The sequence below is a fragment of the Chryseobacterium sp. 2P genome (assembly GCF_059579425.1).
In genome coordinates, this window is record NZ_CM184194.1 from 346029 (window position 1) to 403699 (window position 57671).

A 57671-nucleotide genomic window follows, 5' to 3' on the forward strand; every position below is an offset into this window, starting at 1 on the left:
AAGAAGTACTTCATCAGTTTGTTTTTTCTTCTGAAATTCCGTTAAAATCTCTGGATTACATAAGTTCTGAAGAAAAGGCAATTTTGGAGTCATTTAATTCTACGGAAGTTAACTACCCTAGTGATGAAACCATTATAAGTTTATTTGAAAAACAGGTATTAATAACGCCTGATCATATAGCGGTTGTCTATGAAGATATTTCATTGACTTATTTTGAACTGAATGCAAGATCGAATCAGCTGGCTCATTATTTACGTGAGAAATATTCCATAAATGGAGATGATTTGATCTGTATTGAACTTCCTCGAAGTGATAAGATGATTGAGGGTATTTTAGGGATATTGAAGTCGGGAGGAGCTTACGTTCCAATTGATGTAGATTACCCGCAGGATAGAAAGGATTATATTTTGGCTGATACCAATTCTAAGGTAACAATAGACGAATCTTTTCTTTTGGATTTTGAATTGGTAAGAAATTACTATTCGACAGAGAATGTAGATATATTTATCAGGCCGGATCATTTGGCTTATATCATCTATACTTCGGGAACGACAGGAAATCCTAAAGGGGTAATGATTGAACATAAAAATGTGGTTCGTTTATTGTTTAATGATCATTCGCTTTATGATTTTAATAGTAATGATTCCTGGACATTATTCCATTCCTATAATTTTGATTTTTCGGTATGGGAGTGTTATGGCGCTTTACTCTACGGAGGAAGTCTTCATGTAATCACCAGAAAGACAGCTCAGGATCCTGGCTCCTTTTTAAGCTATCTTATCAAGAACAATATAACTATATTAAACCAGACCCCAGCTGCTTTTTATAACCTGTCGGAATATGATAAATTATTTAATCAAGGGCAGTTGGCTTTGCGATACATAATCTTTGGAGGAGAGGCCCTTAATCCTCTTATGCTACAGGATTTTCATCGTAAATATCCGGAAATCCGTATGATTAATATGTACGGAATCACAGAAACTACCGTCCATGTTACCTATAAAGAACTTAGCGCTGCAGATATGACACGCTCTTTATCTAATATAGGCAAACCTATTGCGACATTGGGCTGTTACATACTAGATAAATATCATCACATTGTACCTATAGGTGTCGTTGGTGAGCTTTACATTTCGGGTTCAGGACTGGCCCGAGGCTATCTTAATCTTGAAGAATTGACAGAAGATAAGTTTTTAGACAATCCATTTGTTCCAGGAACAAAGATGTACCGTACGGGAGATTTGGGACGCTGGTTGCCAGATGGTAATATTGAGTATTTAGGCAGAATTGACCATCAGGTAAAGATACGTGGGCATCGGATAGAGCTGGGAGAGATCGACAGTTATGTTTTAACTTACAATGCAGATATAAAGAGCGTAGTTACTGAAGTTAAGGAACATGGAGGAGATAAGATTCTGGTGGTATATTATGTTTCCGGCTCCCCGATAGATAAGCATGATTTATCACAATATCTTGCAGGAAAGCTTCCCCAGTATATGCTTCCGGGTTTTTATGTAGAATTGGATCATATTCCTTTAACGAGCAACGGGAAGGTTGACCGAAAGAGTTTACCTGAGGTAAGCAGTACGGATATGATTAAAAATGAATATGTAGCCCCAAGTACAGAAACTGAACTGCTATTGGTTGAGCTGCTATCAAAAATTTTAAATTATCAGAAAGAAGATATCAGTATCCAGACCAATTTCTTCGATATGGGATTAAATTCATTATCCATTGTAAAGTTCTCTCAGCTTTTACGCAAAAATTTTGGTTTAGAGATAGACATAGCCAAATTCTTTTCTTATCCAAACGTATCAGAGTTAGCCCAGTTTATACAAAACATGAGTTCATATACTGAAGAAACCACAGTCGAAGATCAAAACCTGTCGGATCATGTAGATAACCTTATTGATAACCTTTTCGAATAAATTTTACCATGCAAAGAGAATCTTTAAAAAGAGATATAGCAATAATAGGTGTTTCATGTATATTTTCCGGTTGCGATAATCCCCTTACATTTTGGGAAGAACTCGCCAATGGAAATGAACTGATTGAATTTTATACAGATCAGGAATTATTGGAAAGCGGAGTAGAAGCCAAGACCATTCAAGATCCTGGGTATGTAAAAGTAAAAACATTTATAGATCACTCTGATAGCTTTGATTATTCATTTTTTGGTTACACCAAGGATGAAGCTAACAGTATGGATCCGCAAACCAGAATTTTACATCAATTGGTATGGAATGCATTTGAAGATTCATGCTATGATCCATCAAAAATTCAGGACAAAGTAGGTTTATATCTTACTGCTCCGGATAATTTCAATTGGATCGCTCATACAACTATTAATAAAAAAGATACAGTTGATCCTTTTTATTTGTCACAAATCAACAATAAAAATTTTTGCAGTTCTTTAATTTCATATAACCTGAATTTAAAGGGACCAAGTATTTTTATGGATACTGCATGCTCAAGCTCACTGGTGGCTATACATACTGCATGTAGGGCTTTGTTACTAAGAGAGTGTTCCATGTCGGTTGTAGGAGGAATTGCCTTAAATACCAAAGATGAAAAAGGGTATATGTATGAAGAAGGTATGATCTCTTCTAAAGATGGGCATTGCAGGGCGTTTGATGAAAATTCTAGTGGAACAGTAGGTACAGAAGGTGGTGGTGTGGTTGTATTGAAGAGATTAGAAGATGCTCTTAATGATAACGATCAGATCTATGCGATTATAAGAGCAACTGCCGTTAACAATGACGGAAAAAGAAAAGTAGGATACACAGCACCCAGCATATCAGGCCAAGTTGATTGTATAAAACAAGCTCATAATTTTGCTAAGGTTTCCCTTAATGAGATTTCTTATATAGAGACTCATGGTACCGGGACAAAACTGGGGGATCCTATTGAAATAGAGGCTCTTAATAAGTCATTTAATTATGATCAAACTTTAACGTGCGCCATAGGAACTGTAAAGTCTAACTTAGGACATACTGGTAATGCAGCAGGGATTGCTGGAATTATTAAAACAGCCTTATCTTTAAAAAATAGGATAATACCACCATCTTTACATTATGTAAAAGCAAATTCAGAAATAAGTTTTAATAAGGGGCCATTTTATGTTAATACTCAAGCAAAACTATGGGAAACGAAAGATAATGGTCCATTAATTGCGGGAGTAAGCAGTTTCGGAATTGGGGGAACCAATGCTCACGCAATTTTAGAAAATTTTGTACCTGATCATACAAACAATCATAAGGATAAACAGGTAAGTAATGTCATAGCCTACTCTGCCAAAAGACCTGAAGCTTTAAGGCAATATTTTACAAAGCTAAAAAAAATTATCACCAAAAATCATGAAATTAACCTTTCAGACCTTTCCTATTCTTTAAACACAGGAAGGGCTCAATTTGATTATAGAAATACTGTCGTTTTCAAAGACAGAGAAGATTTATTAAATAAACTAGAAACTAAAAAAGATCTCTACCAAAAAGCAAAATCTTCTCAGCCTATTGTTTTTATATTTCCCGGGCAGGGAGCACAATATTTTAAAATGGGAGAACAGCTTTATCAACAAGAAGAGGGTTTTAAGCAGTATATAGATCAAGGGCTTTTAATTCTGAAAAATAAATTTAATACAGATTATTCTCACATCCTAGGATATGGTGGCACTGATATTTTCGATCCTTTAAAAATTAACGAAACAAAATATACCCAACCTTTATTATTTCTTATTGAGTATGCATTGGCAAAATTTTTTATTGAAATAGGTATAAAACCTTCATTAATGATAGGTCATAGTCTGGGAGAATATGCTGCTGCATGTATTTCTGGAGTACTTTCTTTTGAAGACGGATTATTGTTGGTGGCAGAAAGAGCTTTGCTGATGAGTAAATTACCAACCGGGAAAATGATGGCCGTAAATGCTTCTTTTGAACAAGTAAAAAATGAAATAACGAATAATGTTTCAATCGCAGCGATCAATTCAGGTCATACAACAGTTTTATCAGGAACAGAAGAAGATATTCAGGAGTGTATCAATATATTTAATAAAAAAAATATTACAACCACACTTTTAAAAACCTCACACGCTTTCCATTCTCATATGATGGATGATATTTCTTCAGATTTTGAAAATTTATTTTCTGAAATTAATTTATTGGAACCAGAAATTCCATATATATCTAATCTTACTGCCAATTTTATTTCAAATGATGAAGCGAAATCATCTCAATATTGGAAAGAACAAATGCTGAATACAGTTCTTTTTGAAAAAGGGATTAAAAATATTCTGAGGGAGTCAAAGGAGTATATATTCATTGAATTAGGGCCTTCTACATTAACAAATGCAATTAAACAAAACGAGTGTTATAAAGATAATGCCATTATTAGAGTATTGCCAAAGTTCAATGAAAATGAAGAACAGAAGTTTTTGCACAAAGCTTTGGGAGAATTGTGGCAATCTGGTATTAATATAGATTGGAGTAAATATTATCAAAATAAAAGGAAAAAGAAAATTTCATTACCCACTTATCCATTTGAAAAAAATAAACTGGATTTTCATGTCAATCCTTTTAAGCAATTTAACATTGATAATAACTCTTTGTTTTTAGACCTTTTATATCAGAAAAAGTGGAAGAATAGTCAATTGTTTAAAGATGCAAAAGAGGAGAAGGCAACCTACATTATTTTTTCGGAAAACAGTGATTTATCGCAAAGTATAATTCTTGAACTGGCAAGCAGGAAAATTGACTTTATAGAGTTAGAAAGGAATGATTTTTTTAATGAAAATGAGGAAATAAATCTAGCAAATGTTAAGGATTATTTGGATAGAATTATTAATACTGATAGTACTAATTATCAAATTGTTTTCACTTGGAACATACAGGATAATCTATTAAGTGCAATGGTTTCTGTTTTCAAATTATTTAATATCATCGGAAAATTTTTAATCTCTAAGGATTCAATGTCAACCCATAAGATTACTTTATTGGGTCATTATAATAACATGGAAATTAATGAAAATAGCAATATAACATTACTATCTTCTTTTAGTCAGCTATATGTATGCGCACAGGAAAATAAAAATATATTCAGTTTTCTTTTAGATGTTCCGTCAGGAAATGATATTTCTTATCAAAAATTAATTGATGAAATAAAATACAACTTTTCAGATCCTGTTGTAACTTATAAAGGAGATCAAAGATATATTCCTTTTTACGAAAGACGGAGTGAGGAAAATTATAATGTTCAGCTCGATTCCAAAGTTATTCTTGTAATTGGAGGTTTTGGCAAAATCGGGACAATTTTGATTAGTTACCTGTTAAAAAGCAACGCTAAAGTTGTTGTTGTTGGCAGAAAATCAGTTGATAAGTTGGATGAAATATTCAAAAGTAGAATAGGGAACGAGGTGTCTTATTTTACTTCTGATATTTCTAACCTTGAGGCTTTTGGATCAACAGTTACTCTTATAGAACAGGAATGTGGAAAAATTAATGGAGTATTAAACTTAACTGGAAGCCCTTCGGACGACTCTTTAAAACTTATAGAGCATATTGATGTGGAAACGATTCAGGATCAGCTGTCTTCAAAAGTTCAGGGAATTATCAACTTATATGAAATTTTCTCCAGCAGAAACCTTGATTTTGTATGGATTAGTTCCAGTTTATCAGCGGTACTTGGTGGTCAGACCTTTGGAGCTTATTCCGTAGCCAATTCTTATATGGATTATTTTATAGGTAAATCTAAGCCTGAAAATTGGACCAGCATCAATCTGGACGGGTACAGTGAGGGAGCAATAAATGATATTAAGCTCATTGAAATATTTAAAACCACAGTGTTTTCCAATGCACAAAATCATCACATCGTTGCATCTATTAAAAATCCCAATCAGTACCTGACTTATGATTATAAAATACAAGATAGTCCGGCAGATTTTATTTCCTCAGCCAATCTATATAGCACCGATTATGTAGAGCCTGTTTCAACTACAGAAATTAAACTTTGTAGATTATTTAATACCTTTTTTGAGCCTAAAAAAGTTGGAACTAAAGATAATTTCTTCGAATTAGGTGGAGATTCATTAAAAGCAATGACCGTTTTGAAAAGTGTAAATAAAGAATTCAATCTGGAACTAACTCCCCAAGATCTTTATGCTGCCCCTACAATAAAAGATCTTGCCCTTCATATAGAAATGATATTATTTGTTTCAAAAACAGTAGTCAGCAATGAGCCGGACCGAAAGACTATCATCATATAAATCCTATTCTTTACCATTATATGTTAAATTTATTAGAAGAATTAAAAGATAAAAATATTTACATTTCTGTAAAAGATAATAACCTTGTTATTGACACCACAGAAGATATTGAAGAAAGTCTTATCAAACGAATTAGGCTTTATAAAGAGGAGATCATATCCTATATCCTAAAGCATAATTCTAATAGCATTACCAAACATACCGCTACCGGAAAAGATCATCCTGTTTCAGATGCTCAGAAAAGGTTGTGGTTACAAAGTCTTACTGAGGAAGGATCTAAATCTTATCATATCAATTATCCTATTGAGCTTCCTTCAACTTATAATCTGGAAATAGTCAGACTTGCTGTTTTACAATTGATCAAAAACTTTGAGATTTTCAGAACGGTATTTAATCTTAACAACAAAGGAGAAATAAAGCAAAGCGTTTTAGAGGAAGATAATACAGGATTTGATGTTGAAATTATTGATCTTAAGGATGAATCAGATGCTATAAAAGTAATAGAAAATGCTGTTCAAGACTTGAATTCATTGGCATTCGATCTGACTAAAGGATCCTTGCTTAGATGTAAAATTTTTGAGCTTAAAGATAAGATTGTTGTATATTTTATCTTCCATCATATTATTATTGATGGAGTGTCTTTGAATATTATAAAGCAAAATATTTTGAACTATTATTTTGCAATATTGCATTCAGAAGAAATAAGTACTCCAAAGTTACAGTATCTGGATTATACATATTGGAAACTTGAGGCAGTTAATAATGGAAGTTATAATGTTGCGCAACGATATTGGGTAGAGCTTTTGTCTAAAAAAATTCCAACAATCGATTTACCTTCTTATGTTAAAAGACCATCCGTTAAAACATTTAACAGCTACTCATTAAAGACAGTTATTTCTTCAGGACTTACCCAAAAGTTGGAAGCATTTGCTAAAGATAACAAAGGAACTTTAAATGTAAGTTTACTGAGCGCTATTTATGTCATATTAAATAAATATACTTCAGAAAATGACATTACATTAGGGACTTTTACTTCCGGAAGAAATCATCCAAGCCTTAATGAAATGCCTGGGCTTTTTGTGAATACCATCGTACTAAATACCGTATTGGAACCTCAAAAAGATACTTCAACAGATATATTCAGAAAGGTAAAGGAGTCTTTTACAAAAGCTTTTACATATCAGGATTACCCTTTTGATTTGTTAATTGAAGATTTACAATTATCCCCAGATGTTTCGAGAAATTCCTTATTTGATATCACTGTGGTTTTTCAGGATTATCTGGATAATGAACTCAATGAAATATACAATGATGAAATCGTAGAAATAGGATTTACTAAGAGAGCTTTTGATATTAACTTTGAGTTTATAAATAAAGGATCTTTTTTAGAAATGATTACAACATTTAATGTAGACATTTATAACAAAGAAACAATTATTGGATTTATATCTCACTTTAAAGAAGTACTTCATCAGTTTGTTTTTTCTTCTGAAATTCCGTTAAAATCTCTGGATTACATAAGTTCTGAAGAAAAGGCAATTTTGGAGTCATTTAATTCTACGGAAGTTAACTACCCTAGTGATGAAACCATTATAAGTTTATTTGAAAAACAGGTATTAATAACGCCTGATCATATAGCGGTTGTCTATGAAGATATTTCATTGACTTATTTTGAACTGAATGCAAGATCGAATCAGCTGGCTCATTATTTACGTGAGAAATATTCCATAAATGGAGATGATTTGATCTGTATTGAACTTCCTCGAAGTGATAAGATGATTGAGGGTATTTTAGGGATATTGAAGTCGGGAGGAGCTTACGTTCCAATTGATGTAGATTACCCGCAGGATAGAAAGGATTATATTTTGGCTGATACCAATTCTAAGGTAACAATAGACGAATCTTTTCTTTTGGATTTTGAATTGGTAAGAAATTACTATTCGACAGAGAATGTAGATATATTTATCAGGCCGGATCATTTGGCTTATATCATCTATACTTCGGGAACGACAGGAAATCCTAAAGGGGTAATGATTGAACATAAAAATGTGGTTCGTTTATTGTTTAATGATCATTCGCTTTATGATTTTAATAGTAATGATTCCTGGACATTATTCCATTCCTATAATTTTGATTTTTCGGTATGGGAGTGTTATGGCGCTTTACTCTACGGAGGAAGTCTTCATGTAATCACCAGAAAGACAGCTCAGGATCCTGGCTCCTTTTTAAGCTATCTTATCAAGAACAATATAACTATATTAAACCAGACCCCAGCTGCTTTTTATAACCTGTCGGAATATGATAAATTATTTAATCAAGGGCAGTTGGCTTTGCGATACATAATCTTTGGAGGAGAGGCCCTTAATCCTCTTATGCTACAGGATTTTCATCGTAAATATCCGGAAATCCGTATGATTAATATGTACGGAATCACAGAAACTACCGTCCATGTTACCTATAAAGAACTTAGCGCTGCAGATATGACACGCTCTTTATCTAATATAGGCAAACCTATTGCGACATTGGGCTGTTACATACTAGATAAATATCATCACATTGTACCTATAGGTGTTGTTGGTGAGCTTTACATTTCGGGTTCAGGACTGGCCCGAGGCTATCTTAATCTTGAAGAATTGACAGAAGATAAGTTTTTAGACAATCCATTTGTTCCAGGAACAAAGATGTACCGTACGGGAGATTTGGGACGCTGGTTGCCAGATGGTAATATTGAGTATTTAGGCAGAATTGACCATCAGGTAAAGATACGTGGGCATCGGATAGAGCTGGGAGAGATCGACAGTTATGTTTTAACTTACAATGCAGATATAAAGAGCGTAGTTACTGAAGTTAAGGAACATGGAGGAGATAAGATTCTGGTGGTATATTATGTTTCCGGCTCCCCGATAGATAAGCATGATTTATCACAATATCTTGCAGGAAAGCTTCCCCAGTATATGCTTCCGGGTTTTTATGTAGAATTGGATCATATTCCTTTAACGAGCAACGGGAAGGTTGACCGAAAGAGTTTACCTGAGGTAAGCAGTACGGATATGATTAAAAATGAATATGTAGCGGCGAGAAATGAAGAAGAACAAGTGCTGGTTTCTATTTGTGAGCAGGTCTTAAAGTATAGACCTATCAGTATTCGAGACAATTATTATAACCTTGGAGGAGATTCCATAAAATCAATTCAGATCGTTTCCAGGCTTCGTCAGCAAGGGTATAGCCTTAAGGTAGAACATATTCTTCAGTATCCGATTTTAGAAGAGCTGGCAGGTTATATCACGACAGATATTGTTGAGATTGATCAGTCTGTTGTTATAGGAGAAAGTATACTTACTCCTATCCAAAGATATTTCTTTGAGAGTGAGGATATTGTTAACAAGAATCATTATAACCAGTCTGTTATCCTAAAGAGTACAGAAAAGCTTTCGGTAGCTGCATTAGAAACTTCTATAAAACGTCTTGTCGAGCATCATGATGCCTTGAGAATGGTTTATAGCGAGAAAGCTGGATTTTGGGTTCAATATAATTCAGGAATAGAAAATAATCACTATCATTTGCAATCTTTTGATCTAAAAGATAGCGGAAGTAACTCAGAAGAATTATCCCGATTACAAGAGATAGGCGAGGAGCTTCAAAGCTCCATAGATATAACTTCAGGAGTTCTATTTCATGTAGGCCATGTATCAATGAGTGATGGCGAGCGTCTTATATTAGTGGTTCATCACTTGGTAGTTGATGGTGTATCATGGCGTATCTTGTTGGAAGATTTAGGAAAGTTATACAAATCGGAAGTTCAGGGGCTATCTTATGAGCTTCCCTCCAAGACAGATTCTTTCCAGCGTTGGGGTAACGCATTGGAGGATTATAGCAAAAGCTCAGCATTATCTAAAGAGCGTTTGTATTGGGAAGGAATAGAATCCGAAACATATGCTTCCATTACTACGGATTATCCGGTGAAAGGCAAACAGATCTTAGAAAACAGCTTAGGTTTTGACCTGAATACCGATACTACAAAATTACTACAAACACTTGCGGGTAGGAAGTATAATGCAGAGATCAATGATGTTTTATTAACCGGCTTAGCATTGTCTCTAAAGGATCAGTTTGGAGTATGCAAGACGAAAGTTTTGATGGAAGGCCATGGTCGTGAGACTATGGGTACAGGTTTAGATATCAGCCGTACGGTGGGTTGGTTTACCAGTGTGTATCCTTTTAATCTTGATATCAGTGATGATAGCCAACCCGTCATGGTAAGTGTAAAGGAGGGTATGCGAGAGATTCCGAATAAAGGAATCGGTTATGGTATTCTGAATTATCTGAATGAGCCATTTACTCCAAAGAGTTTGGCTTGGTTACAGTTTAACTACCTTGGCGACTTTGATGATGCAGGAAATTATGATACAGGAGAATCTCAATCATTATTCAGTTATAGTTCTGAAAATATAGGTCCTTCCGTTTCCTTGGATAATTTATTTACAGATATCTTACTGGATGTTTCCGGGATGACGGTTAATGGAGTAATGAATATCAATATTCGTTTCTCGAATAAAGTATTTACAGCAAATACGATAGAGTCTCTTTTATCAGCATATCAGTCTCATTTAGAATCTATGATCAGAGAAAGCGAAGATTCATCAGTGGCTTTAACCCCATCAGACCTTACTTACAAATACAAAGGCTTATCATTCAGTATCATTGAAGAAATCAGTAAAGATGCTGAAATAGAAGATATTTACGAACTTTCTCCGATGCAGCAAGGATTGTATTACCATTGGTTAGTAAATCCTAAAGGTTTGTCATATTTTATGCAGACCTCCTATCGTGTTAAGGCTTCTGACCTAGATTTATCTCTGATAGAAAAGGCATTTGGAGCATTGGTTAACCGTTATACCATTCTTCGTACTTCCTTTGAGAACCGTTATGGAGAAGTTCCTTTACAGATTGTTCATAAAGAGGCTCGAGTTGACTTTAAGCATTTGATCCTGGCATCCGAACTTGAATTAGATAATATTAAACAAGGCGATATAGACCGAGGTTTTATTCTGAGTGAGCCTACGCAGATGCGTTTACTTGTGGTTGAATTACCGGATGGATATTATGAGTTTATTTGGAGTCATCACCATATCATTATGGACGGTTGGTGCCTGAGTATTTTAATTAATGATTTTTCCACAATATTAGGGAGCCTTCAAAATGGTATTTCGATTCCGTTACCTGATACAGAGAAATACTCATCCTATATTAAGTGGCTTGAAAGTGTGGATAAAGAAGAAGCTTTAGCATATTGGAAAAACTATCTTCAGGGCATTGATTCCCCTACATTGATTCCTTTTGTTAATACAGATGAAGCATCCTCTTCCCATTACCTTACCGAAACCCTTAGCATAAGAGATCATGATTTTGGTGCTATTGAAAATTTCTGCCAAGATTTAGGGATTACATTGAACACTTACGTTCAAGGAGCATGGTCTTATCTTTTAAGTTCATATAATTCCTCAGAAGAAGTAGTCTTTGGCAGCGTAGTATCCGGAAGACCTGCAGAGATTCCAGGTATTGAGAATATGGTGGGCCTTTTTATCAATACGATCCCCGTATGTGCACGAATTGGGGAAGAGGATACTCCACGAAGTTTATTAAATCAGATTCATCAGGATTCTATTCAGAGTAGCCGTTATCACTTTAATAGTTTGGCAGAGATCCAGTCTTTATCCTCTTTAGGAAAAGAACTGATAAATCATATTATTGTTTTTGAGAACTATGTAAAGAATGATAAAGGTAATGTAGAAACAAGTTCATATGCGGGCTTATCGTCTGAGTCAGTAGGTTCTTTTGAACAGACAAATTACCCCCTTACGATTGTAGCAGTTCCTGACCATGGCGGTCTGCATATTGAGTTCCGTTATGATGCTTCATTGCTTTCGACATCCTCAATGAAGTTTTTGGTATCTCACTTTAAAGAAGTACTTCATCAGTTTGTTTTTTCTTCTGAAATTCCGTTAAAATCTCTGGATTACATAAGTTCTGAAGAAAAGGCAATTTTGGAGTCATTTAATTCTACGGAAGTTAACTACCCTAGTGATGAAACCATTATAAGTTTATTTGAAAAACAGGTATTAATAACGCCTGATCATATAGCGGTTGTCTATGAAGATATTTCATTGACTTATTTTGAACTGAATGCAAGATCGAATCAGCTGGCTCATTATTTACGTGAGAAATATTCCATAAATGGAGATGATTTGATCTGTATTGAACTTCCTCGAAGTGATAAGATGATTGAGGGTATTTTAGGGATATTGAAGTCGGGAGGAGCTTACGTTCCAATTGATGTAGATTACCCGCAGGATAGAAAGGATTATATTTTGGCTGATACCAATTCTAAGGTAACAATAGACGAATCTTTTCTTTTGGATTTTGAATTGGTAAGAAATTACTATTCGACAGAGAATGTAGATATATTTATCAGGCCGGATCATTTGGCTTATATCATCTATACTTCGGGAACGACAGGAAATCCTAAAGGGGTAATGATTGAACATAAAAATGTGGTTACACTAATCTATTGGTCACAAACAGTATTTCCGAAAGAAGATTTTGATATTATATATGCTGCGACTTCTTATTGTTTTGATATTTCTGTATATGAAATGTTTTTAGCTCTTTCTTGTGGTAAGAAGCTAAGAATCTTACAAAATGCTTTTAAAATTAGCGATTATGCAAAAGTAGATAAGAATATTTTAATTAATACGGTACCTTCAGTTTTATTGAGCATTTCTTCAGAAGAATTATTTGAAAATGTAAAAATTCTGAACTTAGCAGGCGAGGCGTTAACTTATAAGCATATTCGCCATGTTCCTTTAGAATCTTTAAAATTATATAATATTTATGGACCATCAGAAGACACTGTTTATAGTACCTTTTTTAAAGTTAAAAGAAAAGCTGTTACAGTTCCAATCGGCAAGCCTATATCAAATACTCAGGTTTACATACTAGATAAATATCATCACATTGTACCTATAGGTGTCGTTGGTGAGCTTTACATTTCAGGTTCAGGACTGGCCCGAGGTTATCTTAATCTTGAAGAATTGACAGAAGATAAGTTTTTAAATAATCCATTTGTTCCAGGAACAAAGATGTATCGTACGGGAGATTTGGGACGCTGGTTGCCAGATGGTAATATTGAGTATTTAGGCAGAATCGACCATCAGGTAAAGATACGTGGGCATCGGATAGAGCTGGGAGAGATCGACAGTTATGTTTTAACTTACAGTGCAGATATAAAGAGCGTAGTTACGGAAGTTAAGGAACATGGAGGAGATAAGATTCTGGTGGTATATTATGTTTCCGGCTCCCCGATAGATAAGCATGATTTATCACAATATCTTGCAGGAAAGCTTCCCCAGTATATGCTTCCGGGTTTTTATGTAGAGCTAGAGAGTATTCCATTGACAAATAATGGTAAGATTGATCGTAATAATCTTCCTGCAGTATTGTCAAAAGATTTAATTAAGAATGAATATGTAGCCCCGGTTACAGTACATCAGCGTATTTTGGTAGAAGTCTGCGCACAGGTGCTTAAGTATGAATCAATAAGTATCAAGGACAATTTTTATAATCTAGGGGGAGATTCAATAAAATCAATTCAAATTGTATCAAGACTACGCCAGCAAGGCTATAGCCTTAAGGTAGAACACATTCTACAATATCCTGTATTAGAGGATCTGTCTCGTTATATAACGAGTGAAGTGGTTTTGATTGATCAGTCAGCCGTCACAGGCACCTCTATTTTAACCCCTATCCAAAGATATTTCTTTGAGAGTGAAGACATAGTTAACAAAAGCCATTATAACCAATCTGTTATTTTAAAAAGTATACAGCGGCTTTCATTCTCTTCTTTGGAAGCTTCTATAAAACGTCTTGTTGAACATCATGATGCATTGAGAATGGTCTATAACAATGTGGAAGGTATCTGGACCCAATTTAATGCAGATGCTACTTCTAAACATTATAGTTTTGAGTATTTTGACTTAAGAACAAGCGCATCAAGCAAATCAGAAGAACTTGAAAGTCTACAAAAGATAGGAGAAAATCTTCAAAGCAATATTGATATAAGTTCGGGTATTTTATTTAATGTTGGACATGTTTCCATGAAAGATGGAGATCGTATTATATTAGTGGTTCATCACTTGGTAATTGATGGAGTATCATGGCGTATCTTGTTGGAAGATTTAGGAAGATTGTACGAGTCCGTAGTTCTGGGCTTATCATTTGATCTTCCGACCAAAACAGATTCTTTCCAAAATTGGGGAAAAGCTTTAGATGAATACAGCAGGAGCTTAGAACTCTCTAAAGAACGTTTATATTGGGAAGGAGTAGAGTCTAAACAGTATGATACTATTGTGACGGATTATCCGGTATTAGGGAAGACTATTTTAGAAAATACGCTTGGCTTTACTTTAACATCAGAAACTACAAAATTATTACAGACCCGTGCGGGAAGGAAATATAATGCGGATATTAATGATGTTTTACTGACTGGTTTAGGATTAGCGTTACAAGACTATTTTGGTGTAAGAACTACTAAAGTTCTAATGGAAGGTCATGGTAGAGAAGTAATGAAGACTGGTCTTGATCTCAGCCGAACAATAGGTTGGTTTACCAGTGTATATCCTTTTAGTCTTGATATCAGTGATGAGAGCCAGCCATCTTTGGTAAGTGTAAAAGAAAGTTTACGCCGTATTCCCAATAAAGGAATTGGTTATGGTGTGCTCCATTATCTACAGCAAGAGATTCTTTCTGTGTCCAAAGCGAGTGTTTTATTTAATTATTTAGGAGACTTTAATGATATAGGAGCTGGTGATTCAGGTACAGAAGCTATAACTTCTTCTATATTGAGCTATTCATCAGAATACATTGGCTCACCGGTTTCCCGCGATAACCTTTTAACCGATATTTTACTAGATGTTTCCGGCATGACGGTAAACGGCGAGATGAGTATTCATATCCGTTTCTCAGGTAAAGTATTTAAAGAAAGTACAATAGAAAGGTTATTATCTTATTATCGTACCCATTTAGAAACTATGATTAAAGAAAGTGAAGCTTCATCAGTGGTGCTTACTCCCTCAGATCTTACCTATAACAGATTGCCATTTACTACTCTTGCAGAAATGAGTAAAGATTCAGAAGTAGAAGATATTTATGAGCTTTCACCGATGCAGCAGGGATTGTATTACCATTGGCTGTTAGATACTAATAGTTCTGCATACTTTATGCAGACTTCATATAGAATTAAGTCTGTAGATCTGGATTTATCCCATGTAGAAGAAGCGTTTCGTATATTGGTTAACCGTTATACAATTCTACGAACCTCTTTTGAGAACCGTTATTGGGAGGTACCTTTACAGATTGTTCATAAGAATGCTCGTGTCGAGTTCATGCATTTACAGTTAGAATCGGGATATCAATTAGCTTCAATTAAAAATGACGATATACACCGTGGTTTTAATTTGGGAGAACCGACGCAGATGCGTTTAATGGTTGTGGAATTACTGGATGATTACTATGAGTTTATTTGGAGCCATCACCATATCATTATGGATGGTTGGTGCCTGAGCATTTTAATCAATGATTTTTCAACCATTTTACAGAGCCTTCAGCAGGAAAACACTTTGTCCCTACCAGAACCTGAAAAATACTCTTCGTATATTAAGTGGCTAAGTACTGTAAACAGGGATTCTACTTTGGAGTACTGGAGAAGATATCTTGATGGTTTAAGTTCAACAAATCTTATTCCATTTGAGAAACCAAAAGAAAACATTGGATATGATCTAGCATCTCATGTCTCTTTTATAAACCGTGCGACATACAAAGAACTTGTTAAGTTCTGTCAGGATTTAGGAGTGACCCTGAATACATATGTGCAAGCAGCATGGTCTTATTTGTTGAGTTCTTATAATCATTCTGAAGATATAATATTCGGAGCCGTAGTCTCAGGAAGACCTCCGGAAGTATCAGGAATTGAAAGTATGGTAGGTTTGTTTATTAATACCATTCCTATTCGTGTTATTTTTAACAGTAATGATACTCCACGAAGTATTTTAAATAAAGTTCACGAGGATTCTATAAAAAGTACAGATCACCATTACCTCAGTCTTGCAGAGATACAGTTGAAAAGAAATCTAATCAATCACATTCTCATATTCGAAAATTTTTTAATGAGCAATGATATAGCAAATAACAGCGGATCTAATAAAATGACAGTAGAAAAGTCTAATCTACATTTACAGACTACCTATGATTTTAATTTTGAAATTTTACCTACAGGACAGGACATGCGGATTTTGGTTGATTATAACAAAAATGTTTTTGATGATTATTCAGTTGCCAATATTGTAAAGACATTCGAAGATATTTTAGTGTTTTTTAAAGATAATATTGATCTTCCACTACATGAAGCCAAAGAAAAGTTAGAAAAGCAGAGTATATATTTTAAAGCAGTTGTTCAACAAAACATAAAAGAAATCATAACCTCTATGGATGCTGATTTTATCAAACAAAAAAATTCAAAAAAGCTAAGTGCATTTATAAAAAAATAACAATTATGGACAGATTAAGCAAATTAAAAAACCAGAACAATACTCCAGTATCTTCAGACGATAATATTTTAAAAGATTTTATAAATGAAGAAAAATATCCTTTTGTAGTTCAGGCATCGGATTCTAATATTAATTTAAAAGATTGGCTTAAAGAAAACAGCGAATATTTCGATAAACATTTATTAGAGTATGGAGCCATATTATGTAGAGGATTTAATATTGATACTGCAGAAAAATTTCAAGATTTGGTTTCAGTTTTTGAAAAGCCAGCTTTAGAATATAAGTTCCGCTCTTCACCTAGGTATTCAATAATGAATAACGTATATGTTTCAACAACTTATCCTAATAGTTACAGTATCAATATGCATAGCGAGCATTCATATGCACCATCACCGCCAGATAAGATTATATTTTGCTGTATTCAGCCTGCATCATTAAAAGGGGAAACACCTATAGCAGATAACAGAAGAGTACTGGGGAATATAAGTGAAGAAATTAAAAATAAGTTTATGGAAAAAGGAATTCTTTATAAAAGAAGAATGAATGGCTTGTTAGGTTTGCCATGGCAAGAAGTTTTTCAAACAACAGATAAAAATGAAGTAGAAAGAGAGTGTGAAAAGAATGGTATTTCTTATAATTGGCTGGATGAAGATGATTTGGTGGTTACTTGGAAAAAGAAAGCTATTATTGAGCATCCTGTCAGTAAAGAATTAATATGGTTTAATCACGGAATGTTTTTCAACAGATACAGTTACGACGAAATATTATTGTCAGCTATAGATTCTGATGATGAACTCCCCAATAATACTTATTTTGGAGATGGACAGGAGTTTACAAAAGAAGAATATACTGAGCTGTATGAAGCTTATAAGAAAGGAACAGTATATTTCCCGTGGGAAAAAGGAGATGTACTGTTTCTGGATAATTATCTATCTTCTCACGGAAGAAATTCATACGAAGGAGAAAGAAAAATCATTGTTTCTATGTGCTAATTTCATATGAAAATATATTAAATAAATGGAGAAAGTTAAAGGATATAAATTGTCCGAAAATCAGATCAATTTGCTGTCAGTAGGATCAAATAATTTAGACCAGTTCTATAATCAGGTTATTATAAAGATAGAAGATAAATATTCCAGGGAAGACATTATTACCCAAATTTATCAATCCATAAAAGAGCACGAAGTATTATCATATAAAATATTTTCAAGAAATGATCTAACAAGCACTATTCAGTTTGAAGAGGATGGAGAAATTGAAATAAAAGACTGGCACTACGATTATGATGTTGATTACGAGAGCTTTATGCGGGATGTTCAGACGGGTTTCGGACATCGTTATAAATATTCGGAGGATAAAGCGCTTAGAGTGGGGCTGGGATTAGTTTCAGGATATGTTAAATATATCGTTATTCGTCTATATTCATTGTTTGGTGATTTATATAGTGGCTTATATTTGTTGAAAGAAATTAGGGAAAGGATGACGGACCAATATCAACACCAGAATAAAATAGAATTTTATAATTTTTCTTCCTGGCAAAATGAACTTTTGGAGGAGCCTGAAGAGGATGCTAAGTTGTTTTGGGAAATTTATAACGCAACGCCGGAAAATAAGGTTATCCCATTTGGAGGGAAAGCTGAAGTTTTTACTCCGGAAAGAAAAAATATAATTTCTGTCAATAAAGAAAACTACTCTGATCTAATAAAAAGACTGGATAACTTTAACTTACGCGTAGAGACTTATTTAGTATTATGTTTAAATAATTATCTTTCTGTTTATAAAACTGATGATAAAGAAATTACTATCGGCTATGTAAATCAAAACCGGCAATATGATGAGCTTATTCATACCATAGGATACGTGAATTCTATGTCAGCATTAAATCTTAAAGCCCATTCCTCTGGTTTTACTGTATCGGAAAATGCGGTAAGAATTGAAAAAGATATTGAAAATGTAAAAAGTTGGGCAGATTATTTTACTTTAAACAGGAAAAAACAAAACAAAGTATATTTTAAATACGGTTTTGAATATATCGACACCAGAAAAGTTTTGAATCATACGAATATTGACATCGTTAATATATACTCTGTACAGGATATTTTTGACTGTAAGTTTACTGTTATCGATTCAGGTGAAGATTTAACGGTAGATCTGTATTATAATAGTGCTGTTTTTTCACCACTGGAAAAAGAACTTATTGAGGAGCAATTCAAAAAGATTTACCATCAATTACTACACGAACAAAAAGCAGTTGTAACTCAGGTCGATGAAAAAATCACTGCCTTGGCTAACAATACTTCTGTAGCGTTTCCTTCTGGAGATACCGTTGTAAGTTTATTTGAATCACAGGTTTTGAAAACTCCTTCAGCGGTTGCTTTAGAATTTGAAGGGCTTGAGCTTAGTTATGAGGTGTTGAATGAGCGATCCAATCAGTTGGCTCACTACCTTAGGGCTCATTATCATATCGTGTCTGAGGATTTCATCTGTCTGCATCTTTCCCGTAGTGAGAATATGATTATTTCGATTCTGGGGATATTAAAATCAGGAGCAGCTTATGTTCCTGTCGATGTAGATTATCCTGCAGAAAGAATAGAATATATCATCAGTGACAGCAATGCAAAAGTCGTAATAGATGAAAAATTTTTATTGGAATTCAATCATTGCAGAGAAGATTATTCCAAAGAAAATCCATCTGAAGTAAATACAGGTGATAATTCGGCTTATGTAATTTACACTTCCGGAACCACAGGTCATCCTAAAGGAGTTTGTGTAAGCCATATCAATCTTCTCAATTATGTTTTATGGAGTAACAATTTTTATTTCAATGCTGATGAACGGGGAAATTGGGGTATGTTTACCTCTGTTTCGTTTGATTTGTCTGGAACTGCAATTTTCTGCTCTTTAACAAGAGGGAGCAAGCTTTTCCTTGGAAGCCCTGATGATGACAGTTTACAGTGTCTTCTTACCATGCTTGAGCATAAAGAAGTAGATATTCTTAAACTTACTCCATCTCATATTTCCTTATTGAAGACTGCGGAAATTAAATCATCTCAAATCCGAAAAGTCATTTTAGGAGGAGAGAAGCTTCATAATGATCATATCCGTACTCTGTATTCCCTCCGTGAAGACATTGAAATATACGACGAATATGGACCTACAGAAACTACCATAGGATGTATTGCCTCTCGGATCGTAGATTCAGCCGTAAGCATAGGTAAACCCATATCCAATACTCAGGTTCATATCCTTGATGCTGACGGGCATTTAGTTCCGGTTGGAGTTCCCGGAGAACTTTATATATCAGGATTAGGAGTTTCTAAAGGGTATTTAAATCTTCCAGAGCTAACATTAGAGAAGTTTGTTGCTGATCCATATGGATCAGGGGGTAATATGTATCGTACGGGAGATCTTGGCCGGTGGCTTTCAGACGGTAGTATAGAATATCTGGGCAGAGCGGACGAGCAGGTTAAGATAAGGGGTTACCGTATAGAGCTTGGGGAGATTGATAGCCATGTTCTTTCTTACAGCCATGCTATAAAAGCAGCGGTAACAGCAGTTAAGGATCATGAAGGAGATCAGAGCCTTGTGGTGTATTATGTTGTGGATGGCGATATGGATAAGAAAGCGCTGTCTGCTTATCTGGAAAATAAACTTCCTTCCTATATGCTTCCCAACTTTTATGTTGAGCTTGAAAGTATTCCTTTAACGGGTAATGGAAAGACAGACCGTGATAAGCTTCGTGATGTTACATCATCAGATTTGATTAAGCATGAATATGTAGCTCCTAGTAATGATGTTGAGAGACAGCTGAAAGAAATATGGGAAGAGATGCTGGGACTTGATAAAATTAGTGTTACAGATAATTTCTTTGAACTGGGTGGGCATAGTTTGGTTTTGATAAGAATTATCAATAAAATTAAAACCACCTTCAATAAGACCATTTCCATAAAAGACTTTATGGAAAATCCTGTAATTCAGCTGCTGTCGAAATATTTATCAAGACAGAAAAATTCTGAGGGTTTTATATCAATTCCTAAAGTTGAAGAATCACAATATTATCCTGTAAGTCCTACCCAATACAGACTTTGGGTGATACAGCAAAATGAAGAATCTTCAAAAGCATATAACATAAGCCAGGCATATAAATTAAAAGGTGATCTGGAAGCATCAAAACTTGAAGAGTCATTTAAATATTTAATTAACAGATACGAGATCTTAAGGACAGTTTTTGTTAATATAGATGATACCGTCTATCAGCAGATTTTACCTTTTGAAACCGTTAATTTTACCATAGATACTGTTGATTTGTCATCTTCTCAGGATAAAAAGATGGAGCTTACTGCATTTTTAAATGCAAAAGAAATTGAATTTAAATTAAATGAGTTTCCCCTGTTTAAAATTCATCTGATTAAGATGAATAGTAATGAACATATTTTATGGTTTAATATTCATCATATTATTTGTGACGGCTGGTCAAATAACTTATTTGCATCAGAAATCATAAAAGTATACAATTCTTTATTTAAAAATGAAGAAATCAATATGACAGCCCTGAATATTCAATATAAAGACTATGCTGACTGGATAAATAAAAAGAATATTGAGGGATTCAAAGAATATTGGCAGAAATCCCTTTCCGGAAATATTCAAAAAATTGAAATGCCATTTTCAAAAAAAAGAAATAAACAGCAGACGTATAATGGAGATACAGCTCAATTCCTTATTGGGGGTGATGATATGGCAGATATCAGAGAGCTGTTGAACAAAAACAATATTTCACTGTTTACTTATCTTGTGGCTTGCGTCAAAGCATTACTATATAAATACACGAAACAGAGTGATATTATTGTTGGAACCAGCTTTTCAGGAAGAAACCATCCGGATCTTGAAAACCAATTAGGTCTATTTTTAAATACCCTTCCTCTGAGGTCAGTAATTTCCAAAGAAGATACTTTTGATTCTTTTATAAAAAAAGAAAAAAAGATAATTACTGAAGCATTTGATAATGGGGATTATCCATTTGAACAGATGTTGTCAGATATAAATTATCAGAGAGATATAAGCAGATCTGCACTGTTTGATGTTGCGGTTGTTCTTAATAATTACAATAGCATTTTCCTCTCTGAAAAGTCAGATACAATTGATGGATTAATGATTGAAAGTTATCAGATTGAGTATGGAATTGCCAAAACAGATATTGAATTTAGTTTTTCAGAGTCTGATAGCGGACTGTCAGCTGTAATATTATACAATGTTGATTTATACGATAAGGAAGCTATTGGAAAAACGATGAACCATCTTAAGAATATCATACAGAATAGTATTAAATATCCCGATCTTCCTCTTCAGGAGTTAGAATATTTAAGTCCTGAAGAAAAGAAACAGCTGATAACAGATTTTAACAATACTTCTGTAGCGTTTCCTTCTGGAGATACCGTTGTAAGTTTATTTGAATCACAGGTTTTAAAAACTCCTTCAGCGGTTGCTTTAGAATTTGAAGGGCTTGAGCTTAGTTATGAGGTGTTGAATGAGCGATCCAATCAGTTGGCTCACTACCTTAGGGCTCATTATCATATCGTGTCTGAGGATTTCATCTGTCTGCATCTTTCCCGTAGTGAGAATATGATTATTTCGATTCTGGGGATATTAAAATCAGGAGCAGCTTATGTTCCTGTCGATGTAGATTATCCTGCAGAAAGAATAGAATATATCATCAGTGACAGCAATGCAAAAGTCGTAATAGATGAAAAATTTTTATTGGAATTCAATCATTGCAGAGAAGATTATTCCAAAGAAAATCCATCTGAAGTAAATACAGGTGATAATTCGGCTTATGTAATTTACACTTCCGGAACCACAGGTCATCCTAAAGGAGTTTGTGTAAGCCATATCAATCTTCTCAATTATGTTTTATGGAGTAACAATTTTTATTTCAATGCTGATGAACGGGGAAATTGGGGTATGTTTACCTCTGTTTCGTTTGATTTGTCTGGAACTGCAATTTTCTGCTCTTTAACAAGAGGGAGCAAGCTTTTCCTTGGAAGCCCTGATGATGACAGTTTACAGTGTCTTCTTACCATGCTTGAGCATAAAGAAGTAGATATTCTTAAACTTACTCCATCTCATATTTCCTTATTGAAGACTGCGGAAATTAAATCATCTCAAATCCGAAAAGTCATTTTAGGAGGAGAGAAGCTTCATAATGATCATATCCGTACTCTGTATTCCCTCCGTGAAGACATTGAAATATACGACGAATATGGACCTACAGAAACCACCATAGGATGTATTGCCTCTCGGATCGTAGATTCAGCCGTAAGCATAGGTAAACCCATATCCAATACTCAGGTTCATATCCTTGATGCTGACGGGCATTTAGTTCCGGTTGGAGTTCCCGGAGAACTTTATATATCAGGATTAGGAGTTTCTAAAGGGTATTTAAATCTTCCAGAGCTAACATTAGAGAAGTTTGTTGCTGATCCATATGGATCAGGGGGTAATATGTATCGTACGGGAGATCTTGGCCGGTGGCTTTCAGACGGTAGTATAGAATATCTGGGCAGAGCGGACGAGCAGGTTAAGATAAGGGGTTACCGTATAGAGCTTGGGGAGATTGATAGCCATGTTCTTTCTTACAGCCATGCTATAAAAGCAGCGGTAACAGCAGTTAAGGATCATGAAGGAGATCAGAGCCTTGTGGTGTATTATGTTGTGGATGGCGATATGGATAAGAAAGCGCTGTCTGCTTATCTGGAAAATAAACTTCCTTCCTATATGCTTCCCAACTTTTATGTTGAGCTTGAAAGTATTCCTTTAACGGGTAATGGAAAGACAGACCGTGATAAGCTTCGTGATGTTACATCATCAGATTTGATTAAGCATGAATATGTAGCTCCTAGTAATGATGTTGAGAGACAGCTGAAAGAAATATGGGAAGAGATGTTGGGACTTGATAACATTAGTGTTACAGATAATTTCTTTGAACTGGGTGGGAACAGCATGAATGCCATAAGAATTATCGGAGAAATACAGAAAAGATTAAACAAACTACTGAAAATAAATGTCTTTCTTGAGAAACCAACTATAAGTGAGCTGGCTTTAATAATCAGCGAGATGGAAGATAAAGAAGAGGATGTTTTCAGAACCATTATTTAAAGTAAAAATACAACAGAATATATAGTATATGGAAGAATTGGATAATAAGTATTATTTGAAACTTAATGTGATCATTGAGCCTCTGATCGATTTTTGGTACGCCTGGTCACACCTTATATCTCCGGCTACTGCAGCAATGAATATTAAAAAGCGCCATCTCAGAATTATGGACTCTTATATTAAAAATTCTAAAACCCACAGTATAGCTGTTAAAAATCCTAAAATGCTAGGAGGTCCGTTTATGGATTATCAGGATGAAAGAGTAGAGGAAATCACAAAATTATATGATGACACCATTCAAAAAAGAAAGCATTTATTAGAACTGGATGAGGCATTAAGAGAGCTAAACCAGATTTTACAGGTAGAAATGAAAGGATTTTCTCTGAACAAGATGTATGATAAAGTCCCTGAAATTCTGAAAGGGTATGTAGAACTTTATTATGACCTGAATAATAATGTTAATTACAGACTCATCGAGCCGTTATTATACCAGAGTAAATATTATGATGAATCTTGTCAGTCTATTGCATTACAGCTTATTGATGCAGATGATTCAAGATCATTTGTATTAAGTACACCCAGATTACCTGAAGATCATGTTATTCAATTGGAAATTCCTTTCAAATCAGAAGTGATTGACGAATTGTTCAGAATGAAAAAAATTCCAGGAAGCTATGAAAGCATTAAGAATCTTTTAAATATCCCTGCTGAAAAAGAAGAGCATTTCAAACAGTTTTTTACAACAGAAAAACCATCTGAATTCAAGGCATACGACGGACCTGGCGTCAGAACCAGATATTTTGGTCATGCCTGCGTTTTGGTAGAAACAAAAAAGATATCAATACTGGTAGATCCGGTAATAAGCTACGATGGCTATGAAACCGATGTAAACAGATATACCATTAATGATCTTCCTGAGGAGATTGATTACGTTTTGATTACACATAACCATCAGGATCATATTCTTTTGGAAACCCTATTGCAGCTTCGCCACCGGATAAAAACAATTATTGTTCCAAGCAGCAGCAAAGGAAATTTACAGGATCCGGACCTTAAACTAATGTTTAAAAAAATCGGATTCAATCAGGTTATTGAGCTTCACGAGCTTGAAAGTATTGAAATGGAAAACTGTACGATCACAGGGCTTCCTTTCTTAGGAGAGCATGCTGATCTAGATGTGAGAAGTAAACTGTGTTATCATTTCTCTTTGCATAATGGAATCAGGCTTTTATTTGCAGCAGATTCATGTAATATAGAACCGAGAATTTATGAAAAGGTAAAAGAAGTTGTAGGCGAAGTGGATGTATTGTTTTTAGGAATGGAATGCGAAGGAGCTCCTTTATCTTGGTTGTATGGACCGTTGATGTATGAAAAGCTGGATCGGGATAAAGACCTTTCCCGACGCCTGGCGGGCTCAGATTATAATCAGGGTATGGCTTTTATCGATATTTTTAATCCTAAAGATGTGTTTGTATATGCTATGGGAATGGAACCTTGGCTGGTTTTCATAAGTTCTATAAAATATACTGATGAATCCAAAGCAATTGTAGAGTCTAATAAGCTTTTGGAAGAATGTATAGCGAGAGGAATTGGTGCCGAAAGACTTTTTGGAGAAAAAACGATAGAATATCTGTAAGGATACATATGGTAATAATTATTACTGTTTTATACTTATCATCTTTTACACTAATGTAATTATCCGTCCGTACTGCTGAAGTATAATGTCTGATGATTATTAACATAACAAAAAATTATATGAAGAGTTTCATTGAAAAATTAAAAGAAAATAATATTGAAGTTTTATTAAGAAGTGATAGCCTTGAAATAGTTTCTTATAAAGAAAGTATTTCAGAAGAACTGTTGGAAGAAATAAGAACCCATAAAGATTCTATCGTTCAGTTTTTAAAAAGTAATTCTTCTGACCATATTTTCAAAGATATTAATGGTAATATTCATTATAAGGCATCTTATCCACAAATAGAAATATGGGCTGCGTGCCAAGATTCAAAGTCTTCTGCAGCGTATCACCTGCCTTCATTTATTCAGGTTGAACATACTTTGGATATTGAAACTCTAAGAAAAGCTCTGCAATTTGTTATTAATAAATATGAGATATTGAGAACGAATTTTACTTTGAGTATCTCCGGTGATTTGCTTCAGGTCATTCATCCTGAAAGCAGTATCAATGTGGATGTAATAGATTACAGACATGCAAACTATGAAAAAGGCATAGCATTTATCAATCAGGATAATCTTATCCGGTTTGATCTGGAAAAAGATCCGCTATTAAGATGTTTTTTAATTAAGCTGCCGGGTAATCAAAGTTTATTTTACTATAATATACATCACATTATATCAGACGAATGGTCCGGTAAAATATTTGAAAATGAAGTGTTTATTGCTTATGATGCTTTCTTAAATGAGAGCGAGAGCAAACTGGAAAATACACCCTACAGATACAGAGACTATATAGACTGGTATCAGACACAGTTGAATAAAACGGATCATCATAAACAGTATTGGAAAGATATCTTATCACCGTTACCTGATGTTCTTCAGCTTCCTACGAGCAAGCCATATCCTTCATTCAGGACTTATGACAGTATTTCTGCACGGATGTTCTTATCAGAATATGAAACCAACCTGCTCCAAAAACTTTCACAAAAGCTTCAGGGAAGTTTATTTACAGGGGTACTTACAATTTTAAAAGTACTTATTTATAAGTATACCAATAATGATGACCTCATCATTGGATCTCATATGGCCACCAGAGAAAGAGCCGAATTTGATAAACAGATAGGTTATTTTCTTAAAACTCTGATTCTGAGAAATACAGTTTCCGAAACAGATAGTTTTAACAGTCTGTTTAACAGGATTAAGAAAAATCTGATACCGGCATATGAACATTCTATATATCCGCTAAGTGAGATCTTAAAAGATATTAATTTCAAAAGAGATCAAAGCAGAAGCTCCGTTTTTAATATTTCAATAACTTTTCATGACGAAAGAAAAGATCCACATCTTACACAGGAAATTTATACCAACATCATTGAGGAAGCGGAAAGCACCTGTAAATATGATATAGAATTCCATTTTGGAGTAGTTAATAGTCAGTTATACATACGGGCAAACTATAATACAGAAATATATGAACCTCATATCATTCATAGCTTTATCAGGCATTACAGAGAACTCATATTAAAATTCAGCCAGGCTCCGGATATTTCTATCAGCGAGATAGATTATCTGGTTGACGGAGAGAGAAAAAAAATTCTGAAATTGTTCAATAGAACAAGTGCCTCTTATCCTGAAGAAAAAACACTGGTAAATCTGTTTGAAGAACAAGTAGAAAAAACTCCGGATAATGTCGCTGTTTTTTATGAGGGTAGAGAGCTGAACTATTCAGAGCTGAACTCCGTATCCAATCAGCTGGGGCACTACCTTCGGGATCAGTATGCGATTCAGGCAGATGATCTGATCTGTATCAAGCTTCCCCGAAGTGAAAGAATGATCATCTCAATTCTGGGAATCTTGAAATCCGGAGGAGCCTATGTTCCTATTGATATTGATTATCCGCAGGAACGTATTGATTATATTCTGAAGGATACGGGAGCAAAAGTCGTTATAGACGAATCGTTTTTATCAGATTTTGAAAAGGTAAAAGATGATTATTCAGCCATCAATCCTGACTGTGCTGCAAAACCCGATAATTTGGCTTATATCATCTACACTTCAGGAACTACAGGAAATCCTAAAGGCGTAATGATCACGCATTCCAATCTGATGAATTATGTTTGCTGGAGCAATGGTTTTTATTTTAAAGAAAATGACCGGGGTAACTGGGGATTATTTACCTCTATATCTTTTGACCTTTCCGGGACTGCTGTTTTTTGTTCTCTTTCAAGAGGAAGCAAATTATGGCTGGGAAGTTCACAGGACAATAGTCTGCAGTCCCTTTTAAATGCATTGGGGAATGAGGAAATAGATATTCTTAAGCTGACCCCGTCCCATATTTCTTTACTTAGACATGCTGCAATCAGTAGCACAGGGATCCGTAAAATTATTTTAGGAGGTGAAAAGCTTTATAAAGAACATATCAACATCATTCAGTCAATCAGTGATAATATAGAAATCTATGACGAATACGGACCTACAGAAGCAACTATCGGATGTATAGCCCATAAAACAGATGGGTCAGCAGCCTCCATAGGTAAACCCATTTCCAATACTCAGGTTTATATTTTAGATGACCATCATCAGTTGGTACCTGAAGCAGTAATTGGTGAATTATATATTGCGGGAGCAGGTTTGGCCCGTGGATATTTGAACCGTTCTGATCTTACTGAGGAAAAATTTATACCGAATCCATTTGTTGCCGGAACTAAGATGTATCGTACAGGAGACCTTGGACGATGGCTTCCTGATGGAAGAATAGAATACATGGGAAGAATTGACCACCAGGTAAAAATAAGGGGGCATAGAGTTGAGCTGGGCGAAATTGAGAGTCATGCACTGTCTTACAGTAACTCGATCCGGAGTGTCGTGGCGGAAGTAAAAGAGCATCAGGGAGACAAAAGCCTTGTGGTCTATTATGTAAGCGATTCGTTGATAGATAAACAGAAATTATCTCAATATTTAGAAACCAAGCTGCCCCAGTACATGCTTCCCGGTTTTTACGTTGAACTGGAAAGTATCCCATTAACAGGTAACGGAAAAGTTGACCGTAAGAACTTACCTGAAGTATCGTTAGCAGACTTGATAAAGAATGAATATGTAGCTCCGGTTACAGAAGAACAGCGTATTTTGGTGGAAGTCTGTGAGCAGGTACTTAAGCATAGCCCTATAAGCATTCGTGACAACTATTATAACTTGGGTGGAGATTCAATTAAGTCAATTCAAATCGTATCCAGATTACGCTTATATGGATATTCTTTAAAGGTAGAATATATATTACAGTATCCTTTATTGGAGGAATTAGCCCGGCATATGACTACTGATGTTGTAGAAATCGACCAGTCGGTAGTCACAGGGGATTCTATTCTTACTCCGATTCAAAAGTCATTTTTTGAAAACGAGGATATTCATAACAAGAATTATTATAATCAGTCTGTTATTCTCAAAAGTCAGGAAAGGCTTTCAGGAGCAGCATTAGAATTATCCCTGCAAAAGCTTGTCGATCATCATGATGCATTGAGAATGGTATACACAAATAAAGAAGGAATGTGGAGACAGTTTAATTCTGATACTTCACGAAAACATTATCGTCTTGAGTATTTCGACCTGAGAACAAGCACATCTGAATCCGAAGAACTTGAAAGTTTACAGAAGATAGGAGATGCACTGCAGAGCAGTATTGATATCACTTCAGGAATTATATTCCATGTTGGTCATGTTTCCTTGAGAGATGGTGACAGACTGATTCTGATTCTTCATCATTTGGTAGTAGACGGAGTTTCATGGCGTATATTACTGGAGGACCTGGGAAATCTGTATGGATCAGAAATCAAAGGAGAACCATATTCTCTGCCAGCGAAAACGGATTCATTTCAGACGTGGGGCAGAACATTGGAAGAATATAGTAAAAGTCAGGCTCTTTTGAAGGAACGCAGATATTGGGAGAGCATAGAATCGGGGGACTACTCTGTGCCGGAACCAGATTACTTAGTAAATGGTAAACAAATACCGGATAAAAACATAAGGTTTACTCTTACAGCAGAAGAGACCCGGTTATTAAAAACACGTGCAGGCAGAAAATATGGAGCAGAAATTAATGATCTGCTGCTTACAGGTCTGGCGCTGTCATTACGGGAACAGTTTGGAATCAGTAAGACCAGGGTGATGATGGAAGGGCACGGAAGAGAGGCTGTCTCCCCCAATATAAATATCAGCCGTACCGTAGGCTGGTTTACCTCTGTTTTTCCATTCTCACTGGATATCAGTAATGCAGAACAGCCGGAATTAGTGAGTATTAAAGAAGGACTTCGCCGTATTCCGGACAAAGGAATAGGCTATGGGGTATTACATTATTTGGATAAAAGAATCTCCTCCGCAGAGATCCCTCCTATACAGTTTAATTATCTGGGAGATTTTGATGATATTGGTAATGGTACGATAGAGAATAATGCTTCAGCGTTTCAATATTCTTCTGAAAATATAGGAGCAGCCGTACCCGCTGAAAATATGTCATCAAACATTTTGCTAGATGTATCCGGGATGACCGTACATGGAACAATGAATATAGATATCCGTTACTCAGATAAAATATTTACAGAATCTACTCTTAAAAAATTAACAGAGTCTTATCAGCGTCATCTTCGTATCCTGATCATGGAACATGGAGAAGAAAGAATACTAACTCCTTCTGATCTTACCTATAAAGGACTGTCTTTTAAAACCATCAGTGATCTTAACAGGGGAAATACAGTAGAAGATATCTATGAGCTTTCACCAATGCAGCAGGGATTGTATTACCACTGGTTTGTTGATCCGAAAGGGTCTGCCTATTTTATGCAGGCTTCCTACAGGATCAAGTCTCCTAATCTGGATCTATCATTGGTAGAAAAAGCTTTCGGTATTTTGGTCAATCGCTATACAATTCTTCGTACATCGTTTGACAATCGGTATGGTAATGTTCCGCTTCAGATAGTTCATAAAAAAGCCCGGGTAGACTTTAAGCATTTTATTTTGGAATCAGCAGCGGATTTAGATGATATTAGACAGGGTGATATTATGCGCGGCTTTAATCTTAATGAGCCTACCCAGATGCGTCTTATGGTCGTTGAGCTGCCTGATGGGGCATTTGAGTTTATCTGGAGTCATCACCATATTATTATGGACGGATGGTGTTTGGCAATTCTGATTAATGATTTTTCTATAATTTTAAGTTCACTGCAGCAGAGAATAGAAATTAATTTGCCGGAACCGCATAGATACTCATCCTATATAAAATGGTTAGCAAGAATTGATAAAGAAGAAGCAATGGCTTATTGGGAGAATTATCTTAAAGGAATCAATGCTCCAAGTCCGTTACCTTTCGAAAAACAGGTAAAAGAGGAAACGCCCCGTTTCATTGCAGAAAAATTCATTATAGGAAAAGAAGAATTCCTTTCTGTTAATCAGTTTTGCAAGCATTTAGGAATTACACTGAACACTTATGCTCAAGCCATATGGTCATACCTGTTAAGCTCTTATAACGGAACGGAAGATGTTGTATTTGGAGCAGTAGTATCTGGAAGACCGCCAGAGATAGAAGGTATTGAGAATATGGTAGGATTGTTTATCAATACAATTCCGGTGCATATTAAAGTGAGTAAAGAAGATACCCCTCGCAGTCTTTTGGAAAAAGTTCACCAAGACTCTATTCAGAGTACAGGTTATCATTTTAACAGTTTGGCACAGATTCAGTTATTATCGCCTTTGGGCAAAGATCTCATTAAAAATATTATTGTTTTTGAGAATTATTTAAAGAATGAAGAAGCAAATGCTGAATCTTCATCCACTGCAGGGCTTGCTTCAGAAAATGTAGAATCATTTGACCATTCCAATTATGATTTCAATTTTGTTGTTACTCCGGATAAAGACTGTCTACATATAGAGTTCAGATACAATTCATCGGTATTTTATTCTGAAGGGGTTACCAATCTGGTTTCCCATTTTAAGAAGGTGCTGAGCCATTTTATAACCTCAGCAGATATATCATTGTCAGAAATAAATTATCTGGTTGACGGAGAAAGAGAAAAAATTCTGAAATCGTTCAATAATACAAGTACCTCTTATCCTGAAGAAAAAACACTGGTGAATCTGTTTGAAGAACAGGTAGAAAAGACTCCGGACAATGCCGCTGTTTTTTATGAGGGTACAGAGCTTAACTATGCTGAGCTGAACGCCTTATCCAATCAGCTGGGGCATTACCTTCGGGATCAGTATGCCATTCAGTCAGATGATCTGATTTGTATCAAGCTTCCTCGAAGTGAAAGAATGATCATCTCAATTCTGGGGATCTTAAAATCCGGAGGAGCGTATGTTCCTATTGATATTGATTATCCGCAGGAACGTATTGATTATATTCTTAAGGATACGGGCGCAAAAGTCGTTATAGACGAATCGTTGTTCTCAGATTTTGAAAAGGTAAAAGATAATTATTCAGCCATCAATCTTGACTGTGTTACAAAACCTGATAATTTGGCTTATATTATCTATACTTCAGGAACTACAGGAAATCCTAAAGGAGTCATGATTGAAAACAGAAGCGTAATCAATCTTATAAGCGCTCAGTCTCATCAGTTTCAAATTGATGACAAAGAAAGAATTCTTCAGTTTTCCAATTATGCCTTTGATGCATCTGTGGAACAGATATTCCTTGCTCTTCTAAACGGAGCAGCGCTTTATCTTATTTCAAAAGTACAGCTTATTGATTATCATTCTTTAACCGTATTTTTAAAAGAAAATAAGATTACCCATTTTCATGCGGTTCCTGCTGTAATAAGAGAGGTAAAGCCTGATGAAGGATTTTCTTTAAAAAGAGTAATTGCAGGAGGAGACGTCTGTAGCAGGGAGTTAGCGGAATCCTGGAGTTCCATATGCCGTTTCTATAATGAATACGGCCCTACTGAAACAACGGTGACTTCGGTTGAGCTAAGGTTTGATAAAGAATGCCATTTTTCTATTGGTAGGCCTATTTCCAATACTCAGGTTTATATTTTAGATGATCATCATCAGCCGATACCTGAAGGAGTAATTGGTGAGTTATATATTGCGGGAGCAGGTTTGGCTCGCGGATATTTGAATCTTTCTGATCTTACTGAGGAAAAATTTATATCGAATCCATTTGTTGCCGGAACTAAGATGTATCGTACAGGAGACCTTGGACGATGGCTTCCTGATGGAAGTATAGAATACCTGGGAAGAATTGACCATCAGGTAAAAATAAGGGGATATAGAATTGAGCTGGGTGAGATTGAGAGTCATATACTGTCTTACAGTAACTCGATCCGAAGTGTCGTGGTGGAAGTAAAAGAATATGAGGGTGAGAAGAACCTTGTAGCTTATTATGTAAGTGATTCGATGATAGATAAGCAGAAATTATCTCAATATTTAGAAACCAAGCTGCCCCAGTATATGCTTCCCGGTTTTTACGTTGAATTGGAAAGTATTCCTTTAACACATAACGGAAAAGTTGACCGCAAGAATCTTCCTGATGTACTGTCAAAAGATCTGATAAAGAACGAATATGTAGCTCCGGTTACAGAAGAACAGCGTATTTTGGTAGAGGTATGTGAACAGGTGCTGAATCAAAAATCGATAAGTATCAAGGATAATTTTTATAATCTGGGTGGAGACTCTATCAAATCGATTCAGATCGTATCAAAGTTACGTAAGTACGGATACACCCTTAAGGTAATGCATATACTGCAACATCCGGTTTTAGAGGAATTATCCGATTTTATAACAGCTCATGTTATCCCTGTTGATCAGTCTGCTGTAGCAGGAAACGTTGTTCTGACCCCTATTCAGAAGCATTTTTTTGAAAATAATGAAATTGTCAATAAGAACTATTACAATCAGTCCATACTGTTAAAAAGCGATGACAGACTTTCCGGGTCTGTTATCAATAGTTCTGTAGAACGTTTGGTAAATCATCATGATGCACTGAGAATGGTATACACTAATGAAGAAGGAAAATGGAGCCAGTTCAATGCTGATACCTCAGCTAAACATTATCGATATGAATATTTTGATTTAAGAACAGGCATGTCCGAATCTGAAGAACTTGAAGGTTTGCAGAAGATAGGAGAAGAGCTACAGAGCAGCATTGATATCACTTCAGGAATTTTGTTCCATGTTGGGCATGTTTCCATGAGAGATGGTGACAGACTGATTTTGATTCTTCATCATTTGGTAGTTGACGGAGTTTCATGGCGTATCTTGCTGGAAGATCTTAATAATCTGTATCATTCAGGTATTTCCGGGACTCATTATAACTTTCCCGCTAAAACACATTCTTTCCAGAAATGGGGTCATGTTTTGCAAGAATATTCAACGAGTAAATCTCTTTCGGAAGAAAATGAGTATTGGAACAGTATAGAATCGGAAATGTATCCAGCTATTTCTACAGATTATAATTATAGTGGAGAAGGAAAGTATACACTGAACAGGAATGCAGGTTTTAGCTTAAATGAAGAGTCAACAAAGCTTTTGTATACAAAAGCAGGTAAAAAATACGGAGCAGAAATCAATGATCTTCTGCTTGCCGGGCTGGCTTTATCATTAAAGGTACAGTTTGGAATTACTAAAACCAAGATTCTGATGGAAGGGCACGGAAGAGAAGAGATTTCTTCAGGCACAGATATCAGCCGTACAATAGGATGGTTTACCAGTATGTACCCTTTTTCACTGGATATTAGCAATGAAAGCCGCCCTGTGATAGAAAGCGTAAAAGAAAGTTTACGCCGTATTCCTAAAAAAGGGATTGGTTATGGAGTTCTTTATTATCTTACAAAAAGTATTATTTCTGGTTCAAAAGCCTTGATACAGTTTAATTATCTTGGAGATTTTAATGATATCAAAGCAAATGATGCCGAAAAAAATATTTCTCATTTTCAGCTTTCGTCAGAAAATATTGGTCAGGCTGTCCCTTCGGAAAATTTATCTACAGATATTTTGATAGATATTTCCGGGATGACTGTGAATGGAGTTATGAATATAAATTTTCGTTATTCTGATGAGGTATTTACACCGGAATCAATTGAAAAATTATGTGCTCTATTTGAAAGAAATATTAAAAATATAGTGAATGAAAGTGAAAATAAAGACTGGGCATATGGGGATGCTATACCTGTATCGCCTAATCAGTATTATTTGTTTAGAAACCCATATTCATCAGTTAGTTTTAATATAAAAATAGATCAATTTAATGATAAGCATTTTGAAAATAAGCTTAGGAAATCAATTTCCAGTTTTCCTTTTTTAATGACAAAATATGAAAAAGAAGGAGATTTTTATATTCAGCGCTATTTATCTGAAAAAGAAATTGTAATAAAAATTCGAACGGAAAATATACAGAAGAAATCTGAAAAAGAAATTGAGAGGATTGGTAAGAAAATGATGCTCAGTCCATACAACGTACTGGACGGAGAACTTATCAGGGTGTTTATTATTAAAACTGAGGATAAAGACCCATGCATAGCTTCAGTGTTTTTTGGTTTACATCATTCATTATCAGATGATTACACGGCGAAATATCTTAAAAAAGCATTAGAGAATTATTTCAATACCGGAAGTGATATTGCGGTACATCCTCATCATTTTAATTTTATTGATTCTCAGGAAAGCTTTCTGAAATCACACGAAGGATTAACATTAAAAGATAAACAGATTCAAGAAATATTAAAAACACCATTATATCATCATAGTACGAAAGAGGTGTCGGATATTGTTTATTATCAGAATTTCACGATTAAGGAGTTTTTTATTACGGGCGAAGATTTTGCAATTTTTCAAAAAATATCTCAAAAAACATTACTGCCGTTCAATGCATTTTGCTTATCCATCTTTTTGAAACTCATTAACAGCTATAATGATCAAAGCAGAAGATTTTATGGGGTTACAAGCAATAACAGAGAAAATTCAGAATATGAAAAAATACTGGGGGTTTTAACTAATTTAATCATTTTATCATATCCTGATTTTAATACTTATTCAATTCCGGAAATACTGAAAAATTATGGAGAAATGATAGAGGCTAGAACAACACAAAAAATTCCTTACGAAGTAATCAGGAAAGAGATACAAGTAATGAAAAATAAAGAACTCGAAAGCAATATTTTAGGAATATATAATTATTTTAATCAAAGCGGCGAAGCAAAGGAGCATAAAGGCTTTATTGAATATGAAATGCCAATAACCGATTTTGATGGGCTTAACTTCAAAGTCTTTGAATATTCTAATGGAGTTCTGCTTCACCTATCATATCCTATATCTGGGAAAGCAATCAATTTCTCAGAATATATTCAGGAATTCTTAAATTTTATAAAAACACAATAGTCACTTACACTATGTATATGAAAAATTCTAAACTGTTATATCTCTTAACTCTTTGTATGCCATTATTTTTTTATTCTCAATACAAAATAGAAGGTAGAGTTTTAAATAAAGAAAAAGAGCCGATAAAAAACATAGAAATTTTTTTTTCGAACAAAAGTCATGATAAAGATAAAAAAGTAATTACTAATGAGAATGGCAGCTTTGTTACCGAACTTGTAAAAGGTACTTATAATATGGTTATACGTGATTCTGAATATAAGTATTTTGAAAAAGTAATTAATGTTGATTCTAATATGAAAACAGCAGATATAGAATTACAGTCTTTATCTAAAATGATTGAAGAAGTAAGACTGACATCCTCTCCAAAAATGGCGGTTCAGAAAATTGACAGAGTGGTATTTAATATCGAAAATAATGCGCTTGCGAATAAAGGAAATATTTTTGAATCTTTAAAAATGGTTCCAGGACTGGTTTTGAAAAATGACCAGATTGCTATGTTAGGAAGAGATGCTGTAAAAGTAATGATTGATGGCAGAATGATTAATCTGAGTGGAGATGATATAAAAAATTTCCTTAAATCAATCCCCAGCGAAAACATCAAATCGGTAGAGGTTATTAGCAATCCCTCTGCACGTTACGAAGCAGAAGGAAACAGTGGAATAATTAATTTAGTTCTTAAGAAAGCAAAAAATAATTCTTGGAGTAATAATATGACACTTTCCCAAGATGTTGCAAAAGCAAAATATGTCCTTAGAGCAGCAAGCAACAGTTTTACTTATCAGAAAAATAAAATTAGTTTTTTATTCAATTTACGGTATGATTACGGGGATATATTTGTAAATCAACGTTTAGACACATATTTCTCGGAACCATATCTTACTGATTCTGGACAAAAATGGAACTATAATCAGCTTTCGGGAAGGTTTTTAATCGATTATGAGCTTAGTTCAAAAACCAAATTTGGAGTACAGTATTTAGGAGCTGTAAACAATAATTATGTTGATGATCATTTAAATACAACAGTCGCCAACAGCAATTTAATACCTAAATATTTTTTAAACGGAGATGGTCATACTCATGATGAAAATAATAATCATCTATTAAATTTCCATTTGGACCAGAAACTAGATACTATTGGTAGAAAGCTTAATATAGATCTAGATTATCTGAGTTACAATACTGATAAAGGAAATATAATACTTTCTAATAAATATGATACAGGGAATAATTTTGAAGGAGTGAATTTCTTCAACCGGGCCATTTCTGACCAGATTATCAATAATTATAGTGTAAAGTTTGATATTGACCATCCAGGAAGGGCAGTCAACTTTTCCTATGGAGGGAAGCTCACTTTTACCAATACAAGATATCAGCTTAATAATTATGATTTGTTAGCCAATGCAGCCCTTCAGTCAAATCAGTTCAAATTTAACGAGGATATTCAGGCTTTATATATCAGTGGGACAAGAAAACTGTCCGATAAGTGGGAGTTACAGGCAGGTTTAAGAGCAGAATATACCCAGACAAAAGGGTATTCTGTTTTGATTAATCAAACTGATTACAATAAGTATTTTCAGCTTTTTCCTTCCTTATTCGTTAAATACGATATAAATAATAAAAACAACTTGGTGCTGAGTTATGCACGAAGAATACAAAGACCATCATATGGACAGCTTAATCCTTCACGTTTCTACATGAACAGTCAGGCTTCCTCAATGGGAAATCCTTATTTAAAACCTTCTTATGTTGATAATGTGGAATTATCCCACACTTACAGAAATCTTACTTCAAAAATGACATTTAATATAAACTCCAATGCTTTTGATGTAATTTTTAAGTCAAATGAAGCTACTAAAGAACTTATTTCCACATATGATAATTATTATCGCAGTTATGGATATTCTCTTACAGAATCATATGAATTCAAAACATTTTCCTGGTGGAAAACGTATGTAACTCTTTTCATGAACTATTCTTATTCGCATAATATTAAAGACTATAATCTGCTGATGAGAAACGGATTGGAGTTTTTTGGATCGCTTAACAATTCTTTTAATTTGAACCATTCAAAAACGTTGACTGCAGATCTGAATTTTTGGTATGGTTCGCCATACAACAGGAATGCCTATCATTATTCGAAAGGGAACTCACTTGATGCTGCCATCTCTTATAAAACGCCATATAAAGGATTAAATCTAAGCTTTGCGGTTTATGATATATTTAATTCCAGTCCGCGCATGATGACCTCAGAACTGAACGGGATTGTACAAACTTATGTATCTTATAGCAATAACAGATTTTTCAGACTTTCTGTAAACTACACATTCGGAAATGATAAAATTTCCAAAGAAGAAAGAGGGTTTGGTAATGAAGATGAAATAGGACGAAGCAGATAATCTTAAAAAATAACTGATACGCTTTATGAAAAAAGTACTGGTCTATACTGATCCATTCAGAGGAAATATAATTCCTACCCTAGGAATCAGTGAAAAACTTCGCCAAAAGGGAATTCATGTTCATTATATCGGTGTACCGGATGTAACAGAAATAATATCTGGAACATCATTTCCGTTTACCACTGTTTTTGAAGACTATTATCCGAAAAATAGTACCTATCTCTCAGGTAAAATTAATGCAGATGTTATCCGGACCATTATTAATGGGGAACTTAATGGGTTAATCAGTAAGCTTAATCCATCAGCTATTATTTTTACAGCTTATAATCCGATAGAAGCAGCCACTTTCTATTTAAAATACAAGATAAAGACATTTCTGTTATATTGTCATTTTCCAGTAGATAATGACCTCAGTAAAAAATCATTAACAGACAAGATTAAAGAATGGAGTATCAATATGCTGATGGATGATAGTAATCTTGAAGCCACTAATCTTCTAATTGATCTTATCATTAGCCAAGGATACACCATGAATTCTTTGAATGATATGCTGTCTGTTTTTGAAAACTTCTATAATGTAGTTCCAGCTTCAGAAGACTTTTTAATAGAAGATGCAAGCATAAAAGAAAATGATTTTTATATAGGAGCCTGTATACCTGAGCAGAATATATTTCACTCAGATTATGATATTCAAAAGCTAGAGAATGAACTTTTTGAACAAAGGAAATCAAAAAAAACGATAGTTTATTGTTCCTTAGGTTCTTGGGCAGAGCAAATAGATAAAGAAAAAACTCAAAAAATTTTGCAAATGGTTATTGGCTCTTTTCAGCAGGAAGCAATGAAAAATCATATTCTTAATATATCTGTCGGAAATCTTTTTGAAGACTATAAATCTCATGAATCGGATACCATAAGGATTCATAAATGGCTTCCTCAAATGACCATGCTTGAATATTCTGATCTGGCTATTATACATGGAGGGATGGGAGGCGTTAAAGAATGTATAATGAATGAAATTCCTATGATTGTTATTCCATTAGGCCTTGATCAATTTGAAAATGCAGACCGGATAGTTATCCATAAACTAGGAATTAAAATGGATGTTTCTGCTTTAAATAATCACGAAATTATTTTCACAATTAAGCAGCTTCAGAATGATACTGAGATAAAAGACGGCTTATCTAAAATGAAATCTAGTTTTGAAAAAGCATCGGAAAATGATATGTGGATCAACCTTAACAACGAAAAATTAACAACGAAATAATGAATAAACAACTTTTTTTGTTACACTTTGCAGGTGGCAATAAATATTCTTATAATTTCTTACAGAGCAAACTAAAATCAGATATTGAGTTTATCCCGATTGAGCTACCGGGCAGAGGAGCTCGGTTTGAAGAAAACCTTATTAGAGATAAAGAAGAAGCAATACAGGATCTGTTTTTACAGATAAAGGACAAAAGAAATGGTAAGCCTTATGTAATTTATGGGCATAGTATGGGGGCAATATTAGGATTCTCAGTAACCGAAATGTTGGAGAAAGAAAATGATGCACCAAATTATCTGATCGTGTCTGGAAACCCGGGACCTTTAGAAGACCATAGTTTTTCTCTTCGGTATAATTTGGATGATGAAACCTTTAAAAAAAGAATTGCAGAGTTAGGAGGAGTTCCCGATGAAATTATTGAAAATCAGGAGACATTTGCATTTTTTTCCACTATCATGAGAGCTGATTTTGAATGTGTTGAAAAAGATCGGCAGTATGAAAAGAATAAGATTATTCAAACACCTATTTATGCAATAATGGGAAGTGAAGAAAACTTATCTGCAAGGATCAGGAATTGGGAAAATTTTACAAATTCTTCTTTTAATTATTTGATCTTTGAAGGAAATCATTTTTTTATACATCATCATAGTAGAGAAATCGGAAAGTTAATTAATTATTGTTTCGTTTAGTTCATAAAATTTAGTTATGCTAAAAATAAAATCAAAACATATCGCTCTGATATCTGTATATGCTTTAATAAGCAGTTTATTGAGCTTTGGTATTATCTATATAATCAATAATACGCTGTCAAATAAATTTTCAGTAAACGGGTATATTTATATTGCATTCTTTTCTTTTGTAATTTATGCCTATTTATTGAATATTTTCTTTCAAAAGCAATTGAACAAAATAACGTTTGATTTGCTAACTAGAATGGAAAAACAGCTGTTTCAGAAAATTTTGGAAACCCCTTTGGTAAAAATTGAACAATGGGGTACTCAGAGATTCTATACTGCAGTAGAAGACATAAGAACCTTTTACGCATTACCAGGAGTAATTACTTCAGCATTTTCTTCTCTACTGATGGTTATACTCTGTATAGGATATCTCATAAGCCTGTCCTGGATATCGGCACTAATTATTATCTTATGTATTATCATTATTGCAGGGATGTACTATCTTGTAATGAACCTTTTGTCAAAATCCATAGAAAAAATTAGAAAATATAATGAGTCTTATTTTGGATATGTGCAGGATGTAGTGAACGGATTTAAAGAATTAATGATAAGTGATAGAAGAAAAGAAAGATTGCGTGAAGACTATGTTTACAAAAATAGAAATGAGGCGTATAAATTGGATTTTAAAATAAGTTTTTCCTTCCTTTCAATAGGGCTTATTAGTCAGTATGGGATGTATCTTATTATAGGAACGATTCTCTTTATTTTACCAGAACTCGGCTGGCTTAAAAAAGAATTTGTAATTCCGTATGTTCTTGTTTTACTATTTATTGGTGGCCCAATAAACGCTATTATCAATCTTCAAGACATCGTTACCAGATTATTTGTTGCCAACAAACGGATGAACAGTTTTTATGAAGATTTTAAAAATGATAATGCTAATAAGAAACTGAATGTAGAACTTGCTGTTGATTTTTCAAAATTAAACTTTAAAAATATCCATTTTAATTATAAAAATAACAATGCGGATGCCAATTTTGAGTTGGGACCTGTGAATCTGGAAATCAATAAAGGAGAGGTTATTTTTATCGTTGGCGGAAACGGAAGTGGAAAAAGTACCTTCATTAATATTCTTACAGGTTTATATGTGCCTGATCAAGGGGATATATTTTTTAATGAGAAAAAAATTGATTCAGAAAAAGAAATTCAGAATCTTATTTCAGCTGTATTTACAAGTAATCACCTCTTTTCTCAAAACTTTGATGATTATGAGCTGAAAGATAATGCTAATTACAAAAGATTACTTGAAATCTTTAAACTTGAAAATATAGTAAAAGATGATTCTGAAGAATCTGCAAGAAGACAGTTTTCTAAAGGACAAAGTAAGAGAATGGCTTTGATTTTTGCATTATTGGAAGATAAGCCAATTTTGGTACTTGATGAATGGGCTGCAGATCAGGATCCCTATTTTAGGAAATACTTTTATGAACAATTAATCCCGAAATTGAAATCAGAAGGTAAAACAATTATTGCTGTAACACATGATGATAGATACTTCCAATATTGTGATAAGTTGCTGAAGTTTGATTACGGTAAAATCGTAAAAGAAGATATTCCTGAGAATTTTCAAAACGCATATTTTTAATATTTACATTTTATGAAGTTAACTCTTCCTCAACAGGATATCTTTTTTGAACAGTTATTATATCCAAATGCACCCATTTATAATATAGGAGCCAAAATAGAAATAAAGGGCGAAATATATCTTAATACTCTTCAAAAAGCTTATCATGAAATGATTTGTCAACATGATGCCTATAGAAGTTTTTTAAGAGAGAAAGATGGTATTGCTATTATAAACATATCTGAAACCCCCAGAAACCTAGAGTTTGTTGATTTTTCAGATAGCATAGATTCCGTGTCTAGAGCTGATGAATATATGCAGAAAGAATTTTTATTGCCTTTTGATTTATTAAAAGATTCCTTTCTGTATCGGTTTGTTTTGGTAAAATGTCATGAGAATTTATATTATCTTTTTTCAGTATATCATCATATTATCACTGACGGTTGGGGTACGTCCCTGATGTTCCAGAGATTAATTAAAAATTATAATGACCTGCTGAATTTTGATAAACTACAAGAACAGTATCCTTATGAATATAAAAAATTTATTACAGACGATCATGCGTATCAGAATTCTGAGGAGTATCGAAAAGACAAACAGTATTGGAATGAAAGATATCGGGATTTACCACAGATTATTTTTAACAAAAAAGAGACTGCAGAAAAGAATCTTACAGAAAGTGAGCGCAAAGAGCTTATTGTTAAAAGAAAAGATTATAATAGACTTATAGAAATAGGTAAAAAACATAATTTTTCTACATTTCACAGCTTCTTGGGACTACTTTTCTTTTATTTCGGACGAATTAATCACAGTGAAGATTTTGCGATCGGGATTCCAGTACTTAACAGAAACAGTAAAGTATTTAAAAAAACAGTAGGACTGTTTATGGGAGTTTCTCCTTTAAGAATTAAGCTGAATTACCAGAACAGCCTGATAGATCTTATAGAAGATGTGAAAAAGCAGTTAATGTCAGACTATAGGCATCAAAGATACCCTCTCGGGAAAATAGTGCAGGATTTAAAACTATATGGCGAAAAAGATAAACTGTTTAATCTCACATTTTCCTATGAAAAACATAATTATGCTGACCATTTTGCAGGGACGGTAACTACAGTACTTCCTCTTACCAATAAATCTGAGAGAGTAGCATTAGCCATTTATGTGAGAGAATTTGATGATGAAGAAAACATAAAGATAGATTTCGATTATAATAAGGCATATTTTGATGAATATTCCATCATACAATGTACGGAGCACATCAATCATATGATTTTAAATATAGAAACGCTGGCACATCAATCATTGAAAAATATTTCATTCATGTCTGTGGGAGAGGAAGAAAAACTTTTTTCATTTAATGAAAATGCGATTAAAATAAAATATGATGATAATGAGCAAACATTAATTGACTTGTTCAGCAGAAGGGTTCTGGAGTTTCCTTGTAAAGAAGCCATAGCAGATGGTACATTATCATTATCTTATACAGAAGTTGACAGTATTTCATCTCAGGTAGCCCACTTTATCCTAAATAATTACGCTTCCGAAAATGCAATTGCTGTTTTACTGAATCGTTCAGCCTATATGGTATGCACCTTGTTGGGGATAATGAAGGCCGGAAAAGCTTATATTCCACTTGATCCTGAATTTCCTGAAAGCAGGCTGCAATATATTGTAGAAAACAGTAAAGTCAGTCTCCTCATATCTGATGAAAAAATTCAGGTTGAACTTACAGATATCAACAGAATTTTTTTGCGTAATATTCTTGAACACAGCCATGAAACCTCTGAAAAGAGAGTTAGATCTGAAGATACGGCCTATATTATCTATACTTCCGGCTCTACCGGATACCCTAAGGGAGTTGAAATAGGACATGCTTCCCTGCTGAATCTGTTAAAAAGCATCAGCATCCAACCGGGAATAAATGCCGTAGATAAATTATTCTCAGTCACAACATATTCCTTTGATATTTCTATTCTGGAGTTTTTTACCCCTTTAATTAACGGAGCAACACTGTATATAGCTGATGAAAATATCCTAAAATACCCCACAGCCACAATACATGAGATAGCCCAAGTAAATCCTTCCGTCATCCAAGCAACACCAAGCTTTTTCAAGAGGCTCATCAGCTTTGGGTGGATACCAGATTCAGGATTAAAAATATTATGTGGTGGAGACCTGCTGAGTAAGGGACTGATCGAAGAGCTCATCCCGCACTGTCATGAAATGTGGAATATGTATGGACCTACGGAAACAACAATATGGTCCTCAACTAAAAAAATAGAAAAAAATACTTCCCCTCAGAATATAGGAAGTCCAATTGCCGAAACGTCTTTTTATATTTTGGATGCAGATCTTAACCTTTTACCCATAAATTCCATTGGAGATATTTATATCGGAGGAAAAGGCCTTGCGAAAGGATATTACAATAATGAGCAGCTTACCTCGGAAAGGTTTATAAAAAGCCCTTTTAGACAGGGAGATCTGATGTATAAAACCGGAGATGTCGGGAAATGGAATGAAGCCGGCGAAATCATTTTCTTCGGAAGGAGTGATCATCAGGTTAAAATAAATGGCTACAGAATTGAACTGGGAGACATTGAAAACCATATGAACACCATTGAAAATATTGAGGATTCTATAGTAGTGGTTAAAGACCATGATGGCGAAAAAAATTTGGTAGCTTACGTAAAGGCCCGTTCAGAAGTGAGCATTTCGAAAATTTATGATATACTGAGTTCAGACCTGCCCTATTATATGGTTCCTCAGTTTATTTTTTCCGTAGAAGACTTTCCGCTTACTCCTAATAAAAAAATAGACCGGCAGTTGCTGTCGGCTAAAGAGCTTCCTTCTTTGCAAGAAGGGGGTAGCAAAAAGAAAATTGATAATGATTTGCTGATTCAGGAATTAAAAGTAATCTGGAAAGAAGTATTACATCTTCAGAATGATCTTAAGCCGGAAGATAATTTTTTTGAATTGGGAGGACATTCTATTTTGGTTACCAAATTAACGAATCTGGTCAATAAAAATTTCTCAGTTCAGATATTAATGAAAGACGTTTTTGAAAACCCGGATCTTTATTCTTTATACCATTTCATTCTGAAGAAAAAAAATAAACTTGGAGTGATCCCGGCTGCGCCGGTGCAGGATTTTTATAAAGTAACTCCCACACAAAAAAATATATGGTTGGCTTGTCAGAGAAAAGAGGTTTCACCAGCATTCAATATGTTTATGGAGTTTGATGTGGTAGGCGTTATTGATATTGTTTTACTGGAAAAATCTATACAGAGCATGATATCGGAAAATGAAATATTAAGAACCAACTTTGCATTGCATGAAGACACCATCTGCCAGAAAATCAATGCTTTTGAAAATGTTCATTTTTCCTTAGAGATGAATGAAGTAGATAATGAAGCAGACTATAAACATATTGTCAACCAGTATACTGGTTTTTGTTTTGATCTTGAGAAAGAAATACTCTTAAAATTAATGATTCTAAAGCTTGGGGAAAGATATAAGATTCTTTTTCTGACCCATCATATTATTTTTGACGGAATTTCTACGGAATTATTCATTAAACAGCTGATTTCCGTTTATAACAATCCCTCCTTTGTCATAATTCCGGCTCATACTGAAATACAGTTTAAAGACTATAGCCACTGGTATTATCAAAATACAGATATTGAAAAAAATAATCTTTTCTGGGAAAAATATGTTGAGGGGTATCAGTATGAACCTTTTCTGAAGAAAGAAGCTTCAGTACCTGAGAGCTATACAGGGAATATATTTACTGTTTCTTTAGATAATTCCTTGTCAGCTCGCTTAAATAATCTGGCAAAAGAAAAAAAAACAACTCCTTATCTTTTAATGCTGACTTCCTTGTTGGTATTGTTAAATAAAATTTCAGGACAGTCGGATATTTGTATAGCAACTGTTGACTCCGGAAGGTCAGTTCCTCAGGTAGACTCCCTTCTCGGGGTTTTCATAAAAAGTCTTTTATTAAGAGTGAAGCTCGGAGAAGAACAGTTTACTGAAATACTTGAGAAAGTGACCCATGAATTTTTAGAAGTCAATAAGTATGAAGAAGTTTCAAATAATACTTTTTTGAAGCATCATGTTGATATTATGTTTGTAGTCCAGAATCCTGATTTTAGTTATCATACGATTGATGGGTTTTCAGATTTTTCAATACAGACTGTGGAACAGGATTCGGTTTTTAATAAATTTCCTGTTATAATGAATGTTATTAATGATACAGACCAGATCCATATGGATGTCAGCTATAACAAAAGCCTTTATAAAGAACATATAATCAGAGATTTTTCCCAAACCTATATTAACTTCTTGAAACATATTTTATCACTAAACTCTGAGCTGGATTCCGGGTATAAGGACTTTTTTTATGTTAAAAATTCCTTTGATATTGATTTTGATTTTTAACTATGCTTACAATATATTATTCCTTTATTAGAAAGGAAGTTCATGAGTTTTTGATGTCAAATTACAGATACGAGCTGAGTAGTGATTTTCAAAACAGGATTTTGAGGTATAAGAATTGGTCGGATGCACAATTATCACTTTTAGGCAGGATGATGCTGTTTGATATCCTGAAAAAAAAATATCGCTTACATATGACAGATAATGACATAAGATTCACTAAAAATAAAAAACCATTCTTTGAAGACGCTCCTATTAATTTTAATATTTCACATGCTCACCATATTTCTATTTGTGGAGTAACAGAAGACGGGGAAATAGGAATTGATATTGAAAAAATTCAGCCTGTAAAAATCGAAGATCTTGGCTTTTGCCTTACTCCAAATGAAAAGAAGAAAATCAACGAAAGTATGAATAAAGATCAGTTGATTATTGATATATGGACAAGAAAAGAATCCCTGATAAAATTGATAGGTAAAGGCCTTACAATTCCGCTGAGTGAAATTGAAACCCAGTCTGCGGAAGATAATGATACACTGCTCTATAACGGGCAGAATTTTAATATCAAAAAGATATATATCGCAGATGATTACTGTTGTTATGTGTGCTCAGAATTACCCATTAAAGATATATCTATAAATGAATTTAAAAATTAATTACTCAATATGAAGACCTCGAAAGTATTTTTTTTACTATTTATCATGATATCCTCATTTTTGTTGGCACAAAAAGAAGGATATACTATTACCAAGACAAAACCTTTTTTCGATGAAGAACACCTGAAAACAGATAAAACAATAGAATGGGGATATCTTTCTGTTCCTGAAAACTGGACAGCTCCAACAGGTAAAATAAAAATTGCATTTACTGTTCTCAAAAAGAAGAAAAAATCATCTCAGAAACCCTTATTGTATATAGAAGGTGGTCCCGGGCAATCAGGAATTGGAACATTCGGATATTTTCGTGATCACCCACTGAGAGATTACTCCGATATTATATTGGTAGACGCAAGGGGGGTAGGAAATTCTTTACCTAAACTATGCCCGGAACTGGGAACAGAAATATTTAAAATTTTATCCTCGAATGAATCAGCCACCGCTGATGAGAAAAATAGATTATTTGCAGCAATGAACTGTAAAAATGAGCTGATAAGAAAAGGGATTAATCCTGCTAATTATAACAGTATGAATATAGCCAATGATCTGCATGCGCTTAAAACAGCATTGCATTATGACAAATGGAATGTTCTTGGAGTTTCATACGGAACCTATATTTCACAGGTATATGCCAATTCATTTCCTGATGACTTCAATAAAATGATTTTAGATTCATCTATTAATAATATTTCTGAATATTATGATAAGATCAATGATCATTATGTGAAGGAATTAAATATCTTATTCTCAAAATGTAAACAGGATCCAGTCTCAAATAAAAAATTCACGAATCTCGAAAAGACCTATTATGACGTGATTGCAGATCTGGATAAAAGACCATTGACGGTGAATATTCCCAAAGATCTTCTGGAAAAAGGAAGTTTTACATTCAATAGTGAAGACTTTAAACTCGTTATTCATCAGGCTTTATATAATAAACAGATGACGGAAGTACTACCAGTGATTATTACTTTGTTTCATGAAAGAAATGCAGCCGCATTAAGTTCGGTAGTCGGTGCATTTTCCGGGGTTTTCCGGGCTCTGGATTTTGGAACCTATTACAGTATGTTGCTGAATGATGCATTACCATACAGTTCATTAAAATACTATGATGAAGATGCTGCAAAATATCCGGGATTAAAAGGTGGTTTGTCATTTTACAGAAGTGATTTTCTTATCAATAGTCAGTGGAATACTAAAAGTATTCCGCAGAATATTTTAGATTATAAGAAAATATCTAAAATTCCAACGATGATTCTGGCTGGAGAATTTGATCCTATTACCCCAGTTTCAAATGCTCAGTCATTAGCCGGATTGCTGAATGCAGAGCTAATCATATTTAAAAATGAAAACCATGCCCTTTTATTCAATCAGGAAGGAAGCGGATTAATTAACAACTTTATTAAAGATTCCTATCAGCAAAAGCCGTCAGTTAAAATCATGAGTACCTATAAAACAAATTTTGTGACGGATATTCATGTGAATCCCGGAGTTCCAAAGCTGGCAATGTTTATTGGGAATTTTGATCTTCTGAATTTTGCTCCTTTAATTTTGGCCTATATTCTTATGATTATCGGAATCGTTTACTTTTCAATGCAGATGATTAGGAAAAGAAAAGAAGAGGGCTTATTCAGCAAATTTTTTTACGGGCTGCTTATCCTGTCATGCTTACTGGCCATTATAATAATGGGTGGGTTTATTTATGCTATCCAGGATGCGGCAAGCTCTAACTTCTTTATATGTGCGTTCGGAATAAAAGAAAAGTTTAGAAGTTTGTTTACCCTTCTTACGGTATATGCTGCGACTGTATTTTTGTTGGCTATATTCCTCATAAGAATCAGTAAATACCAACACAAAGTTATCATAATATCCCTTGTTTTTTCCTTAATATTAATCCTTTTTTACTTCTATTACTGGGGATTTTTTAATTAATATCATATGAAAATAATTCAGAGTTTTTGGTCGAAACCAAGCTATAAAAAGAAAAATGTAAAACTCCATGATCGGAATAATGGAGGGTGGACTGACAAAAAATATAACTATTTCAGCTGGGCATTGAGCTGTTTACAATTTAGAAAATATTATGATGATGTAGAATTAATTACTGATGAAATAGGATATAATATTTTAATTGAAAAATTGAAACTGCCTTATACGAAAGTAGATGTATGTTTGGATAAAATCAATCATTATCATGAAGATTTGTGGGCATTGGGAAAAATATATGCCTATAGTATCCAGAATACTCCTTTTATTCACGCCGATGGAGATGTGTTTATATTCGAAAAATTTGAAGAACACTTTGAACATGCACCTATTGTGTGCCAGAATAGCGAAATTGGCTATACCTTATATAAAGAAATTTTCGAGGCAATTCAGAATCATTTTGCATATATACCTGAAGATATTTTAAATTATTATAATACTTTCGGGGAGGTGAATGGTGTTAATAATGGTATTGTAGGGGGCAATGCAATACTGTTTTTTAAACAATATACAGATAAAGCATTTGAATTTATCGATAAAAACGCAGATTATTTGTCCAAAATTAATATTGGACTGTTTAATATTATTTTTGAACAGGCTCTTTTATATTCAATGGCTCATAAAGAAAAAATTCCTGTAGAATTTTATTTTGATAATATTAATCAGGGATTTGACGGAATTTGCGACGTATTGGGAAGTTCTTTTGAACGTTCTTATCTCCATGCTTTGGGACCATATAAAACTGTGAACACAGTTCCCGTGCAGATTGAAGATTTACTCAGAAAATCATATCCTGATTATTATCATAACATTATCAGACTTCTTAAAACGTATCAAATATGAGATTGAATGTAACAACAGATGAATATATATCTGCTATATTGGGATTAAGTTTTACGGATCTCCAGAATATAGCCAAAAATAATAAGCAGAAACTTGAAGAACAATACCTTATATCAGATAATATTGAAAATATAGAATACGGAATTACTGGGTATTTGTTTTTTCTGTTAGAATACCATAAAATATATAATAAACCAGAGTTGCTTGATATTATAGAAACGCATAGTCTCAGTTTGATCTCTTACTGTGATCATTCAGCAACGGCAAATTACTCATTATATACTGGAAGAGGCGGAGTTGCTTATTTTTTATTAGAGCTTTATAAAACCTCTCCTCAGAATATTTATTTAGACAATTGTCTGAAAATTTTAAAAGAGTCTGAAAAGGAGTTTTTCCATTCTGAATATACTTCCGATTATTTACTGGATGGAAGAGCGGGAGTCCTATTTATTCTTATTAATCTGTTTACTAAAAATGAATCGAAGGAAACAGAAGAGATGATAAATAATTATTTACAGAAAATAATAAACAACAGTATATTTACACCTAATGGTCTTTCATGGATTTCAAAAGAAGAAATCAATATAGAAAATTCCTGTGACTTCGCACGTGGATCTTTGGGGATTCTATTTGTATTGAGATATATACATGCGATTTCAAAAAATGAAAATATTAAATTCTATAGTGCACAAGCTGAAAAGTATATTAAAAATTTTATTAATAAAGAAAAGGAAGAGATTAACTTAGAAAACTATCTTTTTATTTCTGATATAGAAAAGAGGTTTATTCTTAAGATTAATTCAAATAAAGAAAATTATATCAGGATTCTTGATGGATTATTAGAGATGAATGAAAAAGAGGAATTTGAGAAGAATCTTGCTTTTCTGATGACACTTTCGCCTTCTCTCTGTAATGATTTTTCAGAATTTTTTTATCACAGAGATAATTTCAAAGAAGAATTGGCACAATATGAGACTATGTTGCAAGATTTGGATGAATATGTAGATTTAGAATTCGGACTCATTAATGGAAAAATAGGTCAGTTATATCTAATTATGAAATATAATGTTTCCATTGTTAAAAATATTGTTGAAAATAAAAATTATAACTTATGTTTGGATATTCAGCTGAAAGAAGATTTTATATTTCAAAAGCAATATCCTAAATTTTATTATTTCACAAAAATAAATTTTTCCAATGTCTACAATACAATCTTGAATAATATTGATGAAGTTAGTAGTAATCTAATTAATGACATTGTTCCTGTAATAGATCAGAATTCTTCTTCAGAATTATTAAAAGATCTTCTGTTTTTTGAACAAAGTAAAAACCAAATTTATGATGGAATAAGACAGAAAAATAACCTGACAAAATTTTCAAAGATCATATCTTATAGAAATTATGTTTTTGATCATATTGAATCTTTAGGCAGCTCAATTTTATATGTCCCAATCATACATGGTTCTATGGGAACTGTAGTAAATACGAAATGGGACTGGTCTTCAAATGACATTTATATACATACACTAAACATTATACAACCTCCTGCTTCATATATCTCCGTCTTTATTCCTGCTCTTGATAAAAGAACGAATTTTTTTGAGGAGATACCCCTTAAAATAGAATATTTATTATTACAGGCTTTCAGTACCCCCAAAACAATTAAAATGGTAAGTGAAGAATTTAAATATTTTTGCTTATCTCAGCCGGAAGAAGTACTTGATACTATCATTTCCTATACTTACTCAAAAGATAAGGAAGAACTTATTGGAAGATTGGATTATTTGGTAAAAAGCACGGTAAAGAATTTTATCTATAATGGATTTTTAGAATTTGCCTAATGATACTGAAATCTTTTGATTTAATTTCTATGAAGAAAATATGTTTATTGTAATTAATTTTGGAAAAATTACTTGATATTTCCCTCTTTTTCATACTTCCTGTATGAATAATAAAAGTGTACATACTTAAAAGAGGTTTTTCGGGAAGACGGAATTTTTATGTTTGATGAATGTGGCGGATGTTATGTGGGAGTAATTGTAGGAGAAAACATCCTTAATATAATTTCTGAAACAGACTCTATACATCCCCTGTTGTAAAGAAACAAGAATAGAATTAGAAGTTTGTTCTAATATTATTCAATAGAAAGAATTCCGGGGAATATGTTATAAAGGAGGAATTAAAATGAATTAGAAGTTTTGGTTTATCATTTATATGATTATAAAAGAAATTTATTAACGGATATCCTTATTAATGATAATGAACTAGAATAATTGTTTTTTACTATAGATATTTGGAAATCAATTTTAAAAAAGAGTTTAAAGCGTAAGCTGAAAGGCTAAAGAGTAGGAATTAATAAATAATATTATTGTTATGAAAAGAATTAATTTGGTAACAGTTAAGGAAAGTCTGTCAAGAAATGGGCGGAGAAATATTAAAGGAAGTAGTGGACATATTGTTCCATATGTTGGATCTACAATACCATACTGCTTGGATAGAGCTTGTTGATTTGAGATAGTGTTCCAAATTTAGTGATATTCAATTGTAGAGTTATAATTGTTTGATTTTCAATGTTGATTGAATTTAATTTATAAAAATGAGAGTAAGATAATCTTGCTCTCGTTTATTTTGCGGAAATACCTATCGCAAATGAATGAGAATCATAACAGGTATCCAAAGTTAGTGACAACAAAATTGGTCCCAATTGTTACTCACCAAAAATTATTAAAAATGTGAAAACAACAATATTTTTGTAAAAATTGTAACAGAAGTTTTTTAGATTTTATACTTATCCCTTTTCATTTAAAGAGATAAAAAACGGATAATATTGGAGAATAAAGAATGTGAATTTTACTATTAAATCAAAATTCCTTATTCTGTATACTATCAAGGATTTACAAACAAAAAAAATAATAAAAATTATTAAGGATAATAATTAATTACGAATGATAAAATGTAAATAAATTAGGGTTATGATTTAAAATTTGATTTAAGTATTTAAATATGTAATTCTAATTAATTTTATTACCATTTGATGTTAATTTATGCAAATTTTTTTGAGTGAAAAAAATATATATATTTGCGAAAAAAAATACAGGAATGAAAAAAATATTACTCACGATAAGTTCTCTGATCGCTGTATTCTCTTCAGCACAAATCTGGAATACGACAGGTAACAACGGAACAAATCCATCTACAAATTTCTTAGGTACTATAGATGCTCAGCCTTTAATATTTAGAACAAACAATTCTGAAAAGGTAAGAATAACACTTAATGGAAGTGTAGGAGTAGGGACTGATAACCCAACCCAAAAATTAGATGTTAATGGTTCTGTTACTGCTAACGAAAGATACAATAATGGTAATGATGGCTCTTATTATATTAAACTAAATTCTAACGGATACAACGTTCCTGTTATTAGCTATTCAGAAAGTTCCGGTAATATATTATCTTTTGGTAATCTTGGAGGACAGTATCATAGTAAAACAATTATCCGGGGAGGAAATGGAGATGTAGTAATAGAGCCTAACTCTACTAGTGGAGCTTTTGTAGTTAAGGCACAGTCGGGTAATGTAGGAATAGGAACAACATCACCAGCTGGAAAATTGACAATTCATAATGCTGATAATTTAGGAGTTAAGATTGAAGGAAATACAAGTTCTTATATAGGTAACGATTTAGAAATATATCGTCAGAATTCTACGAGTGATATTGGTCAAGCTGCAGCGATCCAGATGGGCGATGTACAGAATAATGTTCATACCATGATGCAAAGTTCAAAAGATGGATTTCAATTTTTTAACATGAGTAATGTTGCAAATAACAATTGGTGGACTGAAAGATTAAGAATTGCCAACAACGGAAATGTAGGGATAGGCTCGGTAAATCCAGATTCGAAACTTACAGTAAAAGGAAAAATTCATGCAGAGGAAGTGAAAATCGATTTGCAGGTACCTGCAGATTATGTTTTTCAAAAGTATTATAACGGGGCTTCTGATTTAAAGAATGATTATAAAATGTTATCTTTAGATGAAGTAGAAGAGTTTACCAAAAAATATCACCATTTACCTAATTTTTCATCCTCAAAAGAAATTATTGAGAATGGATTAGAACTAGGAATAACAACCAATAAGCTTCTTGAAAAAATTGAAGAACTAACTTTATATTCCATTGATCTGAATAAGAAAAATAAAGAACAAGAGAACTTAATCAAAAGTCAGGCAGATATTCTTAAATCTTTGAATGAAAGATTAGAAAAATTAGAAAAGGCAAAGCAGAAATAATCCTAAAAATATTTTCCGATGTATAAAATATACCAAAAGTCAGTTTTGGGAATTTCTGTATTCTTTTTCATGTCGGTATTTTCACAAGAAAAGCAAGATGCCAATAATCGATTAATAGAAGATCAAAAGAATTTCCAGTTACAGATTATAAATAAAGAGAATAAACAGAAACAGGAAGTAGAGCGTTTAAAATCTTTAGGATTTCCGGAATTTATTGAAAAAGATGGAAATAATAAGCAATTAGTTGGTTCTGATGAAAATGGCAGACCATTATACTATACGACATTGAATGCCGGAGCGGCACAAATGACAAAAGCTAATACATTATATGCTGGAGGAAGTGCTGGATTAGACATTTCAGGACAAAATATGATAATAGGCCAATGGGATTATTCAAAGCCAAGAGTTACACATGAATTGCTTTCCGGAAAGATTACTTATGATTCTTCTCAAAATCAAACTATAACAAGGCACAGTACGAACATTGCAGGAACAATGGTTGGAAGTAATGGAGACGCAAATGCAAGAGGAATTGCATTTAATGCTAAACTTCATGCATATGATTGGGTAAATGATGTATCTGAAATGCTTAATGAAGCTTATTCCCCAAATAATCCAACGGGTATTTTAGTTGCCAATAATAGTTATGGTTTCGATCCTTTATATCTTCAAACCTATCAATTTGGAAAATATAATTCTACAGCACAGAACTGGGATAACCTAATGTATTTAAAACCATATTTACAAATTGTTAAGGCTGCGGGAAATTCCAGAGAAATAGATCCTGCTCTTGTTCCTCAGGTAACTGCGAAGGGAGGATATGATTTACTTGAAGGAGCGGGAATTGCTAAAAATGTTTTGGTTGTGGCTTCTGCTAAAAAAAATCTTAATATGAATTCTGATGAAGATTTTGATATTTCTTCATTCAGCAGTTATGGTCCAACTGACGACGGAAGGATAAAGCCAGATCTATGCGCACCTGGAGAGACTATATATTCATCTATTGAGACTTATGACTCCGCATACGGAACTTATAAAGGAACTTCATCAGCGACTGCTGTAGTTTCTGGTATTATAACGTTATTACAGCAATATTATAAATCTGTGAGTCCTTCTCAAAGCTATATGCAATCTTCTACAGTTCGTGCTCTGTTGGCTCATACAGCCAATGATAAGGGAACAGAAGGACCAGATTATATTTACGGATGGGGAATGGCAGATGCGAAAAGAGCAGTTGCTGCTATACATGATAATATTGAAGGAATTATTGGGGATTATAAAAAATCTACATTAATCAAAGAGATTTCTCTTAATCAGGGAAATAAATATACTTTGTATGTAGTTCCTCTGGATGTTAGCCAGCCTTTATCCGCCACTATATCATGGACTGATCCTCAAGGAAATCTTGTGAGCAATACTGTAGATCTTTCTACCCCTAATTTAGTTAATGATCTTGATCTTAAAATTGTTAAAGTAAATTCAAATGGTACAGAGACTGTTTATTACCCTTGGAAATTAGGAGGAATGAATAATCTTACGGCAGCAGCGACTAAAAATTCCACGAATAATGTAGATACAATTGAGAGAGTAGATATTAAAAATCCTACTAAGGACACTTACAAAATTATTGTGTCTCCAAAAACAAACACAACACCATTACTTCCAAATGGTGTTCAGAATTTTTCTATTGTTGTTTCTAATGTAGATTTTTGTTATAAAGAAGATTTAAAAATACTTACAAGTCCGGTTGATGACATTACAACTCCACAAACTATCTGGGCAAAGCAGATCGTAGCAAGTAATAAAATTATTGCTCCTGTACAAAATGTTGAATATCTGGCTTCAAAAGATATTACATTGAAAGTTGGTTTTCATGCAGAAAATGCTTCAGGCTTTCATGCACTCATTACTCCTTGTTTTGATATGATTTCAGCATTCAGATATGTTGCACAAAAAAGAGTTTCGGATCAGAATATTCTTCCTGAAACTATAAAAAGCGAAAGTAATTTTACAATCTTTCCGAATCCTACAAAGGATGAAGCTCATATAAAATTCAGATTGGAAAACTCATCAGCAGTAAAAATATCCATATATGATGCTTCCGGAAAAATTATTCTAAATAACCAAAGTAGTGAAGCGTTTCCAAAAGGCGAATATTTACGAACAATTGATGTGAGTGATTATCCTTCCGGGATTTATACGGTTAGTTTAGAATGTAGTGACTTTAAAGAAACTAAAAAGCTTATTAAAAAATAAATCTTTGAGAATCGGATGTGCCGTTATTTAGTGCGATAAAAATATTTTAGACGATTCTCAGCGATTACAAATTTTCAAAATTTGAGATAAACACTTATGATGAAAAAAATACTTTTCTTTTTTCATATCCTTTTGCTGGATATGTGTTTTGCCCAGTCTCCTGGCGGTGTTTCGGGAGTGAGTGTTTGGTTTAAAGCTAATTCTGCACAAACTCCTGCATTAACTTATCAGGATTATAGTGGGAATCAGAATGAAATTAAAGCGATATCTACTCAGAACCAACCTAATTATACATTATTTAATTATAATGAAAGTTTGGATTTTGACGGGGTAGATGATTATCTGAAATTTCCATATTTGATGGAGACTATGGATAAGACTACTTTCTTTACAGCGTATCAAAATCAAAATACATCCACGGAAACAGCTATGTTTTCTTCAGAAAAGTCTTACGAGAAGGAAATATATTTCAGCACAAAAAATATTTTCCGGTATAACAATGAACAGATTAACTATATCAATACCAGTACTATTGATGATCTTCCTTCATTCAGTATGTATACAAGATTCGGAATTCCCTCAGAAAAGATTCATTCTGTTATAGGTACGACGGGAATATCTTCTATGTACGTAGGAAAAGATATAAGAAGTACCGGCTGGCAAAATTTTAAAGGTAAACTTCCTGAATTTTTCATATACCGTAAAATTCTTACTCAAAATGAAAGAAATCGTGTAAATTCTTATCTGGCTGTAAAATATGCAGTTACAATGCCTTATACTGAATATTATAGTTCAAAAAGTAAAAAGATATGGAAGCAGGATGACTTTACTAATTACTCTGCAAACATTGCAGGAATTGCCAGAGATAAGTATTCAGGTTTATATCAGAAACAGGCAACGAGTTCTTCAGAAAATAAGCGGCTTATTATTGCGGCTAAAAAATTAGCTGTAGATAACAAGAGCAATGATGCAGATTTTCCAGATCAAAGTTTTCTTATATGGGGAGATAATAAAGAGCAATTATTGTTAGATACTCCTACTTCCGGATATCAGTTGTTTAAAAGAAAATGGAAAACCAGATTTTCTACAGAGACTTCTCAGACCATTCCGACTGAAGTGGTTTTTTCTGTTAAAAATATACTTACTATACCTGCAGATAAAAAGTTATGGTTATTTATTGATAAAACCGGACAG

At 33.7% G+C, this 57671-nt stretch carries 19 protein-coding genes (2 of these 19 cut by a window edge); all 19 read left to right on the top strand.

The genetic code is table 11. The features are described from left to right. Positions 1–1928, top strand: partial view of an amino acid adenylation domain-containing protein gene (locus AC52CF_RS01580; protein ID WP_496517750.1) — the final stretch only. It extends 13993 nt beyond the left edge of the window; the window shows 1928 of its 15921 coding nt (coding positions 13994–15921); the start codon falls outside the window, past its left edge; its stop codon occupies positions 1926–1928. Positions 1929–1936: 8 nt separating this feature from the next. Then, complete coding sequence (locus AC52CF_RS01585; RefSeq protein WP_214587374.1) at positions 1937–6259, top strand: type I polyketide synthase; 4323 nt, start codon at positions 1937–1939, stop codon at positions 6257–6259. A 20-nt stretch (positions 6260–6279) separates the two neighbouring features. Further along, the gene (locus AC52CF_RS01590) at positions 6280–16860 is read left to right on the top strand and encodes a non-ribosomal peptide synthetase (protein ID WP_214587373.1); all 10581 of its coding nucleotides are present in this window, start codon (positions 6280–6282) and stop codon (positions 16858–16860) included. A gap of 5 nt (positions 16861–16865) precedes the next feature. After that, positions 16866–17852, top strand: coding sequence for a TauD/TfdA family dioxygenase (locus AC52CF_RS01595; RefSeq protein ID WP_214587372.1), 987 nt, complete (start codon positions 16866–16868; stop codon positions 17850–17852). Positions 17853–17877: 25 nt separating this feature from the next. Further along, the gene (locus tag AC52CF_RS01600) at positions 17878–24015 is read left to right on the top strand and encodes a non-ribosomal peptide synthetase (protein WP_214587371.1); all 6138 of its coding nucleotides are present in this window, start codon (positions 17878–17880) and stop codon (positions 24013–24015) included. 28 nt (positions 24016–24043) lie between these two features. Further along, on the top strand, positions 24044–25651 hold the full coding sequence (locus AC52CF_RS01605; RefSeq protein ID WP_214587370.1) for an MBL fold metallo-hydrolase: 1608 nt from the start codon (positions 24044–24046) through the stop codon (positions 25649–25651). A 119-nt stretch (positions 25652–25770) separates the two neighbouring features. Then, positions 25771–36057, top strand: coding sequence for an amino acid adenylation domain-containing protein (locus AC52CF_RS01610; RefSeq protein WP_496517751.1), 10287 nt, complete (start codon positions 25771–25773; stop codon positions 36055–36057). A gap of 56 nt (positions 36058–36113) precedes the next feature. Continuing rightward, entirely contained in the window at positions 36114–38453 is a 2340-nt protein-coding gene (locus tag AC52CF_RS01615) for an outer membrane beta-barrel family protein (protein WP_214591059.1), read from the top strand. A 25-nt stretch (positions 38454–38478) separates the two neighbouring features. Then, positions 38479–39717: a glycosyltransferase gene (locus tag AC52CF_RS01620; RefSeq protein WP_214591058.1), complete on the top strand. Its 1239-nt coding sequence runs from the start codon at positions 38479–38481 to the stop codon at positions 39715–39717. Beyond that, positions 39717–40406 carry a thioesterase II family protein gene (locus AC52CF_RS01625; protein WP_214591057.1) on the top strand — a complete coding sequence of 230 codons (690 nt, stop codon included), beginning with the start codon at positions 39717–39719 and terminating at the stop codon, positions 40404–40406. Before AC52CF_RS01620 ends, AC52CF_RS01625 begins: the two co-directional genes overlap by 1 nt. Before the next feature lie 16 nt (positions 40407–40422). Then, positions 40423–42039 carry a cyclic peptide export ABC transporter gene (locus AC52CF_RS01630; protein ID WP_496517752.1) on the top strand — a complete coding sequence of 539 codons (1617 nt, stop codon included), beginning with the start codon at positions 40423–40425 and terminating at the stop codon, positions 42037–42039. Between the two features lie 12 nt (positions 42040–42051). After that, complete coding sequence (locus AC52CF_RS01635; protein ID WP_290263784.1) at positions 42052–46455, top strand: non-ribosomal peptide synthetase; 4404 nt, start codon at positions 42052–42054, stop codon at positions 46453–46455. 53 nt (positions 46456–46508) lie between these two features. Then, positions 46509–47108, top strand: a complete 600-nt coding sequence (locus tag AC52CF_RS01640; RefSeq protein ID WP_375181517.1) for a 4'-phosphopantetheinyl transferase family protein — start codon at positions 46509–46511, stop codon at positions 47106–47108. A gap of 9 nt (positions 47109–47117) precedes the next feature. Continuing rightward, positions 47118–49040: an alpha/beta hydrolase gene (locus AC52CF_RS01645; protein WP_214591053.1), complete on the top strand. Its 1923-nt coding sequence runs from the start codon at positions 47118–47120 to the stop codon at positions 49038–49040. 6 nt (positions 49041–49046) lie between these two features. After that, positions 49047–49937 carry a DUF6734 family protein gene (locus AC52CF_RS01650; protein ID WP_214591052.1) on the top strand — a complete coding sequence of 297 codons (891 nt, stop codon included), beginning with the start codon at positions 49047–49049 and terminating at the stop codon, positions 49935–49937. After that, a complete protein-coding gene (locus AC52CF_RS01655; RefSeq protein ID WP_214591051.1) occupies positions 49934–51778 on the top strand; it encodes a lanthionine synthetase LanC family protein in 1845 nt (614 codons plus the stop codon). Before AC52CF_RS01650 ends, AC52CF_RS01655 begins: the two co-directional genes overlap by 4 nt. 1219 nt (positions 51779–52997) lie before the next feature. After that, a complete protein-coding gene (locus tag AC52CF_RS01660; RefSeq protein ID WP_214591050.1) occupies positions 52998–54221 on the top strand; it encodes a hypothetical protein in 1224 nt (407 codons plus the stop codon). Between the two features lie 18 nt (positions 54222–54239). After that, positions 54240–56477 carry a S8 family serine peptidase gene (locus AC52CF_RS01665; protein ID WP_214591049.1) on the top strand — a complete coding sequence of 746 codons (2238 nt, stop codon included), beginning with the start codon at positions 54240–54242 and terminating at the stop codon, positions 56475–56477. A 96-nt stretch (positions 56478–56573) separates the two neighbouring features. Beyond that, on the top strand, positions 56574–57671 hold the 5' portion of the coding sequence (locus AC52CF_RS01670) for a DUF8202 domain-containing protein (protein ID WP_290263770.1). The gene runs 870 nt beyond the window's last position; the window shows 1098 of its 1968 coding nt (coding positions 1–1098); its start codon is at positions 56574–56576; the stop codon falls past the right edge of the window.

Coding starts and splice junctions, on each gene's coding strand:
- AC52CF_RS01585 (WP_214587374.1), top strand. CDS start 1,937: ATGCAAAGAGAATCTTTAAAAAGAGATATAGCAATAATAGGTGTTTCA.
- AC52CF_RS01590 (WP_214587373.1), top strand. CDS start 6,280: ATGTTAAATTTATTAGAAGAATTAAAAGATAAAAATATTTACATTTCT.
- AC52CF_RS01595 (WP_214587372.1), top strand. CDS start 16,866: ATGGACAGATTAAGCAAATTAAAAAACCAGAACAATACTCCAGTATCT.
- AC52CF_RS01600 (WP_214587371.1), top strand. CDS start 17,878: ATGGAGAAAGTTAAAGGATATAAATTGTCCGAAAATCAGATCAATTTG.
- AC52CF_RS01605 (WP_214587370.1), top strand. CDS start 24,044: ATGGAAGAATTGGATAATAAGTATTATTTGAAACTTAATGTGATCATT.
- AC52CF_RS01610 (WP_496517751.1), top strand. CDS start 25,771: ATGAAGAGTTTCATTGAAAAATTAAAAGAAAATAATATTGAAGTTTTA.
- AC52CF_RS01615 (WP_214591059.1), top strand. CDS start 36,114: ATGCCATTATTTTTTTATTCTCAATACAAAATAGAAGGTAGAGTTTTA.
- AC52CF_RS01620 (WP_214591058.1), top strand. CDS start 38,479: ATGAAAAAAGTACTGGTCTATACTGATCCATTCAGAGGAAATATAATT.
- AC52CF_RS01625 (WP_214591057.1), top strand. CDS start 39,717: ATGAATAAACAACTTTTTTTGTTACACTTTGCAGGTGGCAATAAATAT.
- AC52CF_RS01630 (WP_496517752.1), top strand. CDS start 40,423: ATGCTAAAAATAAAATCAAAACATATCGCTCTGATATCTGTATATGCT.
- AC52CF_RS01635 (WP_290263784.1), top strand. CDS start 42,052: ATGAAGTTAACTCTTCCTCAACAGGATATCTTTTTTGAACAGTTATTA.
- AC52CF_RS01640 (WP_375181517.1), top strand. CDS start 46,509: ATGTCAAATTACAGATACGAGCTGAGTAGTGATTTTCAAAACAGGATT.
- AC52CF_RS01645 (WP_214591053.1), top strand. CDS start 47,118: ATGAAGACCTCGAAAGTATTTTTTTTACTATTTATCATGATATCCTCA.
- AC52CF_RS01650 (WP_214591052.1), top strand. CDS start 49,047: ATGAAAATAATTCAGAGTTTTTGGTCGAAACCAAGCTATAAAAAGAAA.
- AC52CF_RS01655 (WP_214591051.1), top strand. CDS start 49,934: ATGAGATTGAATGTAACAACAGATGAATATATATCTGCTATATTGGGA.
- AC52CF_RS01665 (WP_214591049.1), top strand. CDS start 54,240: ATGTATAAAATATACCAAAAGTCAGTTTTGGGAATTTCTGTATTCTTT.